This window comes from Algibacter sp., assembly GCF_029245835.1.
In the GTDB taxonomy this organism is placed as follows: domain Bacteria; phylum Bacteroidota; class Bacteroidia; order Flavobacteriales; family Flavobacteriaceae; genus Algibacter_B.
The window spans coordinates 1-51,862 of sequence record NZ_JAQWOO010000011.1; the positions used below are offsets into that span (position 1 = coordinate 1).

Here is a 51,862-nt window from a genome sequence, read left to right on the forward strand (position 1 = left end):
TTATAGCGATGGGGCTCACCTCTTACCATTCCGAACAGAGAAGTTAAGCCCATTTGCGCCGATGGTACTACATTTGTGGGAGAGTAGGTCGTTGCCTTTTTTAGAGAGTCTAATTACATTATGTAGTTAGACTCTTTTTTTTTTTTGATAAACTGAAATTGAATTTATAAATCCTGATCATTTAATGGATGAGATTTTTTTTTAGTAAACTTTTGCAAAAAAAATTAGAGACCAATGTTATGGACTAATAATAGCGGATACTCGCGGGAGCGATAGTAACGGCATCCTTTTTATGGATTAATCAGTATATTACTTTGGTTATAGACATTTATTAATGAGATTGCCACGTCATTCTTTCTTGCAATAAAGTAATAAAAAGATATAGTGGATAGCGCGGTTTTAAAACTGTTCTAAATTACCAGATAGCCATTGGCTGTCCTTCTTTTAATTTAAAATCTTTAAAACCCGCCTTAATAAAAATTCAAAACTTAATTAATAGTTATTTTTGTTTTTTTAGAGATATTGTTTGAGGCATTACCAACATAAACGATATAATCACCTTTTTCAAGATTCCAATCTGAAATGGCTTCATCATAAAAAGATAATGATTTTACAGGAATATTAATATCAACACTATATTGTTTCCCACTATTAACACTCACTTTTTGAAAGCCTTTTAGTTCTTTTAAAGCGCGCTTAACTTTAGATTTTTGCTTTCCGACATATACTTGAACTACTTCAGATCCATCTAAAAGTCCCGTATTATTTAATCTACATGAGACTGTAATAGAATCCTCTGTGGTATATGTTTTCTTATCGGTTTTTATATCAGAGATTGTAAAAGAGGTATACGAAAGTCCATAGCCAAATGCATAAAGTGGTTTTATTTTTTTAGTGTCATGCCATCTATAACCAACTAAAATATCTTCTTTATAATACTGTGTCATATTTTCTCCAGGATAGGATGATGTTCCAAAAAAATGGGCCGCATTATCTTCTAATTTTACTGGAAACGAGAAAGGAAGTTTTCCTGAAGGGTTAACATCTCCACTTATAACATCGGCAATGGCATGCCCAGACATACTGCCAAGATACCATGTTTCAACAAGCGCATTCACTTTATCAAGCCAAGGCATTTCAACGGCATTACCTGTAACTAGAATAAAACCAATATTTTTATTAACCTTATAAATGTCATTCAACAAATCTACTTGTCCGAATGGGAGGCCAAATTGTAATCTATCATCACCTTCACAATCTTGTAAATGACTTTTATTTAAGCCACCAATAAACAGTACGATATCTGCATTTCTTGCTGTTTTAATAGCTTCCGTTTTAAGTGAATCTAAATCTAAAGTGGGAGGAATAACTTGGTTATATCGTGAAGGTCCGGTCTGGTAACCCATGGCATGTGTAATAGTTGCATTTTTATAACGTGCTTTAATCCCTTCTAATGGTGATATTTCAAATTTAGCTTTTAATTCTGAAGACCCTCCACCAGCAGTCATAGATCGTGTTGCGTTTTCTCCAATAACAGCTATGGTTACATTCTTATCATCTTTAATAGGAAAGAAATTTTTTTCATTTTTCAATAATACAATTCCATCAGTTGCTACACGTCTAGCGACATCATGATGCGCTTTTGTATTAGCATTACCTAGAGGTCGATTTGCGCTCATATTAGTTCTAAACATCAGTCGTAAAATTCTTCTAACTTTATCATCAACTAAAGATTCTGGAAAGTCACCATTTTTAAGACCTTTTAAAAAGGGAGCTGCCAAATAGTATTGAGAATAAAAATCATTTGTAGAAGTTCCTAAGCCATCAGTACCTGTTCCCATTTCCAAATCTAAACCATATAACGCAGATTCTTCCGTGCTATGTGCGGAACTCCAATCACTAATTACAACACCATCATATTTCCAATCCGATTTTAATATTTTATGAAGGATTGGATTATGCGTAGTATATTTACCTCTAAATTTATTGTAAGCGCCCATAATAGCCCAAACCCCTGCTTCTTTAACAGAAGCTTTGAAAGCAGGTAAATAAATCTCGTATAGTGCTCTATCACCAACTTCTACATTTATTTTACTCCTCCAATGTTCTTGATTATTTAATACATAATGTTTTACACAAGCCGCTACGCCATTTTTTTGTACCCCTTTAATATACGGTACAACTAGTGTTGATGCTAGAAAAGGGTCTTCTCCCATATATTCAAAATTACGTCCGTTTAAAGGCGTTCTATAGATATTAACTCCAGGACCTAATAATACATCTTTTTTTCTATATCGAGCCTCTTCTCCTAAACTGAAACCATATTGGCTTGACAATTCTGGATTAAAAGAAGCTGCAAGACATGTTAACGCAGGAAAAGCAGTAATAGAATCGTTTGTCCATCCCGCATATTTCCAATTGTCCCAATTTATTTCTGCTCTTACGCCATGAGGGCCATCTGACATCCAAATTTCTGGAATACCTAAACGTTCTACACCCTTAGTGCTAAATTTTGATTGTGCATGGCACAGAGCTACTTTTTCTTTTAGTGTTAATGTTTTAATAAGGGCTTCAATTTTAGATTCAGTACTTACAGACATTGCATTTTTTGCTAAATTGTTACTATATGAAGTTTGGTTTTTTTGCTGACCATGTAATGATATTTGAACGAATAATAAATATGATATAATAACAGACGCTATAAAATTGTTTTTGAAATTGATTTTCATAAGCTTTAACAGTCTTTACTTAGCTAGTTTAATTAAATGATATTAACAAAGAACATAACTTTAAAAAAAAAAAATTATTTGAAAGCGACTAAATATAAATCATTATGATTGTAGTTGAAAGTAAATTTCAGTAAAAAAAGACAAAACAAAAAATCCCGTAAACCTAAGTTTCGGGATTTTTTTGTGGTACCTCCAGGAATCGAACCAGGGACACAAGGATTTTCAGTCCTTTGCTCTACCAACTGAGCTAAGGTACCTCGCCAAAGCGGTTGCAAATATAAATTCATTTTTGTTATTCGCCAAGAGAAAAATGCAAAAAATTATATTAATTGATTTATATTATAGATGTTCAAGGGGTAACTTATTTCTATTTAATATAATAGCTAAACTAGGAATAGTTATTGTGAGTCATTTTTGTAAATTTATACATTTTAAATACTATGAATTTAATTATTGATGTTGGAAACTCTTTTGTTAAGCTTGCTGTTTTTAAGGATGGACTTATTGAGTATAAGGTTTCGGTTAAGCTTGAAGATGTTTTAAATGAAGTTAAGGCTTTAAATAAAAAACATACTTCAATTGAAAGCGCTATTATTTCTTCTGTTGGAAAACTCCAAAAGAAAGATATAAGTACTATTTCAAAATATTTTGATGTATTGGTGTTAGATTCTAATACTAATTTACCTTTTAATAACCTTTATAAAACACCAAAAACCTTAGGGGTTGATAGAATTGCTTTGATTTGTGCTTCTGTTAGACAATTTTCTGATAAGAATGTACTTATTATTGATGCAGGGACTTGTATAACTTATGATTTTATAAATTCAGATAACCAATATTTGGGTGGTGCTATTTCACCAGGTATTCGTATGAGATATAAATCGTTAAATAGTTTAACTGCAAATTTACCGTTATTAGAGTCAGAAATGCCTAAGAGTATTATTGGAACTTCTACTGATGAGTCTATACATTCTGGTGTTATATATGGTATTTTGAATGAAATTGATGGGGTTGTAGAATTATATAAACTTAAATATTCAGATTTAACAGTAATTTTAACAGGAGGTGATGCTAAATTCTTGTCTAAACAATTAAAAAGTAGCATATTTGCCAATCCTAATTTTCTTTTAGAGGGATTAAACTTTATTTTACAATTTAACTCAAACTAATGATTAAAAAACTTGTATTAGTTTTTATTGCAGTAATTGCTATTCACGGTTACGGACAGCAAGGAACAACATCTCCTTATTCTTTTTATGGTATTGGAAGCTTAAAATTTAAAGGGACCGTAGAGAATAGAAGTATGGGAGGTTTGAGTATATATACAGATAGTATTCATGTTAACTTAAGAAACCCTGCCTCTTATGCTGGTGATAATTTAGAAACTTGGGGAGACGAAAGTAGGCCTGTTAAGTTTGCTGTAGGTGGTGGCTATACAAGCACTAATTTAGAAAGTAGTACTGCTACTGATAATGCTTCTTCTACAACATTTGATTATCTGTCATTAAACGTTCCTTTAGGTAAATTTGGCTTTGGTTTTGGTTTGATACCCTATACTTCTGTAGGTTATAAATTAGAATCTATAAATCCAAATGGTAATGTTGATAATAGATTTGAAGGAGAAGGAGGAGTTAATAAGGCTTTTCTTGGTATTGGCTACCAATTAGCTAAAGGCTTAAGTGTAGGTGTCGATTTTCAGTATAATTTCGGGAATATTCAAAATAGAATTGACAATTTTCAATATTCTGATGGCTTTCCTTTGCAAAATTATACACAAGAGTATAATAGATCTGACTTGAGTGGATTAAATATTAATCTTGGAATTTCTTACAAAACAATGTTGAATCAAAAATTAGAGCTTATTTCAGGCTTAACATTTGTACCTGAAAGTAATTTAACGTCTAAAAACGAGCAATCTATAACATCAGTAAGTACTTTAAATACTTTATTAAATAAAACTATTGAAACAGATTTAGCAGATATTGGTTTAGAAGAAACAGATTTAGTATTACCTTCCAGGTTTTCTTTTGGTGCAGGTATTGGCGAGCCAAGAAAATGGTTTGTTGGTGCAGAAACTACTTTTTTAAATACAAGTAAATTTTCAAATGGAATATCTAGTAATAATATATCTTATGAAGATGCGTACTCTTTTTCTTTAGGAGGGTTTTATATACCTCAATTTAATTCTTTTTCAAGTTACTGGAAGCGATTTGTTTATCGTGCTGGTTTTAGAGCTGAAGAAACAGGTTTGAATATAAATAATGAATCCATCAAAGAGTTTGGCATATCTTTTGGAGTAGGTATACCTGTTGGAGATGCAAGACTGTTTTCAAACGCTAATTTAGGTTTTGAAATAGGACAGCGAGGAACTAAGAACAGTAATTTAATTCAAGAGAATTTTATTAATTTCCAATTAAGTTTATCTTTGAACGATAGATGGTTTCAAAAAAGAAAGTATGATTAACAATACAAAATTATTATCATGAAAACAAAAATCACATTATTATTAGCTTTTTTATTTTTAGGCTTAAAGTTTGGGTTTGCTCAACAAGATGAGGAGTGTATGACAAAACTTTCAATATTCCATGAGTATACGAAAGCAAAAAACTATGATGCAGCTTATGAGCCTTGGATGGCTGTAAGAAACAAGTGTCCTAAATTTAATAATGCCATTTATGTAGATGGAGAAAAGATTTTAGAACATAAGATTGAAAATGCAACTGGAGCAGAAAAAACAGCTTTAATAAATGACCTTTTATTGCTTTGGGAGCAACGAGGTGAGCATTTTACTAGTAAAACACCTAAAGGTGAATACTTAGCTAAAGGATGCCAATTGATGTATGATAACAGAACCGAACTTAATAAAACCGATGATGAATTATTTAAGTGTTTTGATGATGCATATCATTATGACAAAGATACGTTTACAAACCCTAAAAGTTTATACACTTATTTTTCTTTGATGGTTGATTTGTACGATGCTGGTAAAAAACCTGCATCAGATTTATTCAATAAATATGATGATGTTGTAGAGAAAGTAGAAGAGGAAGTAAAGAATTTTTCAGAAAAGTTAAATAAACTTATAGAGAAGGAAGAAGCAGGAACTACATTAACTAAAAAGGAAGGTAGTTATAAAAAATATTATGAAAGTTATTTAAAGGCATACGATCAAATCTCTGGTAGTATTGATTCTAAATTAGGTGATAGAGCAAACTGTGAAAACTTAATTCCTTTATATCAAAAAGATTTTGAAGAGAATAAAAACAATGCCGTTTGGTTGCAAAGAGCTGCGGGTAAAATGTCTCAAAAAGAATGTACTGACGATCCGTTATTTTTTAAATTAGTCAATGCTTATCATAATTTAAGTCCATCAGCAAATTCAGCTTATTATTTAGGTTTACTTAAAGATAAAGAAGGAAAAACTAGTGAAGCCATATCTTTCTTTGAACAAGCTATTGGTTTAGAAACAGATAGTTTTAAAAAATCAAAATTGTATTATAAAATAGCTACTAAACTTAAAGCAAGAGGAAGTTATGGAAAAGCAAGAAGTTATTATAGACAAGCTCTATCATTAAACCCGTCTAACGGGCGCCCTTATATTGCTATTGCATCTATGTATGCCAAAAGTGCAAATAACTGTGGACAAACTAATTTTGATAAAAGAGCAGTGTATTGGTTAGCAGCCAATGAAGCTAGAAAAGCTGCACGAGTTGATCCTACTTTAAAAAAGGCAGCATCACAATCTGTTGCTAATTACATGGCAAAGGCACCACAAAAATCTGAGATTTTTAGTTCAGGAAGAGCTGGACAAACTATTAAAATTAGTTGTTGGATTGGAGCTTCTGTAACCGTGCCGAGTATTTAATGAACAAAAAAGTTATATATAACTTATTAAACATAGTCACAATATTTATTGTGACTATGTTTTTTTCATGTAATGATAGTTTTAAGCAGGTTCAAAAAATTGGTATATCAGAAAATGAGCCTATTGGTGTTGATTACAACATTAATGTAAAATATACAGACTCTGGAAGAGTTTCTGCAAATTTAATAAGTACTAAAATGTTAGATTATTCTAACAGAGATTTTCCGTTTCATCAATTTACAGATGGCGTTACGCTATACATCTACGATAAGGATAATAAAAAAAGCACTGTAGTTGCTGATAATGCATACGTGTATACGGATACTGATTTAATTGATATGCAAGATAATGTCGTTATTACCACCCATGATAATAGAGTTTTAAAAACAGACCAATTATTCTACGATCAGAAAAAAGAATGGTTATCTACAAACAAACCGGTAAGTTTTAAAACAGAACAAGATCTTATAAATGGTAATGGTTTTGACTCTAATTCAAAGTTTACAAATGCCGAAGTACTTGAAGTTACGGGTATTATTACATTAGAAGATTAATTTCTTATAAATCAAAATTTCCTTTCTCAATTTTAAGTATCTTTATGCTCTAAAAAATAGACTATAATAGATGAAATATTCTAAGATTTTTCAATACGCTTACATTGTTTTTGCAGTATTATTTATATATGATGGGATATCAAAATGGGGTAATGGCACTAATAGTGCATACATTTCTTTGGGGTTAGCAGCTTTGGCTATTTTCATGTATTTCTTTAGAAGAAAATTTAGTAAAAAGTATGGAGATAAAGACCGCTCTAAATAAATGAGTATTTTTGTTATTATCATAATTGTATCACTAATACTCTCAGCGTTCTTTTCTGGGATGGAGATTGCTTATGTATCTTCAAATAAAATACATATAGAAATTGAGAAAAAGCAAGAAGGTATTCTTGCAAAAGTTTTAACAAAGCTTACGGCAAAACCTTCGAAGTTTATAACTACCATGCTTATTGGTAATAATATTGCGTTAGTTATTTACGGATTTTTTATGGGCGATTTATTGGTTAGTTGGTTTCAATCCATGCTCCCAACGTCTTATTCTTTTTTAGATTATTTGTTTACAGACTTAAGCTTACTTACTCAAACTATAATTTCAACATTTATTATTTTAATTACAGCAGAGTTTCTTCCAAAAGTTTTTTTTCAAATTTATGCGAATAGTTTGATTAAGGTATTGGCAGTTCCTGCTTATTTTTTTTATATGTTATTTACTTTAATTTCAGATTTTGTAATCTGGATTTCAGATTTTGTACTAAAAGTTTTTTTTAAAACTGAAGGCGATCAAATTCAATTAGCTTTTACCAAAGTAGAACTTGGTAATTATATAAGTGAACAAATGGAATCTGTTGAAGAACGGGATGATGTTGATAGTGAAATACAAATTTTTCAGAATGCCTTGGAGTTTTCTGAAGTAAAAGCTCGTGAAGTGATGATTCCTAGAACGGAAATTATTGCGGTAGAAATTTCAAAATCTGTAAAATCTTTGAATGCACTGTTTACAGAAACTGGTAGAACTAAAATTTTAGTGTACAAAGATACGGTTGACGATATTTTAGGGTACGTACATTCTTTTGAGTTATTTAAAAAAAGAAAAACGATTAAGTCCATGTTAACGCCAGTTGAGTTTGTACCAGAAACAGTGCTTATTAAAGATGTGCTTAACGTGCTTACTAAAAAACGTAGGAGTATAGCAGTTGTTTTAGATGAATATGGAGGAACATCCGGTATTATGACTGTTGAAGATATTGTTGAAGAATTATTTGGCGAAATTGAAGATGAACACGATTCAGTAGATTTAATTGAAGAAATAATAGAGGACGATATTTATAAGTTCTCTGCCCGTTTAGAGGTTGATTATATTAATGAAACTTATAAAATTAATCTTCCTGAAAGTGAAAATTATGAAACCCTTGGAGGTCTTATTGTTAATCATACCGAAGAGATTCCAGCTCAAAATGATATTGTACAAATAGACACTTTTCAATTTACAATTTTAGAAGTATCTAATACTAAAATTGATATGGTAGAAGTTAAAGTGTTGGCTGATGATTAAAATACATATTTCTACTTTTATTATTGAATAGAAAATGGTATTTTCGCGCACGATATTTTTGTCATTTTATTATAAATGATAGCAACTAAACAAGTAATTCCAACAACGGATTTTAAAAATTAAATTTACAGATGGCAGTTTTAAATAAGATAAGACAACGTTCACTATTCTTAATACTAATTATAGCATTAGCGTTATTCTCTTTTGTATTAGCAGATTTATTTAAAAATAGTGATGCATTGACTTCTAAGTCGCAAAACATTGTTGCAACTATAAACGGTAAGGATATTACTCGCGAAGGTTTTATGCAAAAAGTAGAGCAACTTCAAAGACAAATGGGACCAAGCGCTACCAATACGCAAGTAATGAACAGAGTTTGGGAACAAGAAGTTAGACAAGCTGTTATGGAAACTCAGTTTGATGAACTTGAAATTTCTGTGGAGAAAGACCAAATGAGAGATTTACTTAAAACATCATTAGCTACCAATCAAAACTTTTTGAATGAAGCTGGTATTTTCGATGAAAATAAAATGAACGAATACATTGCTAACTTAAAAGAAACATCACCTGAAGGTTTTGCTAGTTGGGTTAATTATGAAAAGCAAGTGGCTTCAAATGCATTAAACCAAAACTATTTTAATATGGTTAAGGCTGGTTTAACAGGTACTTTGGCTGAAGGGAAGTTGGAGCACGAATTAGAAGGAAATAAAGTAGATATTAAATATGTACAGGTTAATTTTTCTACAATTCCTGATAGTATTGTAGAGGTGTCAAAATCAGATATTACAAATTATATCAAAGCGAATAAGAATCAATATAAAGTTGATGCCTCAAGAGATATTCGTTTTGTAGAATTTAAAGAAGTAGCATCTGTAGAAGATGAAAATGCTATAAAAGTAGAATTGAATACTTATCTTAACGGTAGATTTGTTGACGAAAGAGGAAGAAAAGATACTATAGTTGCTTTTTCTAAAGTAAAAAATAATGAAGCTTATATAAACTCTATCGCTGCTTCGGATATTAAATTCGATGAGCGTTTTGTTTTTAAATCTAGCTTACCAACTGAAGCTGCTGATGCTATTTATAATTTAAATGAAGGTGAAGTTTATGGACCATACAAACATGATGGGTCTTTTAAAATAACCAAAGTAATAGCTATAAAACAAATACCAGACTCAGCTAAAGTAAGACACATTTTACTGCCTTTCAAAGGGGCTCAAAGTGCAGGTCCAGATGTGACACAAACCGAAGCAGAAGCAAAAGTTACTGCTGATAGTTTGTTAACAATACTAAAAAGAAACCGTTCAAAGTTTCCTGAGTTTGTAAAGGCGTTTTCTTCTGATCAAGGGAGTATAGCTAAAGAAGGGCGTTACGATTGGCACCCATACAACACAATGGTTCCAGAATTTAATGATTTTGAATTTGAAGGAAAAACAGGCGATTTAGGTGTTGTTAAAACAGTTTTCGGATTTCATATTATAGAAGTTGAAGGGCAGAAGAATAAAACAAAAGCGGTTCAAGTAGGTACTATTTCAAAAAAAATAGAGCCATCTGAAACAACTACTGATAAAGTATTTAGAGATGCTTCAAACTTTGAGATTAAAGCTGGAGAAGGAGATTTTGAAGCACTTGCAAAAGAAAACAAATATACTTTAAGACCAGTTAATGGAATTAAGGTTTTGGATGAAAACATCCCTGGCGTTGGAAATCAAAGACAAATCGTACGTTGGACTTTTGAAGAAGATACTAAAGTTGGAAATATTAAACGTTTTAATATCCCTAATGGCTATGTAATTGCACAATTAGTAGCTAAACATGAAGCAGGATTAATGTCTGCTGATGATGCTACTGCTAAAGTATTACCAATTGTTAGAAAAGAAAAGAAAGCTGAACTTATTAGAGATAGAGTGTCTGCTTCAACATTAGAAGATTTAGCCGCTGCTGAAAAAACAAACATAAGAACAGCAACAGGGGTTAACATGAAGAATCCTACTATTTCTGGAGCAGGAAGAGAACCAATGGTTGTTGGAGCTGCTTTTGGATTAAAAGAAGGTGACACTTCAAAGTTAATTACAGGTGATAATGGTGTTTATATGGTTCAAGTTACTAAATTTACTCCTGCTGTAGCTTTAGAGAACTATCAAGCTGCTGCTAATAGAGTGGAGCAACAAAAAGCGACTACTGTGAATACTAAATTGTACGATGCTTTAAAAGAAGCCTCAGATATTGAAGATAATAGAGCTGCTACTCAAGTACAATAGAAATTCAAAAAATATCATAAAAAAACCTCGTTTATCGAGGTTTTTTTAATTTAGAGCACCATATTTAAATATGGTATTACGGTCTTGTAGCCATGGTCTTTAAAATAATTAATAGGATTGGTTTTTGAGGCAACCATTATAAAATCGCCTCCCCAAGCACCAAGGCTTTTTATAGCACCATCAAAATCCTTAAATAAGAGGTCTTTAACAGGTGTTTGTTTTGTTATTTTAGATATGATGGATTCATGCTGAATCATTACATTTTGAAAATCCTCTAGCGTATTAGATTTAATCATTTCTATAGTAAGCTTATTGATAGTCTTAATAGCAGATTTTGCATTCTCTTTATTATCTTGATAGTGTTTTATACCATCCCGACTATTTTGTTTTTTATTTAAATGAACAAAATAAAGTTGATCTTTAAAAGAGGGATTGAAACTAACTGTTTTAGCTATGGATTTTTTATTATCTATTTGATAGGTTATTGGCGTATTGTTCTGTGCGCATGCAATATCATAACCACTACCTCCAAAAGTGTTTTCTAAAAGCTTAAAAGCATCAATATTTGCCCATTTTGCTATATTATTAATTAGAGTTGATGATGTCCCTAACCCCCAATTTTTAGGAAACTCTAAATGTGTTTCAGCCTTAAAACCACGTTTGTCATTTAAAAATTCAGAATTTAGAGTTTTTGCGGCATTTAAAATTTGAACTAATCGGTTTGAGATTGCGTCATGATTAATTTGTTTTTCTAAGTTATCATGATTTAATTCAAACTCTTTTTTAAACCAGACGTTTTTATTTTCATCAAAACTTTTCCATAGGAATTTAGATTCTTCTATAGACTCAAGAATTAAAGATTGCCCGTATTTAGTTGGAATAGCTAATGATAAAGCACCGTCAAGTACTACATATTCTCCAGAGAGTAAAAGTTTTCCGTGGCTATAAAAGGTTTTAGTTTTCATTTGAAACCCTTAATTTGTTCAAAGCTTCAATTACGGCATTATGTGTTACTGTATTTTTTTTAAAATACTTAGTTAAAATTTCTTTTTCGGTATTATTTGCTTCAAACTGGTTTAATATATTCATCAAGTGCATTTTCATATGTCCTTCTTGAATTCCTGTAGTTGTAAGCGAACGTAATGCAGCAAAATTTTGAGCTAAACCTGCTACAGCAACAATTTGCATGAGCTCTTTAGCAGATGGTTTGTGTAGTAATTCTAAAGCTAATTTCACCAAAGGATGTAATCCTGTTAACCCACCAACAGTCCCTAAGGCTAAAGGTATTTCCATCCAAAAAGTAAAAATACCATTTTCAACTTTAGCATGTGTTAAACTGCTATATTTCCCGTGTCTTGAAGCATAAGCATGAACGCCAGCTTCAACAGCTCTAAAGTCATTACCTGTGGCTAAAACAACAGCATCAATACCATTCATAATGCCCTTGTTATGGGTTACTGCTCGGTAAGGTTCAACTTCAGCAATCTGTACTGCTTGTATGAATTTATTAGCAAATGCTTCACCAGAAATCGTAGCATTTTCACTTAGGTCTTCAACATTACAACTCACTTCTGCGCGAACTAAACAATCCGGAACGTAGTTTGAGAGAATACTCATTACGATTTCAATTTGTTTTTCTTCTTCTGAAAATAAATCAAATGATAAAGCCTCTTGTTTAAAGGTTTTTGCAAATTGCTCTAAACAAGAATTTATAAAATTAGCGCCCATAGCATCCAATGTTTCAAAAGATGTATGTAATTGATAGTAGTTATCAATATCTGATGTTTTATTGCGTAATTCAATTTCAAGAATGCCGCCACCACGCTTTGTCATGTTCTTAGTAATGGCTTCAGTATCATCAATAAGTCTCGACTTAACTTGATTGAAAAACTTATTTAATTTATCAAAATCACCTTTATAAATAAAATGAACTTGTCCAATTTTAGTAGTAGAAATCACTTCGGTTTTAAAACCACCGCGTTCTAACCAAAATTTTGCTGCTTTACTAGCAGCAGCAACCACTGAACTTTCTTCAATGGCCATAGGAATAGTGTATAGCGTATCATTAATTAAAAAATTTGGAGCTACACCAAGTGGCAAATAATAATTAGTTATTGTATTTTCTATAAACTCATCATGTAGTTGCTGCAGATTATTATTAGTATTCCAATATTGTTTTAAAATACCTTTAGCCTCTTCAGCATTAGAAAAATAAGTATCAACAATCCAATCAATTTTTTTTGACTTAGATAATTTAGAAAAACCAGTAATAGATTTAATCATAAATACACGAATTTGCAGTGCAAAGATACTACTCTTGTTATGAATATTGAATACCCTATTAAAAACCGAGTTATTTAAGTGTTAATGTTTACGGTTTTTTGCATAATTTTTAGTAAACTTGACATCATTTTATGAAATAAATAGTGTTTTTGATGAAATGTATATAATTGATTAATTTTTGTGTTTAAAATTAGTCTTTTATGAAACTATTCGACCTTTAAAAATACGTTATATAACTACATGACACACATGAAACTCCCCCTTTACTTTTGCCTTTTTCTGGCAACAATTTTATCAGCACAAAAAAAAGATATTACCCTTGAAGATATTTGGAAAAATGGCACATTTAGAACAGAGAGAATGGATGTGTTGCACTCTATGGCTAATGGTCAACAATACTCTTTTTTGAATTTTAATAGACAAAATGGGAGTACATCTATTGATATTTATAATTATAAAACTTTTAATAAAGTTAACACTTTGTTGAGTTCAGCTGCTTTAGAAGCTATTCCTTATTTCACTGATTATACGTTTAGTGAAAATGAAAAAAAGATAATTTTGGCTACTAATGAAGAGGCGATTTATAGGCGTTCAGCAAAAGGGCATTATTACATTTACAATGTTGCCGATGAGTCATTAGATTTAATCTCTGAAGAAAAAATTCAAGAACCAACATTTTCCCCAGACGGAAAAAAAGTATCTTTTGTTCGTGATAATAACTTGTATGTTAAAGATTTAATTTCTAATGACATTATTAAAATAACATCTGATGGTAAAAAAAACGAAATAATTAATGGGATTACTGATTGGGTTTATGAGGAAGAATTTGCCTTTGTTAGAGCTTTTGATTGGAATTTAGATAGTAATAAAATAGCGTTTATTCGATTTGATGAAACCAACGTTCCAGAATTTTCAATGGATGTTTATGGTTCAGAACTTTATCAAACACAGCAGGTTTTTAAATATCCTAAAGCAGGTGAAGCCAACTCGATTGTATCGCTTCATATTTATAATTTAGAAACCCAAAAAACAAAAGAAGTTAAAGTTAATAAGGCGTATAACGATTTTTATATTCCGCGTATAGAATGGACTAATAATCCAGATGTGTTGAGTGCTCAATATATAAATAGGCGTCAAAATGAATTGGATTTATGGATGATAAATGCTAAAACCAATACGTCTAATTTAGTTGTAGCCGAAAAAGATGAAGCTTTTGTTAATGTGACCGATAATCTAACCTTTTTAAAAGATGATAGTTTTCTATTGACTAGTGAAAGAGATGGCTATAATCATATTTATCACTATGATAAAAATGGAAATCTAATCAATCAAGTAACAAAAGGAAATTGGGAAGTAACCAATTATTACGGTTACGATAAAAGCACGAAAAGAATATTTTACCAATCTGTAGAAAATGGTGCTATTAATCGGGATGTATATTCCATAAAATTAAATGGTCGTGATAAAAAGAGGCTTACTAAAACTGAAGGCACTAATAATGCGTCTTTTAGTGCAGATTTCTCATATTTCATTAATACATATTCAAGTGCTACTACTCCGCCAGAATATACTTTAAACAGTGCGGTTTCGGGTAATATAATAAAGCGTATTAAGGATAATGCTGTTTTGTCTCAAAATCTTTCAGATTATAAAATGTCAAAAAAAGAGTTTAGCACCATTCGTATAAATAACAATGATTTAAACATGTGGATGATTAAACCCGCTGATTTTGACCAAACCAAACAATACCCTTTATTGATGTACCAATATTCTGGACCTGGATCACAAGAGGTTGTTAATCAATGGAACACCGCTAACGACTATTGGCATCAATATTTAGCGCAGCAAGGGTACCTTGTTGTATGTGTTGATGGACGAGGAACTCCATTTATGGGAGCGAAATTTAAAAAGGTTATTTATAAAGAATTAGGTAAGTATGAAGTCGAAGATCAAATTGCTATAGCAAAGCAGTTAGGAGATTTACCTTATATTGATAAAGAAAGAATAGGTATTTGGGGTTGGAGTTATGGTGGTTTTACTAGTAGTAATTGCTTGTTTAAAGCTAACGATGTATTTAAAATGGCAATTGCTGTAGCTCCAGTTACCAATTGGAGGTTTTATGATTCTATTTACACAGAGCGTTTCTTAGGTTTGCCTCAGGAAAATGCAAGTGGTTATGATGAAAACTCTCCAATAAATCATGTCGATAAATTAAAAGGCGATTTTCTTTTAGTACATGGTTCTGCAGATGATAACGTACATTTACAAAATACAATGCGTTTAGTGGAAGCTTTAATCCAAGCAAATAAACAATTTGATTGGGCTATTTATCCAGATAAAAATCATGGTATTTATGGAGGCAATACAAGGCTTCATTTATATCAAAAAATGACAAATTTTTTACATGAAACACTTGGTGATAAAATTTAAAAAAAAGCAACACTAAAGTCAATTGAGGTAAAAATAAAGACTAAAAATTAACCACAATAATACATATGGGAACTTCAGTATTAAAACAACCACGTCAGAAAGAACTTTTTGGACAACCAATAGGCTTGTACATATTATTCCTTACCGAAATGTGGGAACGTTTTTCTTATTACGGAATGCGAGCATTATTAGTGCTATACATGACTACTCAAACTATAGGCGATAATAGAGGGGCTGGTTTAGGTTGGACTAATCAAGAGGCATTAGCCCTTTATGGCTGGTATACCATGCTAGTTTATGTGATGTCTATACCAGGAGGTATGATTGCAGATAAATTAATAGGACAAAAAAAAGCTGTTCTTATTGGTGCTATAATATTATGTCTAGGTCATGGTGTATTAGTACTTACCGATATTTGGGCATTTTATACAGGTTTAGGATTAGTGATTTTGGGTGTAGGTTTATTGAAACCAAATATTTCTACAATGGTGGGAGGACTTTATAAAGAAGGTGATATAAGACGAGATAAAGGCTTTAGTATTTTTTATATAGGGATTAACCTAGGGTCATTATTAGCAACTATGACTGTGGGGTTGGTTGTAGCAGAATGGGGTTGGCATGCAGGGTTTGGTCTTGCAGGAATAGTTATGGTTTTAGGTTTGATAAATTATGTTGCTGGTCAAAAATATTTAAAAGAAGTTGGGAATTATATTCCAAATAATAATGATGAAAACGATGTGTCTTACGGAAAGTTATATTCAAAATTATTTAAATCACCTAAACAACTCCTGTTTGCATGTGTTTTATTAGCAGCCTCAATTATTGGTTGGTATTTTATGGATTGGGGTTATGGTATGTTATTTATTTTTTTAACCGCAATCGCTTCTTTATTAATGATGATTTATAAAGAGTTAGAAACGCAAGTTTTTAAAGACCGTTTCTTAGTGCTTTTGTTATCATTTATCATGGTTATTATATTTTGGGGTGCTTTTGAGCAGGCTGGAGGCTTAATGAATCTTTACACAGAAACTAATACGAATAGAATGTTATTTGGTTGGGAGGTTCCAACAGTTATGTTTCAAAGTTTAAATGCAGGTTTTATTATTCTTTTTGCTACGTTAGTAGCAAGTATTTGGGCTAAACGTAAACTTAAAGGAAAGGAAGCGTCTTCTCTTTTTAAAATGGCATTAGGTATCATAATCATGGGGTTTGGTTTTCTGTTTATGGTATTCGCAGCCATGGAATTTGAAAAATCAGGTACTTCCAGCATGACTTGGTTGGTATTAGCATACTTATTCCATACCATAGGAGAGTTATGTATTTCACCAGTAGCATTATCATTTATAACTAAATTAGCCCCAGTAAAATATGCTTCTTTAATGATGGGTGTTTATTTTGCAGCCACAGGGTTAGGGAATAAAGTAGCTGGAATAATAGGGGAATCTGCTTCAGAATTTGGAGAACTTACTATCTTTTTAGGTATTGTAATCTTCACTGTTATTATAGGGGTATTGTTTATTATTATTTTAAAACCACTTAAGCGTTTAACTCATGGTGCAGAAGAAACTGAACGTGTTTTAAAGAATGAAGAAGCAGAAGGCTTCGAATTAGCAGATAATTAAAATTAATTAAGATATGTCAAGTAGCACAACCGATCAATTTTTTAAAGACAAAGTTTTAGGGCATCCTTCGGGATTATTTGTTCTCTTTTTTACAGAAATGTGGGAGCGTTTTTCATATTACGGCATGAGAGCCATACTGGTGATATTTCTAACGGGATCGCTTTTAGGTGAAAATCCAGGGTGGGAATGGAGCTCGTCAGCGGCATTGTCACTTTTAGGGACTTACGCCATGTTGGTTTATTTAACACCATTACTCGGCGGATGGTTAGCAGATAATAAAATTGGTTATCGTATGGCTGTAGTTATAGGTGCGCTACTCATGACTTTAGGGCACGCCTCCATGGCTGTTGAAACCCCTACTTTTTTATATATTGGGATTGCATTTTTAATTGTAGGAAACGGTTTTTTTAAACCCAATATGACTTCTATTATTTCCAAAATGTATGAGGGACATGATGAAAAAAAGGATGGTGCCTATAATATATTTTACATGGGAGTAAATGCCGGTGCATTTATTGGAATTATGCTTTGTGGATGGGTAGGTGAAAAGATTGGTTGGAGCTTTGGCTTTGGTTTGGCAGGTATTTTTATGTTATTGGGAATGCTTCAGTTCTATTTTGCTCAACCACTTTTTGGAAACCTTGGAGACAAACCAAAAAAAATAAAGGATGATTTGGAAAAAGTTGACGAATTAGATGATACTACCAAAATGGCAATTAAACTCAATCATTTTTCAGTACTTGATTATTTATTAATTGGCATATTTACAGTTTCAGCAATAATTTTTATAATTAATGATCCACTTAGTAAAATTGGAGATATTCAAACTTTTAATTTTACAATTGCAGGGTTAAGTGATTCTTTGTTTTTCGCACTTTTGGCAGCCATTGCATTTATTCTACTTTTAATAATTAGAATTCCAAGATATGTTGCTATTGAGCGCGATAGAATGATTGCATTTTCAATTTTCTCAATTTTCACAATCTTTTTCTGGGCAGCTTTCGAACAAGCGGCAGGGTCTTTACCTATATATACAAGAGATTTTACCAATAGAATTTTAGAAGGAAATGCTGCTACAACATTTAAGATAGTAGATTTGATTGTAACCATTGTACCTCTGGGTGTTATTACTTATGTTTTATTGAGTTTGTTTAGAAAGACTTTTAAAAGAATCGGATTATCCAATATTATTTTGGGTTTTAGTTTTGTTATTGTTTGGATAATTGTTCTGTATAAGATATACATTGAATTTCAATCTACAGAAACCGAAGTTCCAATTACATGGTTCGCCATATTAAATTCGTTGTTTATTATCATATTTGCACCATTATTTACAAAGTGGTGGGATAGTAAATACAACCCACCTGCATCTGTGAAGTATTTTCTTGGACTTTTACTTTTAGGTCTTGGTTTTGGGTTTTTAGCTTTTGGAGCTAAAGATGTTGTTGCCGGAGCTACTACTGCTAGTTTAAGTATGGCATGGTTAGTATTTGCATATTTATTTCATACGCTTGGTGAAATGTGCTTGTCTCCAATGGGATTATCTTATTTAAGTAAATTAATCCCAGCGCGTATGATTGCTTTTATGTTTGGGGTATATTACTTAGCTATAGCCATTGGTAATAAGCTTGCACATTATGTAGGTGGAGATATTGAAAAAATCACTAATGAGCACGGTCTTTCTTTTTTCTTTTTGATTTTTACACTTATACCAATAGGGCTAGGGCTCGTCTCATTAATGCTTCATCCTCTGCTTAAAAAGTTAATGCATGGTGTCCGTTAATCGAAAAAAAAGTTAAAAAATATTCAAAAAGCTCCTGATTAGGGGCTTTTTTTGTAAGTTCGGAACAACTTTTGCAATTCAGTTAATTATGAAGAAGACTATACTTTTAATGTTTGCTATGGCTTTTGTAAGTTTTAATGCTTTAGCACAAAAGATAAATTGGGTAACTCTTGAAGAGGCTGTTGCACTTCAAAAGAAGTCTCCAAAAAAGATTATGATGGATGTTTATACCAATTGGTGTGGTCCATGTAAAATGCTTGACAAAAACACGTTTCAAAATAAAGATGTTGCAGATTATGTTAATGAAAATTACTATGCAGTAAAGTTTAATGCTGAAGGTAATGAAAACGTTAATTTTAATGGACAAGAATTTTCTAACCCAAATTATAATCCAGCATTGTCAAATAGAAGAAATTCTGCTCATGAGTTATCTCGTTATTTTGAGATTCAGGCATTTCCAACGATTGTTTTTTTAGACGAAAAAGCAAACTTGATTTTCCCGTTAAAGGGTTATAAAACACCAGAGCAAATTGAATTATATTTAAAAATGTTCAAAACGGACGCTCATAAAAATTTAGATACTCAAGATAAATTTAATGAATACTATAAAGCTTTTAAATCTGAGTTTAAAGGTTAGTTTTTAAAATATTTGGATGAAAAAAATAATATTTACACTCATTTTAGGGGTTCTAATTTCAGTAAATAGTTTTTCGCAAGAAAGACTAAGTTGGCATACAGACGTAAATGAAGCACTCGAAATTGCGATTAAAGAAAATAAAAAAGTCATGCTGTTTTTTACAGGATCCGATTGGTGCGGTTGGTGTATAAAATTACAAAATGAAGTGTTTAAAACTTCAGATTTTGAAAAATGGTCTGATGATATGGTTTTAGTAGAATTGGACTTTCCTAGAAGAACACCACAAGATGAAACAATTAAGGCTCAAAACCGCCAATTGCAAAGTATTTTTAAAGTAAGAGGTTACCCTTCTGTGTATTTTGTAAGCCCAGAAAAAATGCCAGATGGAAGAATGAATTTAAATAGACTTGGTAAAACAGGTTACGTTAAAGGGGGCGCAAAAGAATGGCTCGCTGTTGCTAATACTATTGTTAAAAAAACCATATAAAAAATTAATATCTTATTTTAAAAGCTCCACTTTTGCTAGTTTGGTGAAAAGGAAGTTTCCTTTTTTTACAAATAAGTTCCCAGCGCTTTATGTATGATTTATAGTTGCTTCCATCTGCAATTATTTGTTTAGGCCTCAAAGAATCTATTAACCTATTCAAGTTTATTTTTGGTGATTGCCTGAGTAAAACTAAGTCTGGTGTAATTGACTTAATGTTATAAACCCCTAAACTATCAACTATTAAAACATATTTGTTGTTAAGCTGGTAGATATTTTGAATTGGTGATTCTTCAATTGTTTTTATTTGATTTCCAACAGTATAATCTTTTATGATATTGTTTTTTGATTTTGTTATACTATCAAAATCACTTGCTACTAAAACCTTATTAGTTGTTAAATTTCCTAATAGGCTATATCTACTTTTATGAAACACAATAAATTCGTTTTTAGGTTTCTTGTATTCGTTAAAGATAAAAGCACCTTGAACAATGAGTATTGCTATTAAAAACAGCTTTAAGTTTGCATAGTTTCTTTTTAAAAGAAGTCTAAAAAAAGTGACAATTAACAAGTAGGAAACCAATACGTATAGAAAATTAAAAGAAATGTCTTTAAATAAAAAAGCCTCTTGTTTTGAGACCCAGCTAATAAAGCTATTCATTAAACCTATAATATGTCCATAAATATCCGCTCCAAATTGTGGAAGTATTTTTAAAACGGCTAAAAGAATTACCAAAATACCTAAACCTAAAATGATTCCTAAAAAAGGTATAATAATCAAATTCGATATAAAGAATAGGCCAGGGAATTGGTGGAAATAAAATAAACTCACCGGAATAATTCCAAACTGAGCAGAAATAGTAATGGTAAACGTATGCCAAAATTTATCAATAACCCATGATTTAGGTTTCCAAAAACGATATAAAAATGGATCGATAGCTACAATGGCAAAAACTGCTAGATAACTTAATTGAAAACCAACATCAAAAATAAATAAGGGCTTAAAAAGCAAAATAACAAGCATACTTATGGCTAAGGTGTTGTATATGTTTGTTGGTCTTTTAAGGTTTAAAGCAATGGTAACAATACTAAACATAGTAACAGCTCTAGTTACTGAGGCTGATAAACCAGCAATTAATGCAAAACTCCATAACATACTAACGAGAAGTATCGTTTTAATGAGTTTGCCGTATTTAAAACGTTCTAAAGGTTTAAAAATAAAACTTAGAATTAACAGAATAATACCCACGTGCAAACCTGATACGGCTAAGATATGTATGGCACCAGCATTTGTATAGCTTGTATAAACTTCTTCGCTAATATCTTGACGCTGACCTAATAAAAGCGCATTAATAATGGCTAGTTCGTCAGGTTTAAAATTATATGGTGCTAGCTTTTTGTTGATATGTTGTCGAATATTATCAGCAATACCAAAAAGCGTAATGGTTTTAGCTTCAATAGCTAACAATGATTCATTGGTTATAAAAAGCTGATGATAAATATATTTTTTCTTTAAATAATCCTTGTAATCAAATTGATTTGGGTTTAGAGGATGTATTAGATTTTTAAAATCTGTTTTACTCACATAAATATTATCAATTTTTAAAGGATGTTGTAACGTGTCTTTTTCAATGTTTAAAAGTGTTTTTCCTGATGTGTTTTTATCATCAACTTCTAAAACATCAATAACATATTTATCATAATAATTTCCAGGTTTTAAAACCTCTCGAATTCTAAATGTAATAGTTTTTAGGCTATCATTTTCTGTTGAAATAATTTTACTGTAGTGATTAGAGAAGTTTTTTTGGTTATGAAAACTTGTGGTTAAAGCGCCAGCAGAAATCATGACAAAAAATGCCGAAATTCCAAACCAAATAGATTTAATAAATTGTTCTCTAGCGATTAAGTAGAAAACTAACAAAATAAATAAAAATAGTACCGTTAAAAAAATTGTAATACGGAGTGGAGGGTTAATTAAATACCCGATAAAAATGCCTATGATGAGACAAATGGTTAATTTAATTATGGTGAAATTGAGTAATCGCATACTGTTGAAAGCTATAAAAATATCTTATAAGATACGGCGTGCTTCATAAAATGCTTTTAGCCAGTAAGTTTCATTAAGACCCGATATGATTACTCCATTACTCGTGGTAGCATGAATAAACTTAATGTCGTTATTTCTAATATCAACAATCAAACCCACATGGTTTATGGAGTTTCGTCTATTTCCAGTTTTAAAAAACAGTAAGTCACCTTTAAGTGCTTCTTTAAGTTTAATTTTATTGCCTTTTTTTGCCATATCTCTTGAAATTCTTGGAAGTGATATGTTAGAAGATTTAAATGACTCATAAACCAGTCCAGAGCAATCCATACCAGATTTTGATGTGCCTCCCCATTTATATCGGGTGCCTTTAAACTGTTTTGCGTAATTTATAATATATACTGCTTTAGATTTATTTGAAGCTGTTTCAGAAGAAACAGTATTGTTATTTTCTCTTTTGTTTTTTTTGGTAATAATTTTTGTTGAAGACGCTTTTCTCTCTTTCAAGCGTTTAGAAGATTTGCAACTGCTAAAGCTGATAATCAAAAGGAGAATTAAAACTATTTTTTTCATCTAAAAATCAAGATTTGACAGACTCATAAATCAATTTGGCAGTTTTTTCACTTGCACCTTTGCCTCCTAATGCTTTTTCTAATTCGTAATAATCTAAAAAGAGCCTTTTTCGAGTTTCAGAATTTAAAATAAGGTCCAACTCTTTTTTTAATCGATTTTTATTGAAATCATTTTGAATAAGTTCTGTGACTACCTCTCTATCCATAATTAAATTTACTAACGAAATAAACTTCAAAGTTATTATCCGTTTCGCTATTTGATATGAAATAGTACTCCCTTTATAGCACACAACTTGAGGGACCTTAAAGAGTGCTGTTTCTAAAGTAGCTGTTCCTGAAGTTACCAATGCCGCGCTTGATATACTCAGTAAATCATAAGTTCTGTTTGAAATGAATTTTACATTACTAGATTTTATAAAAGGCTCATAAAAACTATAATCCTGACTTGGCGCGCCTGCAATAACAAATTGATTATTTGGATACTCATCAACCAAACTCAACATAACAGAAAGCATTTTTGTTATTTCTTGTTTTCTACTTCCCGGTAATAGAGCAATAATGGGTTTGTCTCCTAATTTATAGGTTTCTCTAAATTTAAATTCATCTACTTGATCTCTATTGGCTATGGCGTCAATTAGTGGATGACCAACAAAGGTGACATCGTATTCATATTTTTCGTAAAAGGACTTTACAAAAGGAAGAATTACATACATCGCATCAATATCTCGCTTTATAGCATTAACTCTGCTAGCTCTTGATGCCCAAACTTGCGGAGAAATATAATAGTTAGTTTTAAAACCTTCTTGTTTCGCCCACTTAGCAATTCTGAGATTAAAGCCAGAATTATCGATAAAAACAATAACATCAGGATGAAAACTAGAGATGTCATTTTTACAAAAAGAAATGTCTTTAAAAATTTTATTGAGGTTCATAATCACTTCAATAAACCCCATAAATGCACGTTCTTTGTAGTGTTTTACCAAAGTGCCACCAGCAGCATGCATAAGGTCACCGCCCCAAAATCTAATAGTTGCATTAGAATCTATTTTTTTCAATGCTTTCATTAGGTTTGAGCCATGTAAATCACCCGATGCTTCTCCAGCTACAATGTAATATTTCATTTCCTTATTTTCAGGTTGAGTGCAGTCGAAACCTTTCTATTCAAATTAACTTAAAGCAAAAACCCCGACTACACTCGAGTGGATAAAAATTTAAAAAAGTTTAAAAACAAAAGTGAAAACAGCAATAAATACGGTGATTAATAAAACACCTCTTGCCCGATAATCTTGTCTTTTTCTTATAAAAATAAAAAAGGCAATGAGATTTAAAATAGCACCTAAACTAATTAGCTTTCCTAAAAAACCTTCTTTTGATGCAGCCTCAATAACCACAGTGAAATCGTCTCCTTTTCCTAATAAATTGGCTGCTAAAAACAACCCAATAGCGTTCGCTAGTAAACCAACAAACATGCCTATAAAAATCTCTTTTTTCATTTAAGCTAAATGTACTTGTACTGAACTTGTTTTCAGTATTTGTTATAAATTCCAACTATTTAAATCTTTAATAAAATGATGTGCTGTTAAATCAAATTGAGAGGGCACTATAGATACATAACCATTTTCTAGAGCCCATTCATCGGTATCTTCACCACCATCTAAATTAACAAATTTACCTGTAAGCCAATAATAATCTTCTCCTTGTGGTGTTTTGCGCTTATCAAATTCTTCAACCCAATTTGCTTTAGCTTGTCTGCAAACTTTAATGCCTTTTATCTCTTTTTCAGAGATATTCGGGATATTGACATTTAAAACAATACCATTTGGTAAACCATGTTCTAAAACGTTTTCAGTAACTGTTTTTACAAAAGGTTTAGAAGCTTCAAAATCAGCATCCCAGCTGTAGTTAAGTAAAGAAAATCCAATAGCAGGAATCCCTTCTATACCAGCCTCAATAGCAGCACTCATGGTGCCTGAATAAATAACATTTATTGAAGCGTTTGAACCATGGTTGATTCCAGATACACAAAGATCTGGAGTTCTGTCTGATAATTCTCTAATAGCAAGTTTTACACAATCAGCAGGTGTGCCAGAGCAACTAAATTCTTTTTGAGGACCTTCATCAAAATGAACTTCCTTGGAATATAAAGTCGAGTTTAAGGTAATAGCATGTCCCATACCGCTTTGTGGGCTATCTGGAGCTACAACTACCACATCGCCAAGGACATTCATAACAGAAATTAAAGTTCTAATGCCTGGGGCGTTTATGCCGTCGTCATTGGTAACAAGTATTAGTGGTTTTTTGCTCATTATTGTTGGTAAAATACATCGCTAAAATACATAATTTCGTTACTAAACACTCAATTTCTTTGCTTTAACAAAAAATTAGTAGCGATTCGCAGTATTGGCATGGTTTTTTCTTTATTTTAGTGAAAAATATGCTGTACTTTCTAGAAGTAAAAAAGATAAACTCATGAAGAATATTATGAAAAGGAATTATAAAACACTATCACTCTTGCTTTTACTAGCATTTGCGTCCTGCAGTTTTACATCAAAAAAATTTAGTAACCCAGATAAGGATAAGTTATTAATTCAAATTATAACATTTGTTTTAGAACAAGGTCATTTTGACCCCATAGCTTTTGATGATTCATTTTCTGTAGAATTTTTTTCGGATTATTTAGAAATTGTAGACCCCGTTAAGCGTTATTTTTATGAGTCTGATTATAAGGATTTTGAGAAATTTAAATTGACTATTGATGACCAACTTAAGGTAACAGATATTACGTTTTTTAATATTGTAAATGAGCGCATGTTGAAACGTATTGAAGAAGCTAAAACGATATATAAAAATGTTTTATCTAAACCATTTGACTATTCAATTGATGAAGATTTTGATACAAATTACGAAAATAGCTCGTTTGTGAAAAACAAAAAGGAGATGAGAGATAGGTGGAGAAAGCAATTAAAATTCTCTACGCTTTCTAATTATGATGATATCATAGAAGAAGAAAAAAGAGCTAAGGAAAATGATCCTGATTATGTTTTAAAAACAGATGCTCAAATAGAAAAAGAAGCCCGAGAAGCCACTTTAAAATCGATCAATATTTATTTTGAAGATTATATTGATGATCAAAGACGCGAAGATTGGTTTGCAGTATATGTAAATACAATTGTAGAAGAATTTGATCCACATACCTATTATTTAGCTCCAAAAGGTAAAGAAGATTTTGATCAACGTATGTCTGGGAAATTAGAGGGTATTGGAGCAAGACTTCAAAAGCGAATGGATTATATTAAAATTGTTGAATTAATTTCTGGTGGTCCTGCTTGGAGAAGTAATGAGTTAGAGGTTGAAGATTTGATTTTGAAAGTGAAGCAAGAAGATGAAGAATTTCCGGTAGATATTGTAGGGATGCGTATTAATGATGCAATTAAATATATTAAAGGTCCGAAAGGAACAAAGGTTACTTTAACAATTAAAAAAGTTGATGGTACAGTAAAAGATATTGAAATTGTTCGAGATGTAGTCGAATTAGTTGAAACTTACGCTAAATCTTCCATCGTAAAAAAGGATGATAGGAAGTTTGGTGTTATTAATTTACCTGCCTTTTATGTAGATTTTCAAGATTATAAAAACATAAATGCCGCTAAAGATGTTAAGAACGAAATTGAGCGTTTAAAAGACGAAGGAATGGAAGGTTTAGTTCTCGATTTACGTAATAATGGGGGGGGGTCTTTGCCTGCAGTTGTAGATATGGCTGGTTTATTTATAAAAGATGGCCCTATTGTGCAAGTACGCTCTACAGATCAGCCTAAAGAAGTTTTAAAAGATAGAGATAAATCAATTTCTTGGGATGGCCCTTTAGTGATTTTAGTAAATGAAATTTCAGCATCAGCCTCCGAAATTATGGCGGCTGCAATGCAAGATTATAAACGTGCTATTATTATTGGTGGTAAACAAACTTACGGAAAAGGTACCGTTCAAAATGTTATTGACTTGAACAATATGTTAAGAAATAATACAAGTGGTGATTTAGGCGCTTTGGCGCTAACCAGACAAAAATATTATAGAATTAACGGTGGATCAGTACAATTGGAGGGGGTTAAAAGTGATGTAAATGTTCCAGGTCGTTTTAGTTTTATTGATGTTGGTGAAAAAGATAAAGCCAACCCTTTACCTTATGATGAAATTGATGCCGCAGATTACACACCTTGGGAATATTATTTTGATTATAATACTACTGTTGAAAATAGTAAAAAGCGTATGAGTAATAATATCCAATTAAAACTTATTGAAGAAAACGCGAAATGGGTAAAAACTAAAATTGACGAAACTGTTTTTTCCTTAAATTATAAAGTATATAAATCCCAGTTAGAAGCTAATGAATTAGAATCGAAAAAATTTGATGCTATTTCAGAGTATAAAACAAATTTAACTTTTGAGTCACATGGTTTTGAGAAAGTTCTTATAGAACAAGACACAACTGACTTGAAAGAAAAACGTGAGCGTTGGCATACAAGTTTAAGTAAAGATGTTTATGTTGAAGAAGCTCTAAATGTTTTAGAAGATTTAAAAACATCATATCCAATTAAAAAGGTTGCTTCAACGGTACAGAATTAAAAAGGTTTATGAGTCACAAATCAAACTCACTAAAACAATTAGCGCTCCAAAAATTTAAAAAAGACTTTTGGGGCGTTTTTAGTTTTGGTTTTATTGTTTTGGTTGGAATAGTTTCTGTGTTTGCTTATGTTTTTGCGCCAGACGATTCGCAATATGCTAATCAAATGCATTTGGCAATCCACTCGGAGAAACCTGGGTTTAAAGTTATAATGCTAATTATTCCATCAAAAATTAAAGCAAAACAAAATAGTTTTGAAAAATTATTCTTCGGAAAGAAAAATACAGATACCGAAATTCCAATTTCAGCTTACCACGTTAAAGATGATGTTTTGATTTATAAAGAATACGCTACTGACGGTTTGGAAGGTGCCGAAAAAACAATTAAACTAAGTGAATTTCCAAATAGCTCTACTAACGGTTTTATAAAAGAAAAAAAATTCCTTTTTGGAACTGATAAATACGGACGAGATTTATTAAGTCGGGTTTTAGTAGGTGCAAGAATATCTTTTTTTATAGGTTTTGTTGCAGTACTTATTTCATTGATTATTGGTGTTTTTATGGGGAGTATTGCTGGTTATTTTGGTGGTAAAGTAGATGCGCTAATCATGTGGGTTATCAATGTAACGTGGTCCATACCTACGCTGTTATTAGTTATTGCTATTACTTTGGCTTTAGGGAAAGGTTTCTGGCAGGTTTTTATTGCAGTAGGCTTAACCATGTGGGTGGAAGTAGCTAGGGTGGTACGCGGACAAATAATAAGTACTAAAGAAATGCAATATGTTACAGCCGCTAGAGCGCTTGGATATAATGATTTCAGAATTATTACAAAGCATATTTTACCAAATATAATGGCACCAGTTATCGTGATATCTGCAGCTAATTTTGCGGCAGCTATTTTAATAGAAAGCGGTTTGAGCTTTTTGGGTATAGGAGCGCAACCACCAATGGCAAGTTGGGGAGCCATGATAAAAGACCATTATAATTATATTATTCTTGGAAAACCTTATTTGGCTATTATACCAGGGCTTTGTATTATGAGTTTAGTTATGGCGTTTATGTTAATTGGAAATGCCTTCAGGGATGCGTTGGATGTTAAGAGTTGATTGTTCTAATAAATTTGATCATATATTTATTTGAGATAATTTAATACGAACCCAGCTCCATATTCTCATTTAACCCATCAATATACTCTAAAACAGCATCTTTTCCAATGTCTTTTGATGATGAGGTTATAAAATAATTAGGTACATCTTCCCAAGTTTCTAAAAGAATAGCTTTGTATGTTTCAACATGGTTTTCAATAGCTTTAGGTCTTAATTTGTCAGCTTTTGTAAAGATGATAGAAAACGGAATACCATGTTCTCCAAGCCATTGCATAAATTCTAAATCTATTGGTTGCGGGTTGTGTCTAATATCAACAAGTACAAACGCTGTTACTAATTGTTCGCGTAAGCCAAAATATTGCGTTATAAATTTTTGAAATACTTTTTTTGAGCTTTTTGAAACACGTGCGTAGCCATAACCTGGTAAATCTACCAAATGCCAGTTTTTATTAATTAAAAAATGATTAATAAGTTGCGTTTTTCCCGGTCTTCCTGAAGTTTTGGCTAGACTTTTTCTGCTAGTAAGCATGTTAATTAATGACGATTTTCCAACATTACTTCTGCCAATAAAAGCGTATTCAGGTAATCTACTTTTTGGGCATTTATCAACATTAGAGTTGCTTACAACAAATTCGGCAGACTTAATTTTCATGTTTTTAGTAAATAGAGTTTCCTATTTGGAATTTTTCTTTTGGAATGTATTTTTAGAAGCCTCTTTTCTGCAGCCAAGAATCAAGTATTTTATTGAATTCTTCAGGATGCTCCATCATAGCAGCATGTCCGCATTTATCAATCCAATACAGTTCAGAATCTGGTAATAGTTCATTAAACTCCACAGCAACTTCTGGAGGTGTAACACCGTCGTTCTTGCCCCAAATGATGCAAGTTGGAGCAGCTATATTTGGCAAGTCTTTAGACATATTATGTCTTATAGCGCTTTTGGCTATGGCTAAAGTTTTTAGAAGTTTATTACGGTCATTTACAGTTTCGTAAACTTCGTCTACAATATCTTTTGTTGCCACCGCAGGATCGTAAAAAACATCTTGTGCTTTCTTTTTAATCACCTCATAATCTCTTCGTTTGGTGTAGCCGCCACCCATAGCGTTTTCATAAAGTCCAGAGCTTCCTGTAATGATTAGTGCTTTTACGCTTTCAGGAAAAAGTTTAGTATGGTATAAGCCAATATGCCCACCTAGCGAGTTTCCCAATAAAATAACCTCTTTAAATTCTTTAAATTTAATGAAGTCATGCAGGTATTTTGCAAAATGCTTTACAGTAGTTTTTATTAAAGGCATATTGTAAAGGGGGAGTTCGGGTATAACTACTTTATAGCCTTTTTTACTAAAGTGATTTGTTACAGCATCAAAGTTACTTAGTCCTCCCATTAATCCGTGTAGCACAATTATGGGTGTGCCTTCACCTGCTTCAATATAACTGTATTTTTTTTCTTTTTTTAAACTATGCGCCATTAATAAATTAGTCATTCATTCGATAAAAACAAATATAGGTATTTCATTCATATTTCCATCATATTAATTGTTTTCCACTAAAAACCTGATTTTTTTCAGATGAATTTGTAGAAATTTTAAAAAGGAATGTTAACAAAATAACCAATCTGAAAATTGAAATTTTAAAATTAAGTAAAGCTAGTTGTGTAGTGGGTTTTACAATTCGTAAATCGGTTAAAAAACATATTTAATTGAATATTTATTAACAAAGTGGTATTAAGTGGTATAATGTGGGATAATTTTCAATATATTTGAAACTTAAACGTTTATAAGTCAATAAACCACATTGGATTTAATTACAGGGACATACGATTGTAAGGTGGATGCTAAAGGCAGATTAATGATGCCTGCCTCCATTAAAAAGCAGCTTTCTGCAGTTTTGCAAGATGGATTTGTGTTGCGTCGTTCTGTATTTCAAAAATGTTTAGAACTCTACCCAATGAATGAATGGCAGGAGTTAATGCAGAAGATGAATAAGCTTAACAAGTTTAAAAAGAAGAACAACGACTTTATTAGACGGTTTACTGCGGGTGCAAAAATGGTTGAGGTTGATGTGAATGGCAGATTATTAATACCTAAAGATTTAACGGTTTTTGCAAATATTTCAAAAAATATTGTGGTGGCTTCGGCGATAAACATTATTGAAATTTGGGATAAAGATTTGTATGAACAAGCTATTGATGATGCAGCAGATGATTTTGCAGATTTGGCTGAAGAGGTAATGGGACAAGACGATGATGACCATGGAATATCATAATCCAGTTCTTCTAAAAGAAACCGTTGATGGATTGAATATAAAACCTGATGGTGTTTATGTTGATGTCACTTTTGGTGGTGGCGGACATAGTAAAGAAATATTAAAAAGACTTGGTGCAAAGGGAAAACTTTTTGCTTTTGATCAAGATTCGGACGCTCTTAAAAATACAATTGATGATGACAGGTTTGCATTGATTCATGAAAATTTCAGGTTTGTCAAGCGTTTTTTGAGATTTCATGGTGTTAAAGAGGTTGATGGGGTTTTAGCAGATTTTGGGGTGTCATCTCATCAGTTTGATGTTGCGGAACGTGGATTTTCAACACGCTTTGAAGCGGATTTGGATATGCGTATGAATCAAGAAAATGCGTTATCTGCTTTTCATGTGGTTAATGAGTATGAAGAAGAGCAATTAAAACAAGTGTTGTTGCAATATGGCGAGTTACGTGCTGCTCCAGCAATGGCGAGATTAATTGTTGAGCATAGGAAAACAGAACCGATTATTACTAGTGAGCAATTAAAAACAGTATTGAGAAAGTTTTTGCCGCCGCGTCATGAAAATAAAGTGTTAGCTCAAATTTATCAGGCGATTAGAATTGAGGTTAACCAAGAAATTGAGGTTTTAAAAGAGTTTTTATTGCAGACGCCAGAGATTTTAAAAGTAGGAGGTCGATTAAGTTTTATATCCTACCACTCTCTAGAAGACAGATTAGTAAAACGATTCATAAGAAATGGCATGTTTGAGGGAGAACCAGAGCGCGATATGTTTGGGAATTTTGAAGTACCTCTTAAAAAAGTAAATGGGTTGATTGTGCCTTCAAAAGAAGAAATAAAATTAAATAATAGAGCAAGAAGTGCAAAACTTAGAATAGCTGAAAAATTATAAAATAAAATTTGAATTCCTTCCCTTTAAGGAAAGGTGGATTTAATTCCCTAATAAGGAATTAAAGACGCAAGGGTTAATTAAAAGTTGGTTTCTGTTTTGAGAGAATAAAAAATGAAAAAAAATATCTATAACATATTAAAGGGAACTTTTTTGGTTAGTGATGATTCATTTAGAAACTGGCGATTCATCTTGTTTATTTCAGGACTTGCTATAATAATGATTGCGAGTTCGCACAGTGCAGATAAAAAGGTATATGAAATAGCACGATTAAAAAATGAAGTTAAAGAAATGCGATCTGCATTTGTTGATGGTCGTTCAAAGTTGATGCGGCTTAAAATGGAATCGTATGTTATAGCAGTAATGAAAGATAAAGGGCTTGCGCCCTCAGTAATTCCGCCAAAAAAAATAAAAGTAAAAAAACAAAATTGAAACTAAAACATTGGCAGTAAACGAAATAAACATATTAAACCGTTTGTATTTTATAGCTGGATGTATGTTCATCTTCGGGCTTGCTGTGGTGTTTAAATTATTAAGCATTCAATTTCTTCAAGGCGATGTTTATAAGGCTAAAGCAACTGAGCGTGTTGTGAAAAATGTTGTGATTCCAGCTAACAGAGGGAATGTGTATTCTGTTAATGGTAATTTATTGGCAACCTCAATTCCTAAATACGATATCCGTTTTGATGCCTTAACGGCGAAATCAAAAACTTTTGAAAAATATGTGAAACCACTTTGTGATTCGCTTTCAAAATATTCTGGTAAATCTTCAAATAAATTAGAGAACGATATAAGGCGAGCACGAATCAACAGGAATAGATACTTTTTGTTAGCTAGAAATATTGGCTATTCAGATTATATAAGATTGAGAAATTTCCCATTATTAAATCTTGGTGCTTTTAAAGGCGGTTTAATAGTTGAGCAAACTACAAAGCGCGAACACCCAATGGGTGGTATTGCGCAAAGAACCATTGGTTATGAGCGTATAGATGAGAAAGGAAATGTAACAAGACCAGGAATTGATGGTGCTTTTGGAGTAAAATATTTACGCGGTGTTGATGGGCAACGCATGAAACAGCAAATAGGAAAAGGGCAATGGAAACCTTTAAGTGATGCTAATGAAATTGAACCAAAAGATGGTTACGATGTATATACTACAATAGATGTAAACATACAAGACATAGCGCACCACGCTTTATTAGCCCAATTAGAAAAATATAAAGCAGATCACGGTTGTGTTGTGGTTATGGAAACTAAAACAGGTGAGATTCGAGCCATTTCTAATCTAGGAAGAAATAAAAACGGACACTACTATGAGCGTTTGAATTATGCAGTTGGAGAAAGTCACGAATCTGGATCGACTTTTAAACTCATGGCACTAGCAGCTGCTTTTCAAGATAAAGTTATAGATACAAGTGATGTTGTAGATACTGAAAAAGGCATTTTAAGTTTCTATGGAAAAAAAGTTCGCGATTCAAAACATGGTGGCTATGGAAAAATAACGGTTTCAAAGGCTTTTGAGGTGTCATCTAATACTGGGATTGTAAAGGTTATTGATCAAGCTTACAGAAAACAACCTGAGAAGTTTGTGGATAGGTTGTATGCTATGAATCTTAATGACGATTTGGATTTGCCAATTATTGGAGAGCCAAAACCAATTATTCCAGACCCAAGAATTAAAAATGGTCGCTGGAGCGGTATTGCTTTGCAGTGGATGGCTTATGGTTATGGTGTGTCATTTACGCCATTACAAACCCTTACGTTCTATAATGCTGTGGCGAACGATGGTGTTATGGTGAAACCTAGATTTTTAAGAGAAGTTAAGGAGTTCGACAAGGTTATTGAACCATTTGAAAAACAAATTATAAATAAGAAAATTTGTTCCAAAGAAGCGATTTCAAAATTACAGGCGTTACTAAAAAATGTAGTTGAAAAGAAACACGGAACTGGACATCGATTGTATTCTGAAAATTTCTCAATGGCTGGAAAAACAGGAACCTGTCAAAAAGATTATCGAGATAAAGAAAAGCTAAACTACATCTCATCTTTTGCTGGCTATTTTCCGGCAGAAAACCCTAAATATTCTTGTATTGTAGTTATTCATGAGCCAGATAAAGGTGTTGGTTATTATGGTGCAGATGTATCAGGGCCAGTATTTAAAAGGGTAGCTCAAAAAATATATACAGATACGCCATTGATAGATGAAATAGAATCGTTAGAAGTTAAAATAGGTGCTATTGAGAATGAATACGAAAGCTTTTATAAAACGGCACAAACCTATAAAACGATAATGCCAAATTTAATTGGTATGCCAGCAATGGATGCTATTGTTCTACTTGAAAATATGCAAGTTGATGTTAAAGTAACATTAGATGGAAGTGGGGTTGTTAAAGCCCAGTCTGTAAATAAAAATACAAAACTTAAAAATAACCAAACTGTAGTTTTAAAAGCATCATGATAGTATTGAAAGACATATTGTATAAGGCGACTTTAAATGCAGTTGTTGGTAGTACTAGCATAAATGTTCATGCTGTTAATTTTGATTCTAGGAAAGTCGAAAAAGACCATTTGTTTGTTGCTATTCGTGGTCTGGTTTCAGATGGACATGATTACATAGAAATCGCCATAAAAAGTGGAGCTACAAGTGTGGTTTGCGAAAGAATACCTGAAAAATTAGTTAATGGAGTAACTTATGTTGAAGTAGATAATACAAGTAAAGCATTAGCAATTATTGCTTCAAATTACTATAAAAATCCATCGGAAAATTTAAGGCTTGTTGGTGTTACTGGAACTAACGGAAAAACTACAGTAACGAGTTTGTTGTATCAGTTATTCAAAAAATCGGGTTATAAAGTTGGATTACTATCTACCGTTAAAATTATGGTAGACGAAAAGGAGTATAAAGCGACCCATACTACTCCAGATTCATTAACAATCAATAAGTATTTAAGTGAAATGAATGCTGAAGGTGTTGAGTTTTGTTTTATGGAAGTGAGTTCGCATGGAATTCATCAAAACAGAACAGAAGGGCTGTGTTTTGAAGGTGGAATTTTCACCAATTTATCTCATGATCATTTAGATTATCACAAAACTTTTGCTGAATACAGAGATGTTAAAAAGAAGTTTTTTGATGAGCTTTCTAGTAATGCTTTCGCATTAGTGAATGTAGATGATAAAAATGGTTTGGTCATGCTTCAAAATACTAGAGCCAAAAAATATACCTATGCCTTAAAACAGTATGCAGATTATAAAACTCAAATTTTAGAAAATCAATTTGGAGGTTTGCTGTTAAAGGTTAATGAAAGTGAAGTTTGGACTAGGCTTATTGGGAATTTTAATGCCTATAATGTTTTAGCTATATATGCTACTGCAGAACTATTAGGACTTGAAAAAGTTGAAGTACTGCGCTTAATAAGTGATTTAGAAAGTGTTAGCGGTCGTTTTCAATATGTGGTTTCAGGTAAAAAAATTACTGCTATAGTGGATTATGCACATACACCTGACGCATTAAAAAATGTCTTAGAAACCATTAATAGTATCCGCACAAAAAACGAAGAACTTATTACGGTAGTTGGTTGTGGTGGTGATAGAGATAAAACCAAACGCCCTAAAATGGGTCATATAGCTTCGGTTTTAAGTACTAAAGTGATTTTTACAAGTGATAATCCAAGGAGTGAAAAGCCCGAAGATATTTTGAATGAAATAGAAGCGGGAGTTGAGCCTCAAAATTTTAAAAAAACATTAACCATTGAAGATAGAAAGCAGGCTATAAAAACAGCTTGTCAAATGGCACAACCGAACGATATTATTTTAATAGCTGGAAAAGGACATGAAACGTATCAAGAAATTAAGGGAGAACGCTTTGATTTTGATGACCTGAAAATAGTAAAGAATTTTTTAAAACAATTACAAAAATAAATGTCATTCAGAGCGTAAGCGAAGAATCTCAAAAAAAGACAGATGTTATACTATCTATTTGAATATTTAGAAAAACAGTTCCAGCTTCCCGGAGCTACACTTTTTGGGTTTTTAACCTTTAGAGCAGCTTTGGCTATGATTTTGTCGCTGTTAATTTCTACTATTTATGGTAAAAGAATCATTCGCTTTTTGCAAAAAAAGCAAATGGGTGAAACCATTAGAGATTTAGGTTTAGATGGGCAAAAGGAAAAAGCAGGGACACCTACAATGGGTGGAATCATCATTATTCTAGCAACTCTAATTCCGGTGTTATTATTGGCGAAGTTAGAAAATATTTACATCCTTCTTTTAATAGTAACAACACTTTGGATGGGTGTCATCGGTTTTGTTGATGATTATTTAAAGAAGTTTAAAAACGATAAAGACGGATTAAAAGGGCGCTTTAAAGTTTTAGGACAAGTTGGATTAGGGATTATTGTAGGAGCAACCCTGTTTTTTCATCAAGATGTTACAATGAAAGAAAAGCTTCCTATTGCGGAACAACGCGTTTTATTAGCTGAAAATCCAGATATTGAGGCTTCAAAATTATTTGAAGAAGAGGTTAAATCGACAAAAACAACCATTCCATTTGTAAAAGGGAATGAGTTTGATTATGCCAAAGTCATTACATGGATAAGTCCAGACTTAAAAAAGTACGCTTGGATTATCTTTATTTTGGTGTCTATTTTTATCATAACAGCAGTGTCTAACGGTGCTAACCTAACTGATGGGATAGATGGTTTGGCAGCTGGAACTTCGGCAATTATTGTACTCACTTTGGGCATTTTTGCATGGGTATCAGGTAATATTATTTTTTCAGAATACCTCAATATCATGTATATCCCAAGAGTTGAGGAAATAACAATTTACATAGCGGCGTTCGTAGGGGCTCTTATCGGTTTTCTTTGGTATAACACATATCCAGCTCAAGTTTTTATGGGGGATACGGGAAGTCTAACCATAGGTGGAATTATAGCAGTAATAGCCATAGCGGTTAGAAAAGAATGGTTGATACCGGTGTTATGCGGCATCTTTTTAGCAGAAAATTTATCGGTAGTTATGCAAGTGAGTTGGTTCAAATACACTAAAAAGAAGTATGGAGAAGGACGACGCATTTTTAAAATGTCGCCACTGCATCATCATTATCAAAAATCAGGATATCACGAAAGTAAAATAGTTACACGATTTTGGATTGTTGGTATATTACTAGCTATCCTTTCCATTGTCACTTTGAAAATTAGATAGCAAATTCCTGCGAAGCCAGGAATCATATATAATGAAACAAAAGAAATCAAACCCGAGTGAGCAGCTCTCCTCCAATGGAGGAGTTGGAGGAGGCTTTTTAGTCATATTAGGAGGGGGAGAAAGTGGTGTAGGAACAGCGCTTTTAGGAAAAGAAAAAGGGTACGATGTTTTTGTTTCCGATAAAGGAAAAATAAAAGAAAAGTACAAACAAGTTCTTATACATAATGCCATTGAATGGGAAGATGAAAAGCATACTGAATCTAAAATTCTAAATGCCGATATCGTCATGAAAAGCCCTGGGATTCCAGATAAAGTTGATTTGGTAAAGCAAATTCGTAAAGAAGGTATTCCAGTGGTTTCTGAAATTGAGTTTGCCTCAAAATTTACAGATGCAGCAATTGTTGGAATTACAGGGAGTAATGGGAAAACAACCACGGCAACTTTAACGCATCACATTTTAAAACAAGAATTAAATGTTGGGTTAGCAGGTAATATCGGAGACAGTTTTGCAAAACAAATTTTAGAAGACGATTTTAAAAATTATGTTTTAGAAATCAGCAGTTTTCAGTTGGATGATGTTATTGATTTTAAACCCAATATTGCTGTATTACTAAACATTACACCAGACCATTTAGATAGATACGATTACAAATTTGAAAATTATATCCAATCTAAATTCAGAATTGCCATGAATCAAACAAAAGAGGATTATTTGATTTATGATGCCGATGATGAGGTTATAGTTAATCATTTAAAACAGTACCCAGTTCAATCCACATTATTGCCATTTTCATTAGAAAATCCTATTGAAAACGGCGCGTATTTAGATAAAGAAAATATTAAACTAACAATAAATAACAATCAAATTATTATGCCAACAGCAAATCTTAAATTAGAAGGAAAGCACAACATTAAAAATGCGATGGCAGCTTCTACTGTAGCGCATTTACTAAAAATTAGAAAACAAACCATCAGAGAAAGCTTAGAAAACTTTCAAGGCGTTGAACATCGTTTAGAACAAGTATTGAAAATTAATAAAGTTCAATATATAAACGACTCTAAAGCCACCAATGTAAATGCGACTTATTATGCTTTGGAAAGTATGGATGCTCCAACCGTTTGGATTGTTGGTGGTGTTGATAAAGGTAATAATTATGAAGAGTTGTTTCCTTTTATTAATGAAAAGGTTAAGGCTATTATTTGTTTAGGTGTTGACAACGAAAAACTGATGAGCACTTTTGGGAATATGGTTGATGTTATTATTGAAACACAGTTTATGAATGAAGCAGTAAAAATTGCTTATAAAGTTGCGGAATCTGGCGACAACGTATTATTATCTCCAGCTTGTGCAAGTTTTGATTTATTTGATAATTATGAAGATCGTGGCCGTCAATTTAAAAATGCAGTAAGAAATCTGTAAAACAATAATAAGTGCAAACACTATTTAAAAACATAAAAGGAGATCGGTTAATTTGGGCTATAGTGGCGCTACTGGCTATTTTGTCGTTTTTGCCTGTGTATAGTGCTGCAAGTAATTTAGCCTATAAAGGGGCAGGCAGCAGCACATTTGCCTTTTTTATTAAGCATTTTGTTCATTTGCTATTGGGTTTTGCTATTATTTATGGGGTGCATAAAATTCCTTACAGGTATTTTAAAGGCTTATCCTTAATTATGATTCCTGTTGTTGTTGTTCTACTTGGACTTACTATGATGCAAGGCACAACTATTGAAGGTGCAAACGCAAGTAGATGGATTCAGATTCCATTTGTTGGTATGTCTTTTCAAACATCAACTTTAGCAGCTGTTGTGTTGATGGTCTATGTAGCAAGATATATGTCAAAAATTAAAGATGAAACAATAACATTTAAACGTTCAGTTTTGCCACTCTGGATGCCTGTGTTTTTTGTTTTGATTTTTATTCTTCCTGCTAATTTTTCAACAGCAGCAATTATGTTTTTAATGGTTGTTATGTTGGTTTTTTTAGGAGGCTATCCATTGCGCTATTTAGCAGTTATTATTGGTTCTGGAATATTAGTATTAACACTATTTATTTTGATAGCTAAAGCATTTCCGGATGCTATGCCTAATAGAGTTGATACTTGGATGGGTAGGATTGAGAGTTTTTCAAACCCTGAAGATACTGAAGCTGATTATCAAATTGAAAAAGCCAAAATTGCCATTGCAACTGGCGGGATACAAGGTGTTGGCCCTGGTAAAAGCATGCAGAAAAATTTTTTACCGCAATCATCATCAGATTTCATATTTGCTATAATTATTGAAGAATATGGTTTAATTGGCGGATTTGTAATAATGTCTTTATATCTCTGGTTGCTTTTTAGAATCGTTATTGTAGCCCAAAAGTCGGATACTATTTTCGGAAAACTTCTGGTTTTAGGCGTTGGACTCCCTATCGTATTTCAAGCTCTAATTAATATGGCTGTTGCGGTAGAGTTGTTTCCGGTTACAGGTCAAACATTGCCGCTTATAAGTAGTGGGGGGACTTCTATTTGGATGACTTGTTTGGCTATAGGGATTATATTAAGTGTGAGTGCTAAAAGAGAAGAAATAAAAGATAAAGAAATAAGTGAAGAGAATCCGTTAGAAATTTTATCTGAAGCTATTTAATTTGGATAAGATAGGTTTTCTTCAGGGTTATTAAAACTTTGAAGGTATAAGAGTTAAAGAAAAGTAATTCGTGCGTAAATGGTAAATAAAGAAGCATATAGAATCATATTATCAGGTGGTGGAACAGGAGGTCATATTTACCCAGCAATCGCTATTGCAAATGAATTAAAATCTCGTTTTCCTGATGCTGAGTTTTTATTTGTTGGTGCTAAGGATAGAATGGAGATGGAAAAAGTGCCGCAAGCAGGATATCAAATTCAAGGCTTATGGATTTCTGGAATTCAGCGTAAGCTTACTTTAAAAAATCTAAGCTTTCCTCTTAAATTGTTGAGTAGTCTTTGGAAGGCTCGTAAAATTGTAAAAACATTTAAACCCAATATTGCTATAGGTACAGGTGGTTTTGCAAGTGGTCCATTGTTGCAAGTTGCAGCTTCAAATAATATTCCAACATTATTACAGGAACAAAATTCTTATCCTGGAATTACAAATAAACTGTTGTCAAAAAAAGCTAAAAAAATATGTGTTGCTTATGACGGTTTAGAACGATTTTTTCCAAAAGAAAAAATTATTAAAACAGGAAACCCAGTGCGTCAAGGCTTATTAGATATTGAAACAAAAATTGTTGAAGCAAAAAACTTTTATGATTTAAAACATGGTAAGCTAACATTGTTGATAATTGGTGGGAGTTTAGGGGCTAGGAGAATTAACGAGTTAATTGAAAATAAATTAGATTTTTTCGATACCCAAAACATTCAAATTATATGGCAGTGTGGTAAGTTGTATTATCAACAATATAAAATATACAATAATACGAATAGTATTCAAGTTTATGAGTTTTTAAACAATATGGATTTCGCTTATGCAGCAGCAGATATAGTTATTTCTAGAGCTGGAGCAAGTTCGGTTTCAGAATTATGTATTGTAGGTAAGCCAGTTATTTTTATTCCTTCTCCTAATGTAGCAGAAAATCATCAAACAAAAAATGCTTTATCTATTGTGAATGAAGATGCCGCTTTAATGATTAAGGAAGAAGATTTAGATGCCGATTTTGAAAACAAATTTTCTCAATTATTGAATTCAACAGAAAGACAAAAAGTGCTATCTGAAAACATAAAAAAATTAGCATTAGTAAATGCAACAAAAGATATAGCAGATGAAGTGGAAAAACTTCTGAAAGAAAGTAAATGAATTTAAAAGACATACATAACATCTACTTTATTGGTATTGGCGGTATTGGCATGAGTGCTTTAGCGCGTTATTTTCATGCGAATAACAAACATGTTGTTGGTTATGATAAAACGCAATCAGAGATTACAAGTAGCTTGATGGAATTGGGTGTTGATATTCATTTTTCAGATTCTATAGGTAATATTAAATCTGAATTTCTAAAAATTGAAAACACATTAGTTGTTTACACGCCTGCGATTCCTAAAAATCATGAGGAACTAATTTATTTTCAAAATAATGGGTTTAATGTTTTAAAAAGGTCACAGGTTTTAGGTATAATAACAGAAAACACATTTTGTTTAGCGGTTGCAGGAACCCATGGTAAAACAACAACAACAAGTATATTGGGACATTTAATGAATGTCTGTGATATTCCTTTAACTGCTTTTTTAGGCGGAATTAGTGAAAATTATAATTCTAATTTGATTTTAAACGGAACAGAGGTTTCAGTAGTTGAAGCTGATGAGTTTGATCGTTCATTTTTAACATTATCACCAGATTTTGCTTGTATTACTTCAATGGATGCAGATCATTTAGATGTTTATGGCGATGCTTCAGAATTAAGAAAATCATTCGAAGACTTTTCAAAAAATATAAAACCTAATGGGAAGTTGTTTGTTAGAAACGGATTACCATTAAAGGGCATTAGTTATGGTATTGAAGACCATTCAGATTATACAATAAATAATATAAAAATAGAAAATGGTACGTATGTTTTTGATGTAAAAACACCAAAAACAGTACTTAAAAATTTACAATTTAACCTACCTGGTAGACATAATCTGTCGAATGCATTAATAGCCTTGGCGATGGCTGTAGAATACGGTTGCCCATACCAACAGCTCGCCAAAGCTTTAGCATCTTACAAAGGGGTTAAGCGCAGATTTACTTACCATATAAAAACGGATGATTTTGTGTTTATTGACGATTATGCACACCATCCAGAAGAAATAAATGCAGTGCATCAAGCGGTAAGAGAAATGTATCCTAATAAAAAGGTTTTGGCTATTTTTCAGCCACATTTATATAGTAGGACAAAAGATTTTGCTGATAATTTTGCTAAAAGTTTATCTCAATTTGATGAGTTAATGTTGTTAGATATTTATCCAGCTAGAGAATTACCTATTGAAGGTGTAACTTCAAAATGGTTATTTGAAAAAATTGATAATAAAAACAAGCAACTAGTAAGTAAAAAAGAATTATTAGATAAAATACATGGCAGTAATGCTCAAGTTATTTTAACTATTGGGGCTGGCGATATAGGAGAAGAAGTGAAACATATCAAAAAAGAATTTACTATTGAGAGTTAATTGGAATTACATAAAAATGATTGTGTTGTTAGGCTTGGTGGTTTTCTTGTTCGCATTTGCTTCATCAAGAAATGCGAATAGAAATATATCAAAACCTAATGTGAAATTCATTGGAGAAAATAATTTATTTGTTTCTCATGAGACTGTTAGTAAATTGTTAATACAAAATTATGGAGGTATTAAAAACGTGCCTAAAGAAACTTTAGTTTTGAGTGAATTAGAAAATGTCCTTAAATCTAATCCAATGATAAAAACAGCAGAAGTGTATGTCGCTGTAAACGGTACACTTAACGCTGAAATAGAACAAAAAATGCCTATTGCAAGAATAAGTACAAATGCGTCTTATTATATTGATGATGAAGGGTCATACATGCCATTATCAAAAAATTATTCCGCTAGAGTGCCATTAGTTACAGGTTATGTTGAGAAAAATAATTTAAAAAACGTTTATACAATAGCGCAAAAAATTAAAGAAGATGAGTTTTTGAAAAAGCATGTTTTTGAAATCCATCAAGATATTAATAAGAAGCTCTATTTAAAATTAAGACAGTGTGATTTTTTAGTGCAATTAGGAAGTGTAGAATTTTTAGGTAAAAAAATCAACAACTTAAAAGCGTTTTATAAAAAAAATCAAAGAGATAAAACACTTAACAATTATAGTAAAGTAAATTTACAGTTTGAAAACCAAGTAATATGTACCAAAATATAGACCATGGAGCATAATGTATCAGTAGGATTAGACATAGGAACCACAAAGATTGTGGCAATGATTGGTCGTAAAAACGAATACGGCAAGGTTGAGATTTTAGGTATTGGTAAATCTAAAAGTTTAGGTGTACATCGTGGTGTTGTAAATAATATTACGCAAACTATTCAGTCTATTCAACAAGCGGTTCAAGAAGCTGAAGCTGCTGCAGATATGAAGATCGATGAGGTTACTGTTGGTATTGCGGGACAGCATATACGTAGTTTACAGCATAGCGATTATATCACTCGATCAAACTCTGAGACGGTTATTGATGAGGATGATATTGATAGACTTATTAATCAAGTTCATAAATTGGTGATGCTTCCTGGAGAAGAAATTATTCATGTATTGCCTCAAGAGTATAAAGTTGATGGGCAAGCCGAAATAAAAGAACCAATAGGTATGTATGGCGGTCGTTTAGAAGCGAATTTTCATGTGGTTGTTGGGCAAGTATCTTCCATCAGAAATATTGGTCGTTGTGTGCAAAGTTCTGGGTTGAATTTGGAAGGGATTACACTTGAACCCCTAGCGTCTGCAAACGCTGTTTTAAGTCAAGAAGAAAAAGAGGCCGGTGTCGCGTTAATTGATATAGGTGGAGGTACTACTGATTTAGCCATTTTTAGAGACGGCATCATTCGTCATACAGCAGTTATCCCTTTCGGAGGAAACGTAATTACTGAAGATATAAAAGAAGGGTGCTCTATTATTGAAAAGCAAGCAGAATTATTAAAAATCAAATTTGGTTCAGCATGGCCAGGAGAAAATAAGGATAATGAAATTGTATCTATTCCAGGTTTAAGAGGTAGAGAGCCAAAAGAGATTACATTAAAAAACCTGTCTAAAATCATTCATGCACGCGTTGTAGAAATTGTTGAACAAGTGTATGTAGAGATTAAAAATTATGGACACGAAGAGCAAAAGAAAAAATTAATCGCAGGTATTGTTTTAACAGGTGGCGGAAGTCAACTAAAACATTTAAAGCAGTTAGTAGAATATATAACCGGAATGGACACCAGAATAGGGTATCCAAATGAACATTTAGCTGGCGATAGTGATGATGATATCACAAGTCCCTTATTCGCAACAGCTGTTGGTTTAGTATTAGACGGTTTAAAACGTCAAGAAAGAAAAAAAGTAGAACAGCAAGAGCAAGTTGTAGATGACATTGAAACACCAGATGAAGAAGAAGTTAAAGAAAAACCTATAAAGGAAAGACGCTCATTCCTAGATAAGTTGACAGAGCGCGTTAAAGATTTTTTAGATAACGCAGAGTAATTAAATCCATTGAATTAAAAATATTAAGTACAAAACCCCAGAAAAACAGAATTTTATGAGCAGCAAAAAAGAATTCGAAACAAGCATTTCATTTGATTTACCAAAAAATCAATCCAATGTCATTAAAGTAATTGGTGTTGGTGGTGGTGGTAGTAACGCCATTAACCACATGTTTCTTCAAGGTATTAAAGGTGTAGATTTTTATGTGTGTAATACAGATGCACAAGCCTTACAAAATAGTGGTGTACCAAACAAAATCCAATTAGGATTAAACTTAACAGAAGGTTTAGGAGCAGGTGCTAATCCAGATATTGGAGAGCAATCTGCGGTTGAAAGTTTTGATGATATCGCCCAAATGTTAGATAGCAATACAAAAATGGTATTTATTACCGCTGGAATGGGTGGAGGAACCGGTACAGGTGCTGCGCCAATTATTGCTAAAATGGCTAAAGATCTAGACATTTTAACCGTTGGAATAGTTACCATGCCTTTTCAATTTGAAGGTAGAATGCGTATTGAGCAATCTCAAAAAGGGATTGAGAAATTAAGAAATGTAGTAGATTCTTTAATTGTAATTAACAATAACAAACTTCGTGAAGTTTACGGGAATCTTGGTTTTAAAGCAGGGTTTTCTAAAGCTGATGAGGTGTTGTCTACCGCTGCTCGTGGTATAGCCGAAGTTATTACACATCACTACACACAAAACATCGATTTACGGGATGCTAAAACCGTTTTAAGTAATAGCGGTACTGCTATTATGGGGTCTTCATTAGCCTCTGGCCAAAATCGTGCACAAGATGCGATTCGTAAAGCACTTGATTCACCATTATTAAATGATAACAAAATTACAGGGGCTAAAAATGTATTGTTATTAATTGTTTCTGGTGTTCAGGAAATTACGATTGATGAAATAGGAGAAATCAATGACCATATACAAAATGAAGCCGGTCATGGTGCAAATATCATTATGGGTGTTGGTGAAGATGATTCTTTAGAAGAGTCTATTGCAGTTACCATTATTGCCACTGGTTTTAATATTGAACAGCAAGATGAAATTTCTAATACAGAAACAAAAAAAGTAGTACATTCTTTAAGTGAAGAGCAAGACCTAGATGCTAAAGAAAAAGAACCCGTTGTTATTGAACCTACTATTATATTAGAGGAAAAGAAAGAGGTACCTGTTGTTCGACATACTTTAGATATTGAACCAGAAGAAGATGTGTTTTTGTCTAAGCAAGAAGATGTTAAAGAAGTTCATGACGATTTCCAATTAATACCCACTTCAGAAATTATCAAGAATATGGATGTGGTATATGATGAAGTAAGCGCTAATATTCCTAATATCGAAGAAGATGAAGATTTTATAATCAAACCAGTAACTAGAATGACATCTGATATTGAGGATGTTCAAGATGTTGAAGTGATTTCAGATTATATAGAAGAAGAGCAACAAATCACATTAACTTTCGATTTACCATTATCAACATCAAAGGAAGATATAGAAGAAGAAAAAGAAGATGTAATTTCTTACGATCTAACTGAAGATGTTAAAGATATTGCTGTAAATGATTACGTTGAATTAATAACCGTTAATGAAACCAATGAAGAAGGCGATATTCGTTATACATTAGATGATTATGTTGAAGTAGAGTCCTCTATTAATAAAACACAACAAGTCCCAAACCAAGTTTTAGAAGAAGTTGAAGAAGAAGTGGTATTTGAAAAGAAGGTTGTTGATGAGCCTAGTTTTGATGAAGAAACAGCAGAGGAAATTGACCCATTAAATAGTCCTATTTCTGAATTATTGAAAGAGCGTGCAGAAGAACGCAGACGTAAAATGAAAGACTTTAATTATAAGTTCAATAATGCTAAAATTGAAGATATAGAAAAAGTACCGGCATATAAGCGACAAGGTGTAGATTTAAATGATATAAAACATTCATCAGAAACTGATTTGTCAAGAACAAGTATAGGTTTTGATGATAATGATGATATCCAGTTAAGAAGTAATAATTCATTCCTACACGATAACGTAGATTGATTTATGCGAATTTAACCTAGTGTGTTATTTAATAACCCGAAAAGTTCCCTCAACTTTTCGGGTTTTTTATTTGATTTAATTTTGTCAATCCCTCGAAGGAGGAAATTTTTTTTTCAGATTTTATATCCCAAAAAACCACTTATATTCCTATTAAAGCAGGAATCTATTTTTTATCTTCGCAGTTCCTTCAAACAATATATTATGAGTTTACAACACGATATTATGACGGCTTTAAAAGCTGCAATGAAGTCTAAAGATCAAATAACTTTAACGGCATTACGTGCTGTTAAATCGGCCATTCTGTTAGCGCAAACAGAAAGTGGTGCTAAAGAAGAATTAACGGAAGCGCAGGAGCTTAAAATACTTCAAAAGTTAGTTAAGCAAAGAAAAGACAGTGCCGCTATTTATCTTGAGCAGGGTAGAAAAGATTTAGCTTTACCAGAAATTGATGAAGCTGAAGTTATAAGTCAGTTTTTACCAGAGGCTTTATCCGATGAAGAAATCGAGAAAGTTGTTTTAGCTGTTATCGAGCAAACTGGAGCAGAGGGCATGAAAGATATGGGAAAAGTCATGGGTATGGTGAGTAAAGAACTTGCAGGACAAGCTGATGGAAAAACCATATCGAATATTGTAAAAGCAAAATTATCTTAAAACAATTTTTCGATTTTATCGAATAAAGGCTGCGTAGTTCAACTGGATAGAATATCAGATTTCGGCTCTGAGGGTTGGGGGTTCGAATCCCTTCGCGGTCACTAGATTAAATTTAATTCATTACCCCACAGTTTGTAGAAATTGTGGGGTTTTTGTTTTTATTTGAACTTGTTTGGGTTTGCTTGAATTCAAACAACTAATTATTTAGTCATGACTTTTGTCATGCAATTTCAGGTTTTGGTTTATTAATTTTAGTAAACGAAACAAAACTAAAATGTCATGATACGAAAAGCACCGATTTCAATGATAATGACCCAAGATGTCATCACATTAAAACAAACTGATAGCCTAGAAACCGCTGAAAAATTATTTAAAAAGAATAAAATAAGACATATACCAGTTGTTGATGATAGTGAAATTATTGGTATGCTTAGCTATTCAGATTTACTTCGATTAAGTTTTGCCGATGTTACTATTGGTGATGATAGTTCTGCAGATGCTATGGTTTATAATATGCTAACTACAGGGCAAGTGATGAAAAGAAGTATTGTTACTGTGTCATCATCAAAGTCGATAAAAGAGGTAGCTGAAATTTTAGCAACTAAAGAGTTTCATGCACTTCCCGTGGTTAATAATAATATATTAATTGGTATTGTAACAACTACAGATTTGATTAATTATTTAATCAAACAATTTTAGTTAATTTTTGAACTAGTTGGACTAATTAAAGTTTCAAAGAGAAATTATTTTTTTGGTTTTCACCATAAATAATAAGTGTTGATTTTATAATTTAAATTTAAGATTATGAGAACGCGTATTCCAGTATCTACTATAATGACAAAAAATATTATAGCAATAAGTCCTAATGAAGATTTAGAAAGAGCAGAATTATTATTTAAAAGGCATAAAATCAAACATATTCCTGTAGTATCTCATGGTGTAGTAGTAGGTTTGATAAGTTATACAGACTTAATGCGTATTAGTTTTGCTGAAACTGGTGATGAAGAAAGTACTTCAGTAGATTCAGTAGTATATAATATGTTTACTATAGAACAAGTAATGGCTAAAGATGTTGAAACAGTTGCTAGTGATACTTCAATAAAAAATGTTGCGCAAATTTTAGCAGATCGAGAATTTCATGCATTACCAATTGTTGACAACGGGAGCCTCGTTGGAATAGTAACAACTACAGATTTATTAAACTATTTTATCAAACATATTTAAGAATTAGCAATAGCCTTTAAATCTTTTATAGTTTCTGACTGATTGGAACTTTTAAAAACATAGCTTCCAGCTACTAACACATCTGCACCAGCATCAACAAGTTGTTTTGCATTTTTATTAGTTACACCACCATCAATTTCAATTATTGTTGAAGCACCTTTTCTTAAGATTAATTCTTTTAGTTGTTTTACCTTATTATACGTATTTTCGATAAAGCTTTGTCCACCAAAACCAGGGTTAACACTCATAATACAAACTAAATCAATATCATTAATAGTATCTTCTAAAAGACTAATATTTGTATGCGGATTTAGGGCAACACCAGCTTTCATACCTTCCGCTTTAATCGCTTGTAAAGTTCTGTGTAAATGGGTGCAAGCTTCATAATGTACGGTTAAAACATCGCTACCTAAATCTGCAAATGTTTTTATGTATCTATCAGGATCTACAATCATTAAATGCACATCAATAGTTTTTTTTGCGTGCTTAGTAATAGCTTGTAAAACTGGCATCCCAAATGAAATATTCGGCACAAAAACGCCATCCATAATATCTATATGAAACCAGTCTGCTTTACTTTCATTAACCATTTCTATATCGCGTTGAAGGTTAGCAAAATCTGCTGCTAATATTGATGGGGCAATTAATTTAGAATTCATTTTAATGGATTGTTTTTGTTTATCGCAAAAATAATAGTTTTACTTTTTTTTTGTTAATTACTATCAATAAAGTTTTCAACCATTGTAATAACTTTATTAGCTATTTTATTCTCTGCGCCTCGCAACCATTCTAAATAGTCATAAAGATTTGTTAAGCCCTGTTTGTTATCTATAACAGTAAAACCAAAGTTATAATCTTCAAAAATACGCTGTTCAATAGTTGTATTTATAACTTTGATAATATTTTTATGCCTAGAATCGTTTTCAATTCTTTTATAGGTTTCATAAATAATAGTTTCTTCGCCCTCTAGAACTTGTAAAAAATTTTGATTTTTATAAATAAGTATTCCTGTTATATTATGCTTAAGATTGTTTGCTTTGGCTTTAAGATATAGTGTCTTTAATTTGTCTATAGATTCATATTCTGAAGAATCACTAATATAGCATATTGTTTTAATCATTTTAATTAGGGTTGGTTTAAATTAGGTTGAAACTAAATTAATTAAAAAAAGCGATGATAAGGTGGTTTTAGTAAGAAATTGAGCCTCAAATATTCGGTTTAAAAAAAATAAACCCCCGGTAATCAGCCGGGGGTTCTTTCATCAATCAAAAAACGAACAGTTATGTTGTAACTGTTGTTACTGTAATTTAGTCGTAATTTTTAATAATTACTAACCTAAATATGTTTTCAATATTTTACTTCTAGACGTATGTTTTAATCTACGAATAGCTTTTTCTTTAATTTGTCTTACACGCTCACGAGTTAAATCGAAAGTCTCACCAATTTCCTCTAAAGTCATTGGGTGTTGGTTTCCTAAACCAAAGTATAAACGAATAACATCAGCCTCTCGAGGTGTTAAAGTTTCAAGTGCACGTTCAATTTCCGTACGTAAAGATTCATGTAATAATTCTTTATCAGGGTTTGGTGACTCACCAGAGTTTAATACATCATATAAGTTAGAATCTTCACCTTCAACTAAAGGCGCATCCATACTTACATGGCGTCCAGAGTTTTTCATAGACTCTTTTACGTCGTTAATAGTCATATCCAACTCTTTCGCAATTTCTTCGGCAGAAGGTGGACGTTCATGACTTTGCTCTAAGAAAGCAAACGTTTTATTGATCTTGTTAATAGATCCAATTTTGTTTAATGGTAAACGCACAATACGAGATTGTTCAGCTAAAGCTTGAAGAATCGATTGACGAATCCACCATACGGCATACGATATAAACTTAAAACCACGTGTTTCATCAAAACGTTGTGCAGCTTTAATCAAACCTAAGTTACCTTCATTAATTAAATCTGGTAACGTTAAGCCTTGGTTTTGGTATTGTTTAGCAACAGATACAACGAAACGTAAATTAGCTTTTGTTAACTTTTCTAAAGCAATTTGATCACCAGCTTTAATGCGTTGTGCTAATTCAACTTCCTCATCGGCTGTAATTAAATCAACCTTACCAATTTCCTGTAGATATTTATCTAACGAAGCGGTTTCTCTATTGGTAACCTGCTTCGTAATTTTAAGTTGTCTCATCTAATGTTTCCTGAATTTAATTGTGAATAAATAGGTCGTTCAATAGTTATACGTGCAAATGTTACATTTTGTTACAAAAAAGATAAAGTATTTTTAACTTCTTCATTTTTTAGACGCTTAATATCCGAAAAAGTCACAAAGCATATATTTAATAAATTATTATGCGTTCTCTCAATACAAATTAACTTTTTTAAAACTTAGTTATAACCTCTATAGTATATTGATATTTATCATTGTGCAATTATTCAAAGTGTAATAATTTACTATGTGGATAATAAAAATAATAAGAATCATGAAAATATCGAGACGAGTATTGCATTGGATGCCGCGTATCATTTGCATAATAGGCATTCTTTTTATTAGTATGTTTTCACTAGATGCTTTAAATTCAGAACTTACTATTTGGCAACAAATATTGGGTTTATTGATGCATCTTATTCCATCATTTGTTTTAATTATTTTATTGCTTTTGTCATGGAAACGAGAACTTATTGGAGGAATTTTTTTCATGATAATAGGGTTAGGGTTAAGTCCTTTTGTGTTTATGCATAATTTTAAAATGAATCAATCTATATGGATAAGTCTTGGTGTTATTTCGATTATAACTATTCCTTTTGCTATTGTTGGTCTACTTTTTATAATAAGTCATTACAGTAAGAAAAGGCGTGTTCCATAGATTAAGAAAGTTTCTATAAAGAAGTATTAACTATTTACTATTAAAAACTGAATGCTTTAGTTAACTGATGGGATTATTTAACTCTTTAATATTTTTTTGTCTTGTAATATCACTAAACTCACTCCATAATAATTAACCGAGAAACATGAATTTTTAAAAATTCGTTCTTATGTTTTTATTGGGCTCAAACCAAGCTAAAAACTGATATCTATCAGTTCTGAAAAATTGCAAATTGAAGCACTAATTTGTACGTTTATGTAGGTTATTTATAACAATTTAAAATATTTTTATTATGAAAAATTTTATCAGATTCTTAATCGTAGTCTTACTTATGGTGAGTTATACATCCTGTGATGAAATTGATAAACTTACTGAGGTAGATATTAATACTACTTTGAATGAACAGTTGGATGCAACGGTTCCAGCTGGAAAAGATTTAGCAGTTAGTAACACTATGTCAATAGATATGGTTAACAGTGATACTGAACGTTATCTGGATGTACTACAAAGTGTGAGAATTACAAGTTTTAGGTATGAGTTGACAAATTTTACTGGCGATTCTAATGGTACGATAACTGGTAACTTTGTTGCTGATGGCATTGAATTATTAAGTCATGATATGGTTGTAAAACAAATTGTTGATGCAGGTACTGTATTTGAGGTTACCAATGCAGCGCAATTAAGTGCTATGGCATCCAAATTAAAGGCTGGCAAAGATATTTTAATTGGTTTAGTTGGTACATCAAATTGTAATGAAACTATGAATTTCACCGCAAATATTACTATTGAATTGGAGATAACAGCAGATGTTCTATGAGTAATGATTTTAATTCGGTCCTGAGACTTGCAATCTAAATTTTTAAAAAAAAGAGGCTGTCTAAAAAGGCAGTCTCTTTTTTATTGTTTTAGATTTTAAAAAAAGTATTGGTTTTCGTATCTTAAAGGTATGAAAAGCAACATCGTTTGGAAGACGAATAGTCAGTCTCAATTAAGTCTTCTCCC

The 51,862-nt window shown here is 32.0% G+C and carries 45 protein-coding genes, 2 tRNA genes and 1 rRNA gene; 34 read left to right on the top strand and 14 right to left on the bottom strand.

Annotated elements, in window-relative coordinates:
- Positions 1-100 (top strand): 5S ribosomal RNA (rrf, locus tag P8K68_RS01340); the annotation flags it as partial.
- Positions 101-488: 388 nt separating this feature from the next.
- Here the strand turns inward: rrf and P8K68_RS01345 are convergent.
- Entirely contained in the window at positions 489-2,729 is a 2,241-nt protein-coding gene (locus P8K68_RS01345) for a glycoside hydrolase family 3 C-terminal domain-containing protein (RefSeq protein ID WP_300247439.1), read from the bottom strand.
- A gap of 184 nt (positions 2,730-2,913) precedes the next feature.
- A tRNA-Phe gene (locus P8K68_RS01350) sits at positions 2,914-2,986 on the bottom strand.
- A gap of 183 nt (positions 2,987-3,169) precedes the next feature.
- Between P8K68_RS01350 and P8K68_RS01355 the strand changes: the two genes are divergently transcribed.
- The 7 genes from P8K68_RS01355 (at position 3,170) to P8K68_RS01385 (ending at position 10,964) form a co-directional block, all read left to right on the top strand.
- Positions 3,170-3,898: a type III pantothenate kinase gene (locus P8K68_RS01355; protein ID WP_300247441.1), complete on the top strand. Its 729-nt coding sequence runs from the start codon at positions 3,170-3,172 to the stop codon at positions 3,896-3,898.
- Entirely contained in the window at positions 3,898-5,193 is a 1,296-nt protein-coding gene (locus P8K68_RS01360) for a hypothetical protein (RefSeq protein ID WP_300247443.1), read from the top strand. The genes P8K68_RS01355 and P8K68_RS01360 overlap by 1 nt, the downstream gene beginning before the upstream one ends.
- 18 nt (positions 5,194-5,211) lie before the next feature.
- Positions 5,212-6,594 carry a hypothetical protein gene (locus P8K68_RS01365; RefSeq protein WP_300247445.1) on the top strand — a complete coding sequence of 461 codons (1,383 nt, stop codon included), beginning with the start codon at positions 5,212-5,214 and terminating at the stop codon, positions 6,592-6,594.
- Complete coding sequence (gene lptC, locus P8K68_RS01370; RefSeq protein ID WP_300247447.1) at positions 6,594-7,148, top strand: LPS export ABC transporter periplasmic protein LptC; 555 nt, start codon at positions 6,594-6,596, stop codon at positions 7,146-7,148. The genes P8K68_RS01365 and lptC overlap by 1 nt, the downstream gene beginning before the upstream one ends.
- A 70-nt stretch (positions 7,149-7,218) precedes the next feature.
- Positions 7,219-7,413 (top strand): hypothetical protein, encoded by a 195-nt coding sequence (locus P8K68_RS01375; RefSeq protein ID WP_300247449.1) that lies wholly within the window; start codon positions 7,219-7,221, stop codon positions 7,411-7,413.
- The gene (locus P8K68_RS01380) at positions 7,414-8,703 is read left to right on the top strand and encodes a hemolysin family protein (protein ID WP_300247451.1); all 1,290 of its coding nucleotides are present in this window, start codon (positions 7,414-7,416) and stop codon (positions 8,701-8,703) included. It begins immediately after the preceding gene.
- A gap of 131 nt (positions 8,704-8,834) precedes the next feature.
- Positions 8,835-10,964 carry a SurA N-terminal domain-containing protein gene (locus P8K68_RS01385; protein ID WP_300247453.1) on the top strand — a complete coding sequence of 710 codons (2,130 nt, stop codon included), beginning with the start codon at positions 8,835-8,837 and terminating at the stop codon, positions 10,962-10,964.
- Positions 10,965-11,014: 50 nt separating this feature from the next.
- On the opposite strand, the gene P8K68_RS01390 is transcribed toward P8K68_RS01385, so the two are convergent.
- Both P8K68_RS01390 and P8K68_RS01395 read right to left on the bottom strand, forming a co-directional pair.
- Positions 11,015-11,929: a GYDIA family GHMP kinase gene (locus tag P8K68_RS01390; protein WP_300247455.1), complete on the bottom strand. Its 915-nt coding sequence runs from the start codon at positions 11,927-11,929 to the stop codon at positions 11,015-11,017.
- Positions 11,919-13,259: a hydroxymethylglutaryl-CoA reductase, degradative gene (locus tag P8K68_RS01395; RefSeq protein ID WP_300247512.1), complete on the bottom strand. Its 1,341-nt coding sequence runs from the start codon at positions 13,257-13,259 to the stop codon at positions 11,919-11,921. Before P8K68_RS01395 ends, P8K68_RS01390 begins: the two co-directional genes overlap by 11 nt.
- 228 nt (positions 13,260-13,487) lie before the next feature.
- On the opposite strand from P8K68_RS01395, the gene P8K68_RS01400 reads away from it, so the two are divergent.
- From P8K68_RS01400 to P8K68_RS01420, 5 genes are all read left to right on the top strand, one after another.
- Positions 13,488-15,677, top strand: coding sequence for a S9 family peptidase (locus P8K68_RS01400; RefSeq protein WP_300247457.1), 2,190 nt, complete (start codon positions 13,488-13,490; stop codon positions 15,675-15,677).
- Between the two features lie 65 nt (positions 15,678-15,742).
- Entirely contained in the window at positions 15,743-17,299 is a 1,557-nt protein-coding gene (locus tag P8K68_RS01405) for a peptide MFS transporter (protein ID WP_300247459.1), read from the top strand.
- Positions 17,300-17,312: 13 nt separating this feature from the next.
- On the top strand, positions 17,313-19,082 hold the full coding sequence (locus P8K68_RS01410) for a peptide MFS transporter (RefSeq protein WP_300247461.1): 1,770 nt from the start codon (positions 17,313-17,315) through the stop codon (positions 19,080-19,082).
- A gap of 88 nt (positions 19,083-19,170) precedes the next feature.
- Positions 19,171-19,719: a thioredoxin fold domain-containing protein gene (locus P8K68_RS01415; protein WP_300247463.1), complete on the top strand. Its 549-nt coding sequence runs from the start codon at positions 19,171-19,173 to the stop codon at positions 19,717-19,719.
- A 16-nt stretch (positions 19,720-19,735) separates the two neighbouring features.
- A complete protein-coding gene (locus tag P8K68_RS01420) occupies positions 19,736-20,206 on the top strand; it encodes a thioredoxin family protein (protein ID WP_300247464.1) in 471 nt (156 codons plus the stop codon).
- A 4-nt stretch (positions 20,207-20,210) separates the two neighbouring features.
- On the opposite strand, the gene P8K68_RS01425 is transcribed toward P8K68_RS01420, so the two are convergent.
- From P8K68_RS01425 to surE, 5 genes are all read right to left on the bottom strand, one after another.
- Complete coding sequence (locus tag P8K68_RS01425) at positions 20,211-22,250, bottom strand: ComEC/Rec2 family competence protein (protein WP_300247466.1); 2,040 nt, start codon at positions 22,248-22,250, stop codon at positions 20,211-20,213.
- 24 nt (positions 22,251-22,274) lie between these two features.
- Positions 22,275-22,754 (bottom strand): C40 family peptidase, encoded by a 480-nt coding sequence (locus P8K68_RS01430; protein WP_300247468.1) that lies wholly within the window; start codon positions 22,752-22,754, stop codon positions 22,275-22,277.
- Positions 22,755-22,827: 73 nt separating this feature from the next.
- Positions 22,828-23,940: a lipid-A-disaccharide synthase gene (gene lpxB, locus P8K68_RS01435; protein WP_300247470.1), complete on the bottom strand. Its 1,113-nt coding sequence runs from the start codon at positions 23,938-23,940 to the stop codon at positions 22,828-22,830.
- A 90-nt stretch (positions 23,941-24,030) separates the two neighbouring features.
- Positions 24,031-24,312 (bottom strand): hypothetical protein, encoded by a 282-nt coding sequence (locus P8K68_RS01440; RefSeq protein ID WP_300247471.1) that lies wholly within the window; start codon positions 24,310-24,312, stop codon positions 24,031-24,033.
- Positions 24,313-24,354: 42 nt separating this feature from the next.
- Positions 24,355-25,125 carry a 5'/3'-nucleotidase SurE gene (gene surE, locus P8K68_RS01445; RefSeq protein ID WP_300247472.1) on the bottom strand — a complete coding sequence of 257 codons (771 nt, stop codon included), beginning with the start codon at positions 25,123-25,125 and terminating at the stop codon, positions 24,355-24,357.
- A 175-nt stretch (positions 25,126-25,300) separates the two neighbouring features.
- On the opposite strand from surE, the gene P8K68_RS01450 reads away from it, so the two are divergent.
- Complete coding sequence (locus P8K68_RS01450; protein WP_300247514.1) at positions 25,301-27,439, top strand: carboxy terminal-processing peptidase; 2,139 nt, start codon at positions 25,301-25,303, stop codon at positions 27,437-27,439.
- Between the two features lie 8 nt (positions 27,440-27,447).
- Complete coding sequence (locus tag P8K68_RS01455) at positions 27,448-28,542, top strand: ABC transporter permease (RefSeq protein WP_300247473.1); 1,095 nt, start codon at positions 27,448-27,450, stop codon at positions 28,540-28,542.
- Positions 28,543-28,582: 40 nt separating this feature from the next.
- On the opposite strand, the gene yihA is transcribed toward P8K68_RS01455, so the two are convergent.
- Positions 28,583-29,194 carry a ribosome biogenesis GTP-binding protein YihA/YsxC gene (gene yihA / locus P8K68_RS01460; RefSeq protein ID WP_300247475.1) on the bottom strand — a complete coding sequence of 204 codons (612 nt, stop codon included), beginning with the start codon at positions 29,192-29,194 and terminating at the stop codon, positions 28,583-28,585.
- 52 nt (positions 29,195-29,246) lie between these two features.
- A complete protein-coding gene (locus P8K68_RS01465) occupies positions 29,247-30,011 on the bottom strand; it encodes an alpha/beta hydrolase (RefSeq protein WP_300247516.1) in 765 nt (254 codons plus the stop codon).
- Positions 30,012-30,336: 325 nt separating this feature from the next.
- Between P8K68_RS01465 and mraZ the strand changes: the two genes are divergently transcribed.
- The 17 genes from mraZ to P8K68_RS01550 all read left to right on the top strand — a co-directional run bounded on the left by mraZ (position 30,337) and on the right by P8K68_RS01550 (position 47,990).
- Positions 30,337-30,807, top strand: a complete 471-nt coding sequence (mraZ, locus tag P8K68_RS01470) for a division/cell wall cluster transcriptional repressor MraZ (protein WP_300247477.1) — start codon at positions 30,337-30,339, stop codon at positions 30,805-30,807.
- On the top strand, positions 30,794-31,690 hold the full coding sequence (gene rsmH / locus P8K68_RS01475) for a 16S rRNA (cytosine(1402)-N(4))-methyltransferase RsmH (RefSeq protein WP_300247479.1): 897 nt from the start codon (positions 30,794-30,796) through the stop codon (positions 31,688-31,690). The genes mraZ and rsmH overlap by 14 nt, the downstream gene beginning before the upstream one ends.
- Before the next feature lie 111 nt (positions 31,691-31,801).
- Entirely contained in the window at positions 31,802-32,119 is a 318-nt protein-coding gene (locus P8K68_RS01480) for an FtsL-like putative cell division protein (protein ID WP_300247481.1), read from the top strand.
- A 64-nt stretch (positions 32,120-32,183) separates the two neighbouring features.
- Entirely contained in the window at positions 32,184-34,145 is a 1,962-nt protein-coding gene (locus tag P8K68_RS01485; RefSeq protein WP_300247518.1) for a penicillin-binding protein, read from the top strand.
- Positions 34,142-35,605: a UDP-N-acetylmuramoyl-L-alanyl-D-glutamate--2,6-diaminopimelate ligase gene (locus tag P8K68_RS01490; RefSeq protein WP_300247483.1), complete on the top strand. Its 1,464-nt coding sequence runs from the start codon at positions 34,142-34,144 to the stop codon at positions 35,603-35,605. The genes P8K68_RS01485 and P8K68_RS01490 overlap by 4 nt, the downstream gene beginning before the upstream one ends.
- A 42-nt stretch (positions 35,606-35,647) precedes the next feature.
- The gene (mraY, locus tag P8K68_RS01495) at positions 35,648-36,889 is read left to right on the top strand and encodes a phospho-N-acetylmuramoyl-pentapeptide-transferase (RefSeq protein WP_300247485.1); all 1,242 of its coding nucleotides are present in this window, start codon (positions 35,648-35,650) and stop codon (positions 36,887-36,889) included.
- Between the two features lie 31 nt (positions 36,890-36,920).
- Positions 36,921-38,309: a UDP-N-acetylmuramoyl-L-alanine--D-glutamate ligase gene (murD, locus tag P8K68_RS01500; protein WP_300247487.1), complete on the top strand. Its 1,389-nt coding sequence runs from the start codon at positions 36,921-36,923 to the stop codon at positions 38,307-38,309.
- Positions 38,310-38,320: 11 nt separating this feature from the next.
- Complete coding sequence (locus P8K68_RS01505) at positions 38,321-39,514, top strand: FtsW/RodA/SpoVE family cell cycle protein (protein ID WP_300247489.1); 1,194 nt, start codon at positions 38,321-38,323, stop codon at positions 39,512-39,514.
- A 78-nt stretch (positions 39,515-39,592) separates the two neighbouring features.
- Positions 39,593-40,702: an undecaprenyldiphospho-muramoylpentapeptide beta-N-acetylglucosaminyltransferase gene (murG, locus tag P8K68_RS01510; RefSeq protein WP_300247491.1), complete on the top strand. Its 1,110-nt coding sequence runs from the start codon at positions 39,593-39,595 to the stop codon at positions 40,700-40,702.
- On the top strand, positions 40,699-42,051 hold the full coding sequence (gene murC, locus P8K68_RS01515; RefSeq protein WP_300247493.1) for a UDP-N-acetylmuramate--L-alanine ligase: 1,353 nt from the start codon (positions 40,699-40,701) through the stop codon (positions 42,049-42,051). The genes murG and murC overlap by 4 nt, the downstream gene beginning before the upstream one ends.
- A gap of 16 nt (positions 42,052-42,067) precedes the next feature.
- On the top strand, positions 42,068-42,760 hold the full coding sequence (locus P8K68_RS01520; protein WP_366143720.1) for a hypothetical protein: 693 nt from the start codon (positions 42,068-42,070) through the stop codon (positions 42,758-42,760).
- 3 nt (positions 42,761-42,763) lie between these two features.
- Positions 42,764-44,074: a cell division protein FtsA gene (gene ftsA / locus P8K68_RS01525; RefSeq protein ID WP_300247497.1), complete on the top strand. Its 1,311-nt coding sequence runs from the start codon at positions 42,764-42,766 to the stop codon at positions 44,072-44,074.
- Positions 44,075-44,129: 55 nt separating this feature from the next.
- A complete protein-coding gene (ftsZ, locus tag P8K68_RS01530) occupies positions 44,130-46,115 on the top strand; it encodes a cell division protein FtsZ (protein ID WP_300247499.1) in 1,986 nt (661 codons plus the stop codon).
- Between the two features lie 201 nt (positions 46,116-46,316).
- On the top strand, positions 46,317-46,766 hold the full coding sequence (locus P8K68_RS01535) for a GatB/YqeY domain-containing protein (protein ID WP_300247500.1): 450 nt from the start codon (positions 46,317-46,319) through the stop codon (positions 46,764-46,766).
- A gap of 27 nt (positions 46,767-46,793) precedes the next feature.
- Positions 46,794-46,867 (top strand) — tRNA-Arg (locus P8K68_RS01540).
- 178 nt (positions 46,868-47,045) lie between these two features.
- Positions 47,046-47,465, top strand: a complete 420-nt coding sequence (locus tag P8K68_RS01545; RefSeq protein WP_300247502.1) for a CBS domain-containing protein — start codon at positions 47,046-47,048, stop codon at positions 47,463-47,465.
- A gap of 105 nt (positions 47,466-47,570) precedes the next feature.
- Positions 47,571-47,990, top strand: coding sequence for a CBS domain-containing protein (locus tag P8K68_RS01550; protein ID WP_300247504.1), 420 nt, complete (start codon positions 47,571-47,573; stop codon positions 47,988-47,990).
- Here P8K68_RS01550 and rpe read toward each other — a convergent pair.
- The 3 genes from rpe to P8K68_RS01565 form a co-directional block, all read right to left on the bottom strand.
- Positions 47,987-48,649, bottom strand: a complete 663-nt coding sequence (rpe, locus tag P8K68_RS01555; RefSeq protein ID WP_300247505.1) for a ribulose-phosphate 3-epimerase — start codon at positions 48,647-48,649, stop codon at positions 47,987-47,989. The genes P8K68_RS01550 and rpe overlap by 4 nt on opposite strands.
- A gap of 53 nt (positions 48,650-48,702) precedes the next feature.
- Entirely contained in the window at positions 48,703-49,110 is a 408-nt protein-coding gene (locus tag P8K68_RS01560; RefSeq protein ID WP_300247507.1) for a BLUF domain-containing protein, read from the bottom strand.
- A 210-nt stretch (positions 49,111-49,320) separates the two neighbouring features.
- Positions 49,321-50,184 carry a sigma-70 family RNA polymerase sigma factor gene (locus P8K68_RS01565; RefSeq protein WP_019387909.1) on the bottom strand — a complete coding sequence of 288 codons (864 nt, stop codon included), beginning with the start codon at positions 50,182-50,184 and terminating at the stop codon, positions 49,321-49,323.
- 292 nt (positions 50,185-50,476) lie between these two features.
- Between P8K68_RS01565 and P8K68_RS01570 the strand changes: the two genes are divergently transcribed.
- Together P8K68_RS01570 and P8K68_RS01575 are read left to right on the top strand one after the other, a co-directional pair.
- Positions 50,477-50,860, top strand: a complete 384-nt coding sequence (locus tag P8K68_RS01570; protein ID WP_300247508.1) for a hypothetical protein — start codon at positions 50,477-50,479, stop codon at positions 50,858-50,860.
- A 292-nt stretch (positions 50,861-51,152) separates the two neighbouring features.
- Positions 51,153-51,677, top strand: a complete 525-nt coding sequence (locus P8K68_RS01575; protein ID WP_300247510.1) for a hypothetical protein — start codon at positions 51,153-51,155, stop codon at positions 51,675-51,677.
- Positions 51,678-51,862: the final 185 nt, after the last annotated feature.

Excerpts from the sequence above, each read along its gene's own strand:
- P8K68_RS01345 (WP_300247439.1), bottom strand. The coding sequence starts at position 2,729 with ATGAAAATCAATTTCAAAAACAATTTTATAGCGTCTGTTATTATATCA.
- P8K68_RS01355 (WP_300247441.1), top strand. The coding sequence starts at position 3,170 with ATGAATTTAATTATTGATGTTGGAAACTCTTTTGTTAAGCTTGCTGTT.
- P8K68_RS01360 (WP_300247443.1), top strand. The coding sequence starts at position 3,898 with ATGATTAAAAAACTTGTATTAGTTTTTATTGCAGTAATTGCTATTCAC.
- P8K68_RS01365 (WP_300247445.1), top strand. The coding sequence starts at position 5,212 with ATGAAAACAAAAATCACATTATTATTAGCTTTTTTATTTTTAGGCTTA.
- lptC (WP_300247447.1), top strand. The coding sequence starts at position 6,594 with ATGAACAAAAAAGTTATATATAACTTATTAAACATAGTCACAATATTT.
- P8K68_RS01375 (WP_300247449.1), top strand. The coding sequence starts at position 7,219 with ATGAAATATTCTAAGATTTTTCAATACGCTTACATTGTTTTTGCAGTA.
- P8K68_RS01380 (WP_300247451.1), top strand. The coding sequence starts at position 7,414 with ATGAGTATTTTTGTTATTATCATAATTGTATCACTAATACTCTCAGCG.
- P8K68_RS01385 (WP_300247453.1), top strand. The coding sequence starts at position 8,835 with ATGGCAGTTTTAAATAAGATAAGACAACGTTCACTATTCTTAATACTA.
- P8K68_RS01390 (WP_300247455.1), bottom strand. The coding sequence starts at position 11,929 with ATGAAAACTAAAACCTTTTATAGCCACGGAAAACTTTTACTCTCTGGA.
- P8K68_RS01400 (WP_300247457.1), top strand. The coding sequence starts at position 13,488 with ATGACACACATGAAACTCCCCCTTTACTTTTGCCTTTTTCTGGCAACA.
- P8K68_RS01405 (WP_300247459.1), top strand. The coding sequence starts at position 15,743 with ATGGGAACTTCAGTATTAAAACAACCACGTCAGAAAGAACTTTTTGGA.
- P8K68_RS01410 (WP_300247461.1), top strand. The coding sequence starts at position 17,313 with ATGTCAAGTAGCACAACCGATCAATTTTTTAAAGACAAAGTTTTAGGG.
- P8K68_RS01415 (WP_300247463.1), top strand. The coding sequence starts at position 19,171 with ATGAAGAAGACTATACTTTTAATGTTTGCTATGGCTTTTGTAAGTTTT.
- P8K68_RS01420 (WP_300247464.1), top strand. The coding sequence starts at position 19,736 with ATGAAAAAAATAATATTTACACTCATTTTAGGGGTTCTAATTTCAGTA.
- P8K68_RS01425 (WP_300247466.1), bottom strand. The coding sequence starts at position 22,250 with ATGCGATTACTCAATTTCACCATAATTAAATTAACCATTTGTCTCATC.
- lpxB (WP_300247470.1), bottom strand. The coding sequence starts at position 23,940 with ATGAAATATTACATTGTAGCTGGAGAAGCATCGGGTGATTTACATGGC.
- P8K68_RS01440 (WP_300247471.1), bottom strand. The coding sequence starts at position 24,312 with ATGAAAAAAGAGATTTTTATAGGCATGTTTGTTGGTTTACTAGCGAAC.
- surE (WP_300247472.1), bottom strand. The coding sequence starts at position 25,125 with ATGAGCAAAAAACCACTAATACTTGTTACCAATGACGACGGCATAAAC.
- P8K68_RS01450 (WP_300247514.1), top strand. The coding sequence starts at position 25,301 with ATGAAAAGGAATTATAAAACACTATCACTCTTGCTTTTACTAGCATTT.
- P8K68_RS01455 (WP_300247473.1), top strand. The coding sequence starts at position 27,448 with ATGAGTCACAAATCAAACTCACTAAAACAATTAGCGCTCCAAAAATTT.
- yihA (WP_300247475.1), bottom strand. The coding sequence starts at position 29,194 with ATGAAAATTAAGTCTGCCGAATTTGTTGTAAGCAACTCTAATGTTGAT.
- P8K68_RS01465 (WP_300247516.1), bottom strand. The coding sequence starts at position 30,011 with ATGGCGCATAGTTTAAAAAAAGAAAAAAAATACAGTTATATTGAAGCA.
- rsmH (WP_300247479.1), top strand. The coding sequence starts at position 30,794 with ATGGAATATCATAATCCAGTTCTTCTAAAAGAAACCGTTGATGGATTG.
- P8K68_RS01480 (WP_300247481.1), top strand. The coding sequence starts at position 31,802 with ATGAAAAAAAATATCTATAACATATTAAAGGGAACTTTTTTGGTTAGT.
- P8K68_RS01485 (WP_300247518.1), top strand. The coding sequence starts at position 32,184 with ATGTTCATCTTCGGGCTTGCTGTGGTGTTTAAATTATTAAGCATTCAA.
- P8K68_RS01490 (WP_300247483.1), top strand. The coding sequence starts at position 34,142 with ATGATAGTATTGAAAGACATATTGTATAAGGCGACTTTAAATGCAGTT.
- mraY (WP_300247485.1), top strand. The coding sequence starts at position 35,648 with ATGTTATACTATCTATTTGAATATTTAGAAAAACAGTTCCAGCTTCCC.
- murD (WP_300247487.1), top strand. The coding sequence starts at position 36,921 with ATGAAACAAAAGAAATCAAACCCGAGTGAGCAGCTCTCCTCCAATGGA.
- murG (WP_300247491.1), top strand. The coding sequence starts at position 39,593 with ATGGTAAATAAAGAAGCATATAGAATCATATTATCAGGTGGTGGAACA.
- murC (WP_300247493.1), top strand. The coding sequence starts at position 40,699 with ATGAATTTAAAAGACATACATAACATCTACTTTATTGGTATTGGCGGT.
- P8K68_RS01520 (WP_366143720.1), top strand. The coding sequence starts at position 42,068 with ATGATTGTGTTGTTAGGCTTGGTGGTTTTCTTGTTCGCATTTGCTTCA.
- ftsA (WP_300247497.1), top strand. The coding sequence starts at position 42,764 with ATGGAGCATAATGTATCAGTAGGATTAGACATAGGAACCACAAAGATT.
- ftsZ (WP_300247499.1), top strand. The coding sequence starts at position 44,130 with ATGAGCAGCAAAAAAGAATTCGAAACAAGCATTTCATTTGATTTACCA.
- P8K68_RS01535 (WP_300247500.1), top strand. The coding sequence starts at position 46,317 with ATGAGTTTACAACACGATATTATGACGGCTTTAAAAGCTGCAATGAAG.
- P8K68_RS01545 (WP_300247502.1), top strand. The coding sequence starts at position 47,046 with ATGATACGAAAAGCACCGATTTCAATGATAATGACCCAAGATGTCATC.
- P8K68_RS01550 (WP_300247504.1), top strand. The coding sequence starts at position 47,571 with ATGAGAACGCGTATTCCAGTATCTACTATAATGACAAAAAATATTATA.
- rpe (WP_300247505.1), bottom strand. The coding sequence starts at position 48,649 with ATGAATTCTAAATTAATTGCCCCATCAATATTAGCAGCAGATTTTGCT.
- P8K68_RS01560 (WP_300247507.1), bottom strand. The coding sequence starts at position 49,110 with ATGATTAAAACAATATGCTATATTAGTGATTCTTCAGAATATGAATCT.
- P8K68_RS01565 (WP_019387909.1), bottom strand. The coding sequence starts at position 50,184 with ATGAGACAACTTAAAATTACGAAGCAGGTTACCAATAGAGAAACCGCT.
- P8K68_RS01570 (WP_300247508.1), top strand. The coding sequence starts at position 50,477 with ATGAAAATATCGAGACGAGTATTGCATTGGATGCCGCGTATCATTTGC.
- P8K68_RS01575 (WP_300247510.1), top strand. The coding sequence starts at position 51,153 with ATGAAAAATTTTATCAGATTCTTAATCGTAGTCTTACTTATGGTGAGT.